Below are 55,756 nucleotides of genomic sequence, written 5' to 3'. Positions count from 1 at the left end.
CAGCGTCTCACGAGATCTCGCTCAAGACTATTCGTGAGGGCTGGGATGGGTTGCTGCGCTTGGTGGCGTCAATCTATTCGGGACGCGTGAGTGCGATTGTCGCGCTGCAGCGCTTCGGCAGCGCCGCCCAAGGCGACCCCATCCACAAAGCTGCGGATCACCTGGGCAAACTGCTGCGCACGCTGTTCCTGTGCGACTTCTTCAGCAATGCGGAGTTTCGCCGCGAGTTGCGCACCCTGCTCAATCGGGGTGAGTCGGTCCACCAGCTTCAGCGGGCCATCTATTCCAGCAAGGTGGCACATGACCGCGGGCGCCGTCAGGACGAAATGATCGCGATTTCCGGATCGCTGACCCTACTGACGAACCTGGTGATTGCCTGGAACACGCAGCGTATGCAGGCCACGGTCGATGCGTGGCGCCGCAAGGGGCTGCGCGTCGAAGACGACTGGCTGCGCCGCATGGGCCCGGCCCACTTCGCGCATGTGAATTTCCGGGGCATCCTGAGTTTCCCGATCCACCAGTACCAGGACACCCTGCTGGAGGCAGCGCCTCGCCGGCGTGCGGGATAATGGCAATTCGCAAGTCCCAGGCTGATTAGCTCCAGTGGGTATCGGTCACCGGATCGTGCAGCGTCACCTCGACAAAGCAGTTGCACAGGTCCGCCTGGTCGTGCATCTCCGCAATCAGTTCCGCGATGGCCTGTTCCAGTTCGGGGCCAGCGGCAAACGGCATCACGATCTCGTATTCGGTGCGGGGGCCCTCCAGCGGCCGCATTTGGTACTGGGCCAAGCAGCACTGCTCAATCCAGCGACGCGCCTTGGACTTGCCGCGCACGAACTTGCTGTTGCGCTCGATATAGAGGCGCACGATCAAGCGCGTCTGAGCCACGGGCTTGGGCACAGCCATGGGGCGCTGCTCCGTCGATGCGGGTGGGATGGCCCGCGGTGGCATAGGTGCTGCAGGCGGCGCCAGCGCCGATTCGATACGGTGTTGTGCGAATGGGTCTGCCGCGTCAATGTAGCGCATGGCGGAGCGGACATCCTTCCAGCCGACGTACTCCATCAGCATCTTGAGATCCCACTGGTTCGCGTTGGCCCAGGAGGCAAAGCCGCGCCGCAGCGAGTGACTGCTATAGCGAGCCGCCTCGGGCAGGCCGGCTTCCTGGAACAACGTTCGCAACAAGGGCACGACGCTGGCGGCCTGCAGCCCGGCGTCGGCGATCTTCCCCCAGCGATCGATGCGCCGAAAAACCGGACCCCGCGTCAAGCCGGATGCGGCCAGCCATGCCTCGTAGGCCGCCACCGGGCACAGACGCGACAAGGCCGGTGCCCGGTGCGTCGTACCAACGTGGTCTGTCTTGGTGCGCGGCAGGAAGATGGTCATGCCGCGCCCAGGTTCGACGGTGATGTGCTCGATCTGCAGCCGGCTCAGTTCGTCCGATCGGAAACCCCGCCAGAAGCCGATCAGCACCAGCGCCTTGTTACGGGTGTGGACCTGGAGTTGACGGCCCGCATTTGCCACCGTAGCTGTGGCGATCTGGGCATCGAGCCACGCGACCAATCGCTCCAGTTGCATGAGTTGCAGCGGTTTGGCGCGCCGCTCCTGGGCAGGGTGCAGTGCCTGGATGCCCTTGAGCACCTTCCGCACGTGTGGCGCCCGGGTCGGGTCGGGGAAACCCTGTGAAACGTGCCACTGCCCGATCGCAGCAAGGCGCTGACGCAGCGTGTTGATGGCAAGCGTCTGCGCGTGGTCGGCCAGGTAGCGCGCAATGCTGTCGGCGCTCGCCGGCAGGAAGCCTCCCCACTCGACCTCGAAATGCCGAATGGCCGATTGGTAGCTGCGCCGCGTGTTATCGCGGGTCGCGGCTTCGAGATAGCGGTCAATATCCGGCATCGCGCCCTAGTGCGTATGACGATGGTGGATGTCCGGATAATGCGGGTGTTTGTGGACCAGCACCTCATGCTTGTGCGCATGCACGTGTGGCTCCTTGCCATCCCACGGGAAATCGTGCTCATGCTGGTGGTGCTCGTCGTGTCGATGCGCATGCATGTGCTCCATGGGCTCGTGCACGTGCTCATGCTCGTGCCGCTCGCGCAGATGCAGCCAGACCCCTAGCGCCATCAGCGCCGCAGCGATCCAGAACAGAATGCCGGGAACCTCAGGCCAGATGAGGAATGAAATCACGACGCCGAACAGCGGCGCGACCGAGAAGTACGCTCCGGTGCGCGCGGTGCCCAGATGTCGCAGCGCGACCACGAATAGCGCCAGGCTAATCCCATAGCCAGCAAAGCCGACCACCATGGCCGCGACAAGAGGCAACGCAGCCGGCAGCGCATTGCCGGCCACCAGTGCGAAGCCAGTATTGCAGGTGCCGGCCACCAAGCCTTTCAGGCAGGCGATCAACACCGCATCGTTGGACGAGACGTTACGCGTCAGATTGTTGTCGATCGCCCAGCAGGCACAGGCGGCAACGATCAACAAGGCGCCCGGTGACAGGCTCGCCGCATCGGGTTGCCACGACAGCAGCACGCCGCCCGCGACGATGGCGACCATCCCGAGAACGATTTGCCGGTCGGCGTTTTCCTTGAATATGATCCACGCCACCAGCGCGGTGAAAACCCCTTCGACGTTCAGCAATAGCGACGCGGGCGCGGCGCCCGTGTGAGTCAACCCCGTCATCAGGAGTGCTGGCCCCGCCACGCCGCCGGCGACAATCGCGCCCAGCAGCCAGGGAATCTCACCCCGAGGAATGGCAGGCCCAGGCTGTGCCGCCTCGCTGGCTGTCCTGGTCAGCCGCCTGAATAGCAGAACACCCGCCAAGCCAAGGCCACTTCCCAGATAGAGCAGTCCCGCCAGCAGGATCGGTGAAACCGCGCCAGTCAGGGTCTTAGCCAAGGGCGTGCTTGCGCCGAACAGCAGTGCGGCTGCCAGGGCTGGGGTTGCGGAGCGGAGGGACATGTCGACAATCGTGGTTGAGCGCGGGCTCGACTATTGTCGCGCGTTCGGCGTGCGTCAGGTGTCGGGCTTCAAGACACGCATCACCGGATGATGGTCGATGTCCGGCAGGGGAAGATAAATCTCATGCGTGGCGGGATCGATCGCCAAGCTGTGCGCATTCGGCCCCACCCAACCTTCGCCGATCTTGGCCACTCCGGCTGCCTCAACCTTAAAGGGGTCGTCTCAGAAAACGGAAAATAAAGCACGCTAAGGCATAGCCGAACCTGCCAAGCTTGCTCCACCCTGTAGTGACGCGATCAGCGGGCAGGAAACGTTCCCCCTTCGCGCATGGCAGGCGCACACCAACTCAGACAGCACGGCCTCCATGCGCGCCAGGTCAGCCATTTTCTCGCGCACGTCCTTGAGCTTGTGCTCGGCCAGACTGCTGGCTTCCTCGCAATGGGTGCCATCCTCCAGCCGCAGCAGCTCGGCGATCTCATCCAGGCTGAAGCCCAGCCGCTGGGCTGATTTCACGAAGCGCACCCGCGTTACATCCGCCTCGCCATAGCGGCGGATGCTGCCATAGGGCTTGTCAGGCTCCAGCAACAAGCCCTTGCGCTGATAGAAACGGATGGTCTCCACATTGACCCCGGCCGCCTTGGCGAAAACGCCAATGGTCAGGTTCTCCAAATTGTTTTCCATATCGCTTGACTCCGTACATGAGTACGGAAGTAAGGTTACGCTATCCAATTTCAATTCGAAAGGACAAGCGCATGTCTGAACCAAAAACCGGGCGCGGCGCGCTCTTCACTGGAGGGCTTGCCGCCATCCTCGCCTCGGCTTGCTGCCTCGGGCCGTTGGTTCTGATCGCCTTGGGGTTCAGCGGCGCTTGGATCGGCAACTTGGCGGTGTTGGAACCCTATCGCCCCATCTTTATCGGCGTGGCGCTGGTGGCGTTGTTCTTCGCCTGGCGGCGCATCTACCGGCAGGCAGCGGCCTGCAAACCGGGTGAGGTCTGCGCGATTCCCCAAGTGCGAGCTACTTACAAGCTCATTTTCTGGATCGTGGCCGCGCTGGTTCTGGTCGCGCTCGGATTTCCCTACGTCATGCCATTTTTCTACTGATCGGAGTTCACCATGAAGAAACTGTTTGCCTCCCTCGCCCTCGCCGCCGTTGTTGCCCCCGTCTGGGCCGCCACCCAGACCGTCACGCTGTCCGTACCGGGCATGACCTGCTCCGCCTGCCCGATCACTGTCAAGAAGGCGATTTCCAAGGTCGAAGGCGTCAGCAAAGTTGACGTGACTTTCGAGACACGCCAAGCGGTCGTCACCTTCGACGATGCCAAGACCAGCGTGCAGAAGCTGACCAAGGCAACCGCAGACGCGGGCTATCCGTCCAGCGTCAAGCAGTGAGTCACTGAAAACGGCACCGCAGCACAACGGACGTCATTGTCTGGCGCCACAAACGATAAAGGATCTGTTGCATGACCCATCTAAAAATCACCGGCATGACTTGCGACTCGTGCGCGGCGCACGTCAAGGAAGCGCTGGAAAAAGTGCCAGGCGTGCAGTCGGCGCTGGTGTCCTATCCGAAGGGCACAGCGCAACTCGCCATCGTGCCGGGCACATCGCCGGACGCGCTGACTGCCGCCGTGGCCGGACTGGGCTACAAGGCAACGCTAGCCGATGCGCCACTGGCGGACAACCGCGTCGGACTGCTCGACAAGGTGCGGGGATGGATGGCCGCCGCCGAAAAGCACAGTGGCAACGAGCCCCCGGTGCAGGTAGCGGTCATTGGCAGCGGTGGAGCCGCGATGGCGGCGGCGCTGAAGGCCGTCGAGCAAGGCGCGCAGGTCACGCTGATCGAGCGCGGCACCATCGGCGGCACCTGCGTCAATGTCGGCTGTGTGCCGTCCAAGATCATGATCCGCGCCGCCCACATCGCCCATCTGCGCCGGGAAAGCCCGTTCGATGGCGGTATTGCGGCAACTGTGCCTACGATTGACCGCAGTAAGCTGCTGGCCCAGCAGCAGGCCCGCGTCGACGAACTGCGGCACGCCAAGTACGAAGGCATCCTGGGCGGTAATCCGGCCATCACCGTTGTGCACGGTGAGGCGCGCTTCAAGGACGACCAGAGCCTTACCGTCCGTTTGAACGAGGGTGGCGAGCGCGTCGTGATGTTCGACCGCTGCCTGGTCGCCACGGGTGCCAGCCCGGCGGTCCCGCCGATTCCGGGCTTGAAAGAGTCACCCTACTGGACTTCCACCGAGGCCCTGGCGAGCGACACCATTCCCGAACGCCTTGCCGTAATCGGCTCGTCGGTGGTGGCGCTGGAGCTGGCGCAAGCCTTTGCCCGGCTGGGCAGCAAGGTCACGGTCCTGGCGCGCAATACCTTGTTCTTCCGTGAAGACCCGGCCATCGGCGAGGCGGTGACAGCCGCTTTCCGTGCCGAGGGCATCGAGGTGCTGGAGCACACGCAAGCCAGCCAGGTCGCCCATATGGACGGTGAATTCGTGCTGACCACCACGCACGGTGAATTGCGCGCCGACAAACTGCTGGTTGCCACCGGTCGGACACCGAACACGCGCAGCCTCGCGCTGGACGCAGCGGGGGTCACTGTCAATGCGCAAGGTGCCATCGTCATCGACCAAGGCATGCGCACGAGCAACCCGAACATCTACGCGGCCGGCGACTGCACCGACCAGCCGCAGTTCGTCTATGTGGCGGCAGCGGCCGGCACCCGTGCCGCGATCAACATGACCGGCGGCGATGCGGCGCTCGACCTGACCGCAATGCCGGCCGTGGTGTTCACCGATCCGCAAGTGGCGACCGTGGGCTACAGCGAGGCGGAAGCCCACCACGACGGGATCGAGACCGACAGCCGCACCTTGACCTTGGACAACGTGCCGCGTGCGCTCGCCAACTTCGACACACGCGGCTTCATCAAGTTGGTTATCGAGGAAGGCAGCCATCGGCTGATCGGCGTACAGGCGGTCGCGCCGGAAGCGGGTGAACTGATCCAGACGGCGGCTCTGGCCATTCGCAACCGCATGACGGTGCAGGAACTGGCCGACCAGTTGTTCCCCTACCTGACGATGGTCGAGGGGTTGAAGCTCGCGGCGCAGACCTTCAACAAGGATGTGAAGCAGCTTTCCTGCTGCGCCGGGTGAGAAAAAGGAGGTGTTCAATGAACGCCTACACGGTGTCCCGGCTGGCTCTTGATGCCGGGGTGAGCGTGCATATCGTGCGCGACTACCTGCTGCGCGGATTGCTGCGCCCGGTGGCGTGCACACCAGGCGGCTACGGCTTGTTCGATGACGCCGCCTTGCAACGGCTGTGCTTCGTGCGGGCGGCCTTCGAGGCGGGCATCGGCCTCGACGCGCTGGCGCGGCTGTGCCGGGCGCTGGATGCGGCGGACGGCGACGAAGCGGCCGCGCAGCTTGCCCTGCTGCGTCAGTTCGTCGAGCGTCGGCGCGAAGCGTTGGCCGATCTGGAAGTGCAGTTGGCCACCCTGCCGACCGAGCCGGCACAGCACGCGGAGAGTCTGCCATGAACAACCCCGAGCGCTTGCCGTCCGAGACGCACAAACCGATCACCGGCTACCTGTGGGGCGGACTGGCTGTGCTGACTTGCCCCTGCCACCTGCCCATCCTCGCTGTCGTGCTGGCCGGCACAACCGCCGGTGCTTTCCTCGGCGAGCATTGGGTCATCGCGGCGCTCGGTTTGACCGGCCTGTTCCTTCTGTCCCTGTCGCGGGCGTTGCGGGCATTCAGGGAAAGAGAATGAGCGCTTTCCGGCCGGATGGATGGACGACGCCGGAACTGGCCCAAGCGGTCGAGCGCGGGCAGCTTGAACTGCACTACCAGCCCGTCGTCGATCTGCGCAGTGGTGGGATTGTCGGCGCGGAAGCCCTGTTGCGCTGGCGTCATCCGACGCTTGGACTATTGCCACCGGGCCAGTTCCTGCCCGTGGTCGAATCGTCCGGCCTGATGCCTGAAATCGGCGCTTGGGTGCTGGGCGAAGCCTGCCGCCAGATGCGTGACTGGCGAATGCTGGCATGGCGACCGTTCCGGCTGGCCGTCAATGTTTCGGCGAGCCAAGTGGGACCGGACTTCGACGGGTGGGTAAAGGGCGTGCTGGCTGATGCCGAGTTGCCCGCCGAGTATCTCGAAATCGAGCTGACCGAATCGGTCGCGTTTGGTGATCCGGCGATCTTCCCCGCCCTGGACGCCTCGCGGCAGATCGGTGTGCGCTTCGCCGCCGATGACTTCGGGACGGGGTATTCCTGTCTGCAACATCTGAAGTGCTGCCCAATCAGCACGCTCAAGATCGACCAATCGTTTGTCGCCGGGCTCGCCAACGACCGCCGCGACCAAACCATCGTGCACACCGTGATTCAGCTTGCGCACGGGCTGGGCATGGATGTGGTGGCTGAAGGCGTGGAAACATCGGCGAGTCTTGATCTATTGCGACAAGCGGACTGCGACACAGGACAAGGCTTCCTGTTCGCGAAGCCAATGCCGGCGGCGGCATTCGCCGTCTTCGTCAGTCAATGGAGGGGTGCCACCATGAATGCAAGTGACTCGACCACCACCAGTTGCTGCGTGTGCTGCAAGGAAATCCCGCTCGATGCCGCCTTCACCCCGGAAGGCGCGGAATACGTCGAGCACTTCTGCGGGTTGGAGTGTTATCAACGCTTCGAAGCGCGTGCCAAGACAGGGAACGAAACCGATGCCGATCCGAACGCCTGCGACTCGCTACCGTCAGATTGAGGCATACCCTAACTTGGCGTCAGACCATCCGGCGCTAAATCGTCAGAATAGAGTTGCCTTCCGAATTGATTGACATACGCCGTCAAGGGTCATAGATTTCTTCCTGACACATTTCCCTCAGGAGGATACCTTGCACGGTCAGCGCATCGGTTACGTCCGCGTCAGCAGCTTCGACCAGAACCCAGAACGGCAGCTCGAACAGATCCAGGTGGATAAAGTGTTCACCGACAAGGCGTCGGGCAAGGACACACGGCGGCCCGAACTGGAACGGCTGCTCGCCTTCGTGCGCGAAGGCGACACGGTCGTGGTGCACAGCATGGATCGTCTGGCGCGCAACCTCGACGACCTGCGCCGCCTGGTGCAGGGCCTCACCCAGCGCGGCGTACGCATCGAGTTCCTTAAGGAGCATTTGACCTTCACCGGCGAGGACTCGCCGATGGCGAACCTGATGCTGTCGGTAATGGGCGCGTTCGCCGAGTTCGAACGCGCCTTGATCCGCGAGCGGCAGCGCGAGGGCATCGCGCTCGCCAAGCAGCGCGGGGCCTACCGTGGCAGGAAGAAATCCCTGTCGTCTGAGCGTATTGCCGAACTGCGCCAACGTGTCGAGGCTGGCGAGCAAAAGACCAAGCTGGCTCGTGAATTCGGAATCAGTCGCGAAACCCTGTATCAATACTTGAGAACGGATCAGTAAATATGCCACGTCGTTCAATCCTGTCCGCCGCCGAGCGCGAAAGCCTGCTGGCGTTGCCGGACACCAAGGATGAGTTGATCCGTCACTACACGTTCAGCGAAACCGACCTCTCCATCATCCGGCAGCGGCGCGGCCCGGCCAACCGGCTGGGCTTCGCCGTGCAGCTCTGTTACCTGCGCTTTCCTGGTGTCATCCTGGGCGTCGATGAGCCGCCGTTTCCGCCCTTGTTGAAACTGGTCGCCGACCAGCTCAAGGTCAGCGTCGAAAGCTGGGACGAATACGGGCAGCGGGAGCAGACCCGGCGCGAGCACCTGGTCGAACTGCAAACGGTGTTCGGCTTCCAGCCCTTTACCATGGGCCACTACCGGCAGGCCGTCCAGTTGCTGACCGAGATGGCCTTGCAGACCGACAAGGGCATCGTGCTGGCCAGCACCTTGATCGAGCACCTGCGGCAGCAGTCGGTCATTCTGCCTGCCCTCAACGGGGTCTCCTCGTTTTCAGTGCAATAAGTGACGGTACGCAAAGCTAGCACTGGCGCGGGGGTGGTCTGGGTAGACCGTTGATTTCATTGACTTTCCTGTTCGCTTTGTAAACGGGTATGGTGGCCTCCCACTTTTGAGGTTCACGATGCAGGGTTGGCACACAACGTTTTTGGGGATGCGTGGGCTCCCCCGCGATATCAGCGACTTCGAGATGAAGGCATTTTTCACCTTCGATGGTGCCGAGCGCGACGCAATCAATGCACGCCGAGGTGATTCCCACAAGCTTGGTCTGGCGCTCCATATTGGTTTCCTGCGCATGAGTGGGCGTTTGCTCGGTGCCTTTCGGGTAATTCCAGTAGCCTTGTGGCGCCACCTTGGCAACGAGCTTGGCATTGCAGCACCAGAAGTCGCCTCGCTGAGAGCCATGTATGAACGCGGGCGCACGCTATTCGATCACCAACAAGTAGCCTGCACGGTCCTTGGATTCCAGTGGATGAGCGAGCACCAGCGCCGCTCACTGGTACGTGAACTGCGCGACGAAGTGGCGCGCTGCGCCGACCGCGATCAGCTACTCGTGCGGGCGCGTCAATGGCTGTACAAGAACAAGCTGGTGATCGTGCACGAGCGGGCAATTCGGACACTGATTGCGGCGGCACTTGCCCAGCTTGAAGTTGAAACAGGCACCGCCATCGCCGCCAGCGTTGATCCAGCAACACTTGATCGCTGGCGAGCCTCAGTTTCAGAGCCGCGCCCAGATGGACAAACCCAGCAGAGTTGGCTATGGGCTGCACCGGCGAAACACTCAACCCGCCAAATCAGCGAGGTACTGGAGCGCATCGACCTGCTTTACACGCTGGACGTTCATAAGCACCTGGCAGACATCCCCGATCTCATCTTGCGCCGCTACGCGCGCCGACTTGTCTCCAGGCCGCCCTCAGCCGGAGCCAAGATCAAAGAGCCAGCGCGCACCGTGGAGGTCGCATGCTTTCTTCGGTATTGCCTGTTCACCACCACAGACCAGTTGATCCTTATGGTGCAGCGCCGGATCGCCGATCTGTGGCGTCAGGCTGCCGCCGATGTCCCCGCTACCGTCAATTGGGCCGCAATGTACAAAACGCTGCTCGGCGAACTTGTTGCCTTGAGCGCGCAAGGTGCGGTGCCAGATGCTGAGTTGCGTGCCCGTCTTGAAGCCTTGATCACCGAAACCCAGAAACGCAAACCACCGAGCAGGGCCTCCCTGGTCCGCGAGGGATTGATTGATGGAATTCGCCCCGTGCGGTCGTTGCTCGTCGCCATTGCAAAGCTGCCCTGGCAGGCCACCGGCGAGCATCCTGCCATCGAGTACCTTGCCAAGCTGCAAGCTTTATATCTCAAAGGATCCAGAAAGCTGCCAGTTGAAGTGGTGGCACCAAGTCTGGGAATGATCTGGCAGGTTTCGATCTCCAGCCCAGACCGGGAACGGGCGTTTCAGGCGTTGGAGGTGGCCACCCTGTTTGCCCTGCGCCGCGCGGTGCGCAATGGCTCGGTCTGGATTGAGCACAGCCTGAGCTTTCGGGGTCGTGCGCGCTTGTTCTTCACGGACGAGCGTTGGCAGGCAGAGTCCAAGAAACACTATGCCCGTCTATCGTTACCCAGCAAGGCTGCCACTTTCTTGAAGCCTTTGCTGGCCAGAGTAACTGCCGGTGTCGATGCGGTGGCCGCTGCAGCCCGCAGTGGCGTACTGCGCGTGGATGATGAACTCCATTTGTCGCCATTGCCCGCAGAGGACGAAGACCCAGAAGTGACCAAGCTGCGCGCGGCTTTGGATCACCGCATCGGTGAGGTTCAATTGCCGGAAGTGATTCTGGCCGTTGACGCCCAGGTGCGCTTTAGCTGGATCATGCTCGGACGTGAGCCGCGCTCTACCGACGAGCTGCTGATGGTCTATGCCGGCATCATGGCCCACGGCACCAGTCTGACTGCGGTCGAATGCGCGCGCATGATTCCGCAATTGTCTGCCACCAGCATTCGCCAGGCCATGCGCTGGGCGCGGGACGAACGGCGTCTGAGCCAGGCCTGCCAGGCTGTGCTGGAATTCATGCAGCGACACCCGATTGCCGCCACCTGGGGGCGGTCCGATTTGGCATCTTCTGACATGATGACCATGGAGACCACCAAACGGGTGTGGCAAGCCCGGCTTGATCCTCGGCGCAACACACCTTCCATTGGAATCTACTCCCATGTAAAAGACCGGTGGGGCATCTTCCATGCGCAGCCCTTTGTGCTCAATGAGCGCCAGGCGGGCGTGGCCATTGAAGGTGTCATCCGCCAAGAAAAGCTGGAGACCAGCCAGCTTGCTGTGGATACCCATGGCTACACCGACTTTGCCATGTCACATGCCCGTTTGCTTGGTTTTGATCTTTGCCCGCGGTTGAAGGAACTCAAACAGCGCCACCTCTTTGTGCCACGCGGCACCAAAGTGCCCGCAGAAATCGCTGCGGTGTGCGAAGCCAATGTCGACGTCGCTTTGATCGAAAAGCATTGGGATAGTCTGGTGCACCTGGCAGCCTCGGTCATGAGCGGACATGCCAGTGCGGTGGCAGCTCTTGCGCGGTTCGGTTCTGCCGCCCAGGGCGATCCAATCTATGAGGCTGGCGTGCAATTGGGGCGGTTGCTGCGTACGGCGTTTTTGGCTGACTACTTTGTCAAGGACGCTTTCAGGAACGAGTTGCGCCGGGTGCTCAATCGGGGCGAGGCTGTTAACGCCCTCAAGCGCGCCATTTATACCGGCCGGATCAGCCCGGCGCAGGCCAAACGTGTCGATGAAATGCAGGCTGTGGCCGATGCGTTGAGCCTGATGGCCAACATCGTGATGGCGTGGAATACCTCACAGATGCAGGCGGTCCTGGATCGCTGGTCGAACCGCCGCCAGGTCATTCCACCGGAACTGATCGGGAAGATTGCGCCCACCAGGCTGGAGAGCATCAACTTGCGGGGTGTGTTTCGCTTCCCGGTTGACCGCTATGCTGACCAAATCCTGCCTTCGCGGCCAAATGCATCGATAACTGGCACCAATGGATGAAACCGACCACGGTTTGACGCCACGAATCGCAGATTTGAAAGTGAACAGGAAAGTCAATGAAATCAACGATCTACCAACACCACCTCCGCGCCAGTGCTAGCTTTTCGTACCGTCACTTATTGCACTGAAAACGAGGAGACCCCTCAACGCCGTCGAGCGGGCGAGCGCCGAAGCAATCACCCGCGCCAACCGGCGCATCTACGATGCCTTGGCCGAACCGCTGTCGGACGCGCATCGCCGCCGCCTCGACGATCTGCTCAAGCGTCGGGACAACGGCAAAACGACCTGGCTGGCCTGGCTGCGCCAATCGCCCGTCAAACCGAATTCGCGGCACATGCTGGAACACATCGAACGCCTCAAAGCGTGGCAGGCGCTCGACCTGCCTTCTGGCATCGAGCGGTCGGTGCACCAGAACCGCCTGCTCAAGATCGCCCGTGAGGGTGGCCAGATGACGCCCGCCGACCTGGCCAAGTTCGAGGCGCAGCGACGCTATGCCACCCTGGTGGCGCTTGCCATCGAGGGCATGGCCACCGTCACCGACGAAATCATCGACCTGCACGACCGCATCCTGGGCAAGCTGTTCAACGCCGCCAAGAACAAGCATCAGCAGCAATTCCAGGCGTCCGGCAAGGCGATCAACGCCAAGGTGCGGCTGTTCGGCCGCATCGGCCAGGCGCTGATCGAGGCCAAGCAGGCGGGCCGCGATCCGTTCGCCGCCATCGAGGCCGTCATGTCCTGGGATGCCTTCGCCGAGAGCGTCACCGAAGCGCAGAAGCTTGCGCAGCCCGAGGACTTCGATTTCCTGCACCGCATCGGCGAAAGCTACGCCACGCTGCGCCGCTACGCGCCGGAATTCCTTGCCGTGCTCAAGCTGCGGGCCGCTCCCGCCGCGAAGGACGTGCTCGACGCCATCGAGGTGCTGCGCGGCATGAACAGCGACAACGCCCGCAAGGTGCCCGCCGACGCGCCGACCGAGTTCATCAAGCCGCGCTGGCAGAAGCTGGTCATGACCGACACCGGCATCGACCGGCGCTACTACGAACTGTGCGCGCTGTCGGAGATGAAGAACGCGTTGCGTTCCGGCGACATCTGGGTGCAGGGGTCGCGCCAGTTCAAGGACTTCGAGGACTACCTGGTGCCGCCCGCGAAATTCGCCAGCCTCAAGCAGGCCAGCGAATTGCCGCTGGCCGTGGCCACCGACTGCAACCGGTACCTGAACGACCGGCTGACGCTGCTGGAAACACAGCTTGCCACCGTCAACCGTATGGCGACGGCCAACGAGCTGCCGGACGCCATCATCACCGAGTCAGGCTTGAAGATCACGCCGCTCGACGCGGCGGTACCCGACACCGCCCAAGCGCTGATCGACCAGACGGCAATGATCCTGCCGCACGTCAAGATCACCGAACTGCTGCTGGAGGTGGACGAATGGACGGGCTTCACTCGGCATTTCGCGCATCTGAAATCGGGCGACCCGGCCAAAGACAAGAACCTGTTGCTGACCACGATCCTCGCCGACGCGATCAACCTGGGCCTGACCAAGATGGCGGAGTCTTGCCCCGGCACGACCTACGCCAAGCTGGCTTGGCTGCAAGCCTGGCACATCCGCGACGAAACCTACGGGGCGGCGCTGGCCGATCTGGTCAACGCACAGTTCCGCCATCCCTTCGCCGAGCACTGGGGCGACGGCACCACCTCATCGTCGGACGGCCAGAACTTCCGCACCGGCAGCAAGGCCGAGAGCACCGGCCACATCAACCCGAAATACGGGAGCAGCCCAGGGCGGACGTTCTACACCCACATTTCTGACCAGTACGCGCCATTTCACACCAAGGTCGTGAACGTCGGCGTGCGCGATTCGACCTACGTGCTCGACGGCCTGCTGTACCACGAGTCCGACTTGCGGATCGAGGAGCATTACACCGACACGGCGGGCTTCACCGATCACGTCTTCGCCCTGATGCACCTCCTGGGCTTCCGCTTCGCGCCGCGCATCCGCGACCTGGGCGACACCAAGCTCTACATCCCGAAGGGCGACGCCGCCTATGACGCGCTGAAACCCATGATCGGCGGCACGCTCAACATCAAGCACGTCCGCGCCCATTGGGACGAAATCCTGCGGCTGGCCACCTCGATCAAGCAGGGCACGGTGACGGCCTCCCTGATGCTCCGAAAGCTCGGCAGCTACCCACGCCAGAACGGCCTGGCCGTGGCGCTCCGCGAGCTGGGCCGCATCGAGCGCACGCTGTTCATCCTGGACTGGCTGCAAAGCGTGGAACTGCGCCGCCGCGTGCATGCCGGCCTGAACAAGGGCGAGGCGCGCAATGCGCTGGCCAGGGCAGTGTTTTTCAACCGCCTGGGTGAAATCCGCGACCGCAGTTTCGAGCAGCAGCGCTACCGGGCTAGCGGCCTCAATCTGGTAACGGCTGCCGTCGTGTTGTGGAACACGGTCTATCTGGAACGGGCTGCGCACGCGCTGCGTGGCAACGGCCATGCCGTTGATGACGCGCTGTTGCAGTACCTGTCGCCGCTCGGTTGGGAGCACATCAACCTCACCGGCGATTACCTCTGGCGCAGCAGCGCCAAGATCGGCGCGGGCAAGTTCAGGCCGCTACGACCGCTGCAACCGGCTTAGCGTGCTTTATTTTCCGTTTTCTGAGGCGACCCCGGGATCAGTCGCCGCGCCTGAGCTTGCGCACCACGCTGGACTGGCTGATGCCAAGCGCCCGTGCGACCTCCCGGGTATTGCCGTACTTGCGCATCGCGTCCTCGATGAGCCGGCGCTCGAAACGGTCGACGCGCTGGCGAAAGGTGCTGGCGTCGAGGATCTCGGCCGGCAGCACCCCGTCGAGGAACGCCGGCTCGACAAGGTCGCTCTGGCTGGTCACCACCAGCCGCTCTACCACGTTGCGCAGCTCGCGCACGTTGCCGGGCCAGTCGTACGCCAGCAGCAATGTCATTGCCTCCTCCGATACGATGCGGTTCACGCCATAGCGCTGGTTGAATTCCCGCAGGAACTGGAACACCATCGGCGCGATATCGTCCTTGCGCTCGGCAAGCGGCGGTACGCGCAGCGGCACCACATTGAGGCGGTAGAACAGGTCGTCGCGAAACGTGCGCTCGCGGACCATCGCTTCGAGGTCGCGATTGGTGGCCGCGACGACGCGCACATCGACCGGCACGGTACGCGTCGAGCCGAGGCGCGATATCACGCGGTCCTGCAACACTTGCAGCAACTTGACCTGCAGGTCCAGCGGCATGTCGCCGATCTCGTCGAGAAACAGCGTGCCGCGGTTGGCCAGCTCGATGAGGCCCGACTTGCCCTGCCGCTGCGCCCCGGTGAAGGCGCCCGCTTCATAGCCGAACAGTTCCGATTCCAGCAGGTCGCGCGGCACCGCGCCGCAGTTGATCTTGATGAGCGGTCCCGCTGCGCGCGGACTCTCGCGGTGGATCAGGCGCGTGATCACGTCCTTGCCTGCGCCCGACGGGCCCGTGATCAGGACGGTGGCATCGACCTTGGCAACGCGCACGGCCAGCGATGCCACCCGGTGCATGGCCTCGCTGCGGATCACCAGGCCATCGACGTTCAGGTTCTGTGTCCGCAGCGCTTCGATCTCCTCGTCCACGCGCCGCAGGTCTGCCTTGGCCTGCGCCAGTGCATCCTGCAACTGCACCAGTTCGGTGGTGTCGCGCGAATTGATCACGACTTTGCGTACCTTGCCCGCGCCGTCGAATAGCGGCATGCCGGTGACCATGATGGTCTTGCCGGTGTGCGTATGTTGCGTGGTGGTGATGCGCTGGCCGGTTCGGGCAACGTGCTGGGCGACCACCGGCCGAATCCATCCCTTCTTCTCGAACTCCGAGACGTGGTGGCCAATCATGTCTGCTGCCGGCAGATCGTAGTTCCGCTCGCAGCCCTCGTTGACCATCATGGTGACGCCATTGCCGTCGGCGACAAAGATGCCATCGAAGGAATGGTGGAAGATCTCCTCCAGATCGCCACAGTGCTGGCGTAGCTTGTCTATCGCGGGAAAGACGGTCTCGTGCCCGTCAAGGGGCATCAGCATGACGAGGGTGTACTGGCCCTGTGCATGCACGCCGACCGCATAGGTCCGCCCGGACAGCGAGACCGTGTCCGGCACGGAGGCCGGGTCCGCGCGAAGCGCGGACAACAGACGGCTCCAGGACATCGCATCCTGCCGGCCGCCGTCGCCGTCGCCGTCGCCGTCGCCGTCGCCGTCGCCCTCGCCCTCCGTCCGCGCCGGCTCGCCGTGATGTCTGCCCACGGCATCGCGCGCGACGGCGTTCTGCAGCACCACGGCGTCGCCGCGCAGCCACACCAGGCCGATCGGCAACGCTTCCAGTATCTCCACCATTGGCTTGTTTTCCCCAGGCCACTTGTCCGTCGGGCCGTGCGGCGAGCTTACACCACGTCGTTGCGGGTTCGAAAGCCGCCACGCCCGCCCGCCGCTGATTCATATCTGAATCAGGCGCCGTCAAAAGCGGTTCGCGTTACCGGGCCGGCATGCGCGCCCAGCGTGCGGCCGTGCCGCGATTCGATCGCGCGTGGGCATTGGCAGCGCCGGGGCGCCGTGGCTCGCACGTCGGCATGCCGCTTGCTCAAGGGACGTCGGCGCCAGGACGCCGCGTCTGCCGGCTGTGCGGCGCCAACAAATCACGCCCGCCTGAACGGGCGCAATCCAGGAGACAACCATGATCGAACTATCGGAGGACGCGGTCTGTCCGGCCGCGCACGTCGCGCAAACGACTCGCACCCCAGAGGCTATCGCGTCGGGTCCGCCGTGGCGCGGTGCGGCATACACGCACAGCTTCCGCGAACTGATCGGCGCCAAGCGGCGCCTGGTCGTGCCGCTGCTTGGCGGCAGTCTGGCCTTCATCCTTGCCGTCACCCTACTCGCCGGTTACGGCCGGGAGCTGATGGGCTGGAAGGTGCTTGGACCGCTGAACGTGGGGTACGTGCTGATCCTGCTGATCTACGCCCTGTGCTGGCTGGTCGCCACCGTGTATGTGAACACCGCCAACCGACGCTTCGAGGAACTCGCGGATCGCGCCGCAGCCGAGGCCCACGCCAGGAGCCAGTCATGAAAGCCCTGACCATCGGAATCTTCCTCGGCATTCTCGCGCTGACGCTGGCGGTGACGTGGTGGGCCGCCCGCCACACCAATACCACCAGCGAGTTCTACGCCGCCGGCGGGAAACTGACGGCCCGCGCCAACGGCTTCGCCCTGGCAGGGGACTGGATGAGTGCGGCGGCTTTCCTGGGCTTCTCGGGCCTGATCTCGCTGTACGGCATGGACGGCTCGCTCTACGCGGTGGCGGCGCTGGCAGCCTTCCTGATCGTACTGATGGTGGTGGCCGAGCCGGTGCGCAATACCGGCAGGTTCACCTATGGCGACGTGATCGCCGAACGCATGCGCAGCCGGCATGCGCGGCTCGCGGCGGTCATCGGGACCTTCGTGGTCAACCTGGCATACATGGTGCCGCAGATGGCAGGGGCCGGCGCCCTGATCAAGCTGATGCTCGGCATCTCGTACGAGTCCGCCGTGGTCATGGTTGGCGTCGGGATGATCGTGTATGTGCTGTTCGGCGGCATGATCGCCACCACGTGGGTGCAGATCATCAAGGCCGTTCTGCTGCTCGCGGCGGCTGCCGTGCTGGTGGCGATGCTGCTGGCTGCTGTCCAATACGACCCGCTGCGGCTGTTCGCTTCGGTGGAGCAGCAGTATGGCGCGCAGATGCTGTTGCCGGGCGGCTACTTCAAGCATCCGCTGGACCCGCTATCGCTGTTCCTGTCGTTCATGTTCGGCGTCGCCGGCCTGCCTCACATCATGACGCGCTTCTACACCGTGCCGGATGCGCGGACAGCGCGCAAGTCGGTGCTGTGGCTGATGTTCCTGGCCGGCAGCTTCTTCCTGGTCACCACGCTGATCGGCTTCGCGTCGGCCACCCTCGTGGGACAGGACGCCATCCGCGCGGCCGACAAGGGCGGCAACCTGGCACTGCCGCTGCTGGCGCAGCATCTCGGCGGCGGTCCCGGCACCTTCGGCGGCCAGTTCTTCCTGGCATGTATCTGTGCCGTGGCCTTCGCCGCCATTCTCGCCGTGGTGGCCGGACTCACGCTCGCGTCGTCGGGCGCCATCGCGCACGACCTGTATGTGAATGTGATTCGCCGGGGCGCGGTCAGCGAAGAGCAGCAGGTCCGCGTCGCGCGCATCGCCACGTTGGGCGTGGGCGTGCTGGCGGTCGCGCTGGGACTGCTGGCGCAGGGCATCAATGTGGGCGTGCTGGTGATCCTGGCCATCGCGATCGCGGCGTCGGCCAATTTCCCCATCATCCTGCTGTCGATGTTCTGGCGCCGCTTCAATACCGCCGGTGTGATCGGTGGCGTCACCGCGGGCCTGGTTTCGTCGGTCGCGCTGGCGTTTCTCGGCCCGGCGTTCCTGAAGGACCAGGCGCTGTTTCCGATCGTGAATCCAACGATCCTGAGCATGCCGATCGGCTTCCTCGGCGCATGGCTTGGCACGATGCTGAGCCGGCGCAGCGCCGAGCACGAGGCCCGCTTCGACGCCTTCGTCTTCCAGGCGCATACCGGGGCCAGGCCGGATGCTCCGCCGGCTCCTGTTGTGCCGGCGGACTGATCCCGCTGGTTCCACCCGATCCATGTACATGCCGGCGCCGTCCACGGTCGGCGCGGGCAAGACTGACCCGCGGGCACATTGCCCGCTCCATTACTGGGGATTTACGATGAAAGCAATCAAAGGTGTAGTGTTCGATCTCTACGGCACGCTGTTCGACGTGCATTCGGTAGCCGGCCGCTGCAGCGACCTGTATCCGGGACGCGGACTGGAGATCAGCGTGCTGTGGCGCCAGAAGCAACTGGAATACACCTGGCTGCGCAGCCTGATGGGCCAGTACCTGTCGTTCGAGGCTGCCACCGAGGACGCGCTGGTCTATACCTGCAACCATCTCGGGCTGCAGCTGCAGGCGCCGGACCGCGCGGCGTTGTGCGAGGCGTACCTGAAGCTGAATCCCTACCCGGATACTCCGCCGGCCCTGTCGATGCTTCAGGCGCTCGATCTTCCGCTGGCCATCCTGTCCAACGGCTCGGTACGGTCGATTCATTCGGTCGTGCACCACGCGGGGCTGCAGGATCGCTTCGCCCATCTGATCAGCGTCGATAACGTCGAAGTGTTCAAGCCGCACGGCAAGGTCTATGCGCTGCCCGAAAAGACCATGGGCCTGGCGCGCGACAACATGCTGTTCGTCTCGTCGAACGCCTGGGACGCATCAGGGGCCAAGCACTTCGGTTACCAGGTGGCGTGGATCAATCGCGTGGGCAACACCTACGACGAGCTGGGTGCGCGGCCGGATGTCCAGGTCGAGTCGCTGGAAACGCTGGCCGATTGGGTCCGAGGCCAGGATCGCGCTTGAGCGGCTGCCGCTGGCCTCCGCCCTTCCCGACGGGGAGGGCGCGAGGCGGCGGCAATCCAGCCTGCCGTGCCACCCGCTACTTCCTCTTACATACTGCCCGTGGCTGTCGCGGGCGCATAGCGCCCCGACAGCGCTGCATACAAGGGCGGCACCGCCATCCTCGATACGCCGGCCGCGATCAACGCGGTAGCCATCAGCGGAATCGTCAGGCCGCGCGCTCCCACCAGTTCGATCATCACCACGAAAGCCGTGACCGGGCGCTGCGTCACCGCGGCAAGATAGCCGCACATCGCCAGTGCCGCGTACACCGGCAAAGGTGCCTGCCCGATCGTGTATTGGAGCAGGTTGCCGATCCCTGCGCCGATGGCCAGCGATGGCACGAACAGGCCGCCCGGAATGCCGGACAGCCAGGTCAGCAGCAAGGACAGGCCCTTGAGGAAGGGATACGCAGCCGGCAGCACGAGGTCGCCGGCCAGCAGCGCGCGCGTTTCGCCGTACCCGCTGCCGTGGCTGGTTCCCGATGACGCCAGCCCGAGGAGCGCAACGCCCAGCCCGCACAGCGCGCCGAACATTGCAGGGCGTTGCGCGCGCAGACCGCGTATCCGAGGCGGCAACCACCGCTCGCTGTGAACCAGCAGCCAACAGAAGCCGGCGCCGGCCAGCCCGGCCACCGCGCCCGCTGTCACGACCGCGACAGCCATGCGGTACGGTGCCGACGGGCCGGCCGCTATCATGCCGAGCGCCGGACCCTCGCCTTGCAGCACGCCCGCCACGGTGCCGGCACAGACCACCACCGCGATCAACGCCGCGCTGCCGCGCGGCGGGATGCCGCGCGCCAGTTCCTCGATGGCGAAGGCAATGCCGGCCAGCGGCGTGCAGAACGCTGCCGACAATCCGGCCGACGCGCCGGCAAGGGCAAGCTGGCGATCGAGCGCGGTGAGATGGGCGCCGGCTGGACCGGACAGCCCGGGGAGCCACCGGCGGAGGCTGACGAGCAGCGCGGCGCCGATATGGACGGTGGGGCCCTGGCGGCCGAGCGTGAAGCCGCCCAGCGTGCCGAGAAAGGACAGGCCGATCTTGCCGACGATCACCGCCGGCCGCAGCAGACGCGGCTTAGCCGTTCCATTGCCGCCGCTGACGATGGCCACGATCTGTGGAATGCCACTGCCTTCGGCACCGTCGAAATAGCGGTGTGTGAGCCAGACTGCGAGTGCGCCCAGTGCTGGCGAAAGCAGCAAGGTGACCCACGGCCCGTGGGCGCTTGCCGCGAGAAACAGCTGGTGGCCGATGTCGATCAGCCAGGCATATAGCGTGGCGACACCGCCGACCAGGGTGCCACCGACGCACAGTACGGCGTGATGCCACCACAGCCGGCCACGGGCCCGTGGTTTCCTCCAGTTCGCGCTCCCACGCAGCTCCATATCGTCCCCTCGTTGTTATCGTGCCGACGTGCGTCAATGCGCGTCGGAGCGGCTGACAAACGCAGGATGCATGCCAGTGGTGAGCCCCAGACCGACTTGTCAGGCTCGCCACCGGCACAGGGCGCAGGGGCCTTCGGGTCTTCTCTGACCGTTGGGACCGAAATCCGATACCATGACTGCCGCGCACGGTGCGCCAAGCTGGCGCGACGCTGCTTTCGCCGCAGTTCCGAAACAACGGGAGACTTTGATGTCGTTCGAACATTGGATTGCGTTTGTGCTGACCAGTGTCGTGATACTGGCGATTCCAGGACCGACGATCCTGCTGGTGATCGGCGATGCCTTGGCCCACCGCGGCAAGTCGGCGTTCGCCACCGTGGCGGGTGTTGCCGCGGGCGATCTCACGGCCTTTACCCTGTCAATGGCCGGGTTGGGCGCGGTCCTGGCGACCTCCGCCACACTGTTCACCGCATTGAAGTGGGCCGGCGCCGCCTATCTGATCTATCTTGGCGTCCAGGCGCTGCGGAGCGCCGCGCGAAGCGGCGCAAGCCAGGTACCGGTGAGCGAGGGCCGTCCGTTACAGCGCTTCGGCAAGGCGTGGCTGGTAACGGCGCTGAATCCGAAGAGCATCGTCTTCTTCGTTGCGTTCGCTCCCCAGTTTATTGATGCCAGCCGTTCGTTCCTGCCTCAGGCCGGCATTCTGATCCCGACCTTCGTGATCATGGCGGCGGCCAATGCCGCCATCTATGCGCTGCTGGCGCGATCGCTGGCGACGCGGCTGACCAGTGCCCGAGCGCAGGCGAACGTCCAGCGCGTGGGAGGCCTGACGCTGATCGGCGCAGGGACACTGGTGGCAGCCCGGGCCTGATGGCCTGATGGCCTGATGGTCTGATGGACTCAGGGGATGGCGGCGGCAAACGCCTGCCCCATCTGCCGAGCCCGCTTTACCTCATCGCTGTGCAGATAGACCGACGTCGTCGACACCGACGCATGCCGCAGATTGTCCCGCACGATGGTCAGGTCCACGCCACGCGCCAGCGCATGTGTGGCGTGCGTATGCCGCATCCAGTGCGGACTGGCGCGCCTTAGCTTCTCTGCCGCCGTCGGATGATCGGCGCCGATGACATCGGCGGCCAGCAGGAAGAACCGCTTGACGATATGTCCAAGCCGGGTGGTCGTGATGCCGGCGTCCGGCGTGTCGGTCAGACCCCCGAGGCCCCCGAGGCCCCCCAGGCCGCCGACCAGCAGCGTGTCCGGGCGCCACAGGCGCCGGCTGACGGGCAATCCGCGCTCTGTCAGGTAGCGCTCCAGAGCCGTTCTCGCCAGCGGCGGCAGGGCCACCTTGCCGCTACGCCCGCCCTTCCCCGTCAGCTGGAGCCATTCGTCGCCCTCGCGGTCGGCGCCGATATCGCCCAGCCTGGCGGCGACGAGTTCGCTCGCCCGCAGCCCTGTCGCATAACCGAAATCCAGCACGAAACGCAGGCGCTGCGCGGCGGCGGCTTCCCACCCATAGGACCACTCCAGTCCATCGGCGATGGTCCGGACGAGCCGCCACTCGCCTTCGCTGAAGGCATGGGAGCCATCCAGCGCGGCGGTGCGGCCACCGCCCCGGACCTTGATGCCCGCGAATGGATTGGCCAGGACATACCGCTGCTGCGCCAGCCAGCGGAACATGGCCCCGACGATGGAGAGCGCGTGCGCGACCGACCGGGCCGATAGTGCGCCGGTAAAAGGCCGCCATTCCGGCGACGTGCGCGAGCGCGGCGGGCCTGCCCAGCGATCCCGAGGCGTCGGGCGGCGCAGGAAGGCGCGGTACGCAACGGCGTCCTCGGTGGTCAACGATGACAGGGGCCGCTGCCGCTCGACGATGGCCCACAGGATCAGGCGTTCGGCTTCCTTGCGGTAGGTGCGTTGCGTCGCTGGCGATTCATGCAGCGCCAGCCAGGCCTGTACTGCCTCGTAGTCATTGTCGGCCGTCAGCGTGCAGGTCTGCCGCGGCGCGCGAAAGCGCCCTTGCGAGCCATCGACCTCTTGTGGCAGCCGCAGCTGTTCCCAGGGCACGACCACGCTGCGCCGCTCCTGCACGACCAGCGCGCGGGCGCGTTCCGTCAGCGCCGGGTGGGCGGCGAAGAATGCCTCGATATGCGCGGCGCTGCGCGCGCCGAGTCCTGGAATGGCGGTCCACCACCGGCGGCGCCTTGGGATACGCACGGTCAGCGCCGCCAGCGTGTCGATGCCATGGGCCCGCAAGGCAGCCACCGCGCGCGCCGGCAGCCAATGGCCAATATCGTCCGCAATCGATGGCCGTGGGGCTGGCAGCGTGCGCAAGAGGTCGATGGCGCGGTCGGCCGCCCTGCCCTGCGCGGCGCGTTCGGACGCAGGGATTTCGAACAGCGCGGCGAGATCGTCGCGGCCGCGCTGCCGTGCGAACGCCGCCAGCTGGCGCCGGATGCGGCCGAGGATGGCGCGTGAAGACTGGCCATGCGCCCTGTCATCTCCGAGATATTGCGCCACCGCCTGCCGCGAGCCGAGCCCGGCATGCCAGGCGCGCAGCGCGGCGACAGAGGCGGCGTCCGGGAAGTCAGGTGGGGTAAGGGTGGAAGGCGGGCGCGGTTTCATGGCTGCCAGTTTAGCGCAGCAATGTGGCCATTACGATAAGAATAGTTATCCCTGTCGAGATACTGAAAAGCGTTATCCTCGTTTTTCCCAAAACTGTTTTGCCAGTTCGCTCAGAGCGCTAGTTAACTGAGCGACAGATTTCGCACTTTGCAAATTATTCTGCCCGGTCTGTACATTGGTATCAGCAGCATCGCGTATATTGATAATACTGCGGTTTATGTCTTCACTTACTGCTCCCTGCTGCTCGACCGCAGTCGCTATTTGCGCGTTCATGTCGGTAATTTCGTTAACGCGTTGGCCAATTCCATCAAGAGCTGTAGCTGCTTCCTCTGCGTGAGCTACACTCGTGTGCGCTTGCCGACTACTTTGCTCCATGACTGTAACAGCGGATTGCGCTCGCTCTTGTAGAGCGCTGATCATGCTTTGAATATCCGTTGTCGATTGCTGTGTGCGAGCAGCAAGACTGCGAACCTCATCGGCGACAACAGCAAAACCACGCCCCTGCTCACCAGCACGCGCGGCCTCAATTGCTGCGTTGAGTGCCAACAAATTCGTTTGCTCGGCGATCCCTCGTATAACGTCAAGAACTTTTGATATCTCGTTACTTTGACCTTCAAGCTCATGAATAACCTGAGCGGCTTGCCTAATTTCACCTTCAAGGGCAGTGATTGACTGGCTTGTGTGGGCTACCAGACGCTGGCCAGATGCCGTCTCAGTGTCTGCTCTTCCGGCCGCATCTGCAGCATGCTGTGCATTGCTCGCAACCTCTTGAATGCTTGCCGCCATTTGGTTTACTGCCGTTGCTATTTGATCTGTCTCTGCCTGCTGCTCAACTGTAAGTACATTGCTTGACTCAATATCCTTTAGTAGGCCTCGGGTGTGTTCGCTAAGCCGATTTGATGCATCACCTATGCGACCTACTATGGCGCCTGTTTCAGCTTGCATCATTCGTAAAGCAAACTCTATTTGGCCAAACTCATCGGTGCGCCCAGTGTAGAGGGATTGACTTAATGGGTTATTGGAAATATTCCTGGCTCTTTCAACCAGTCTTCCAAGAGGAGAGAGAATAGCCAAAACACTAACAGAGCTTAAGCTTCCTGACATTAAAGTGGGCGGTTACAGGAGCTGAGTGCAACACGGTTATTGAATTGAAGCTGGAGCATCATGCCGCATAGCCATAGCTTCCTGCATCACCTCGTCCATAACCTCGATCGGACACTTGAAGTCGAAGCGCTTACGGGGGCGCATGTTCAGTTGCAGTGCGATGGCATCCAGTTCCTCCTGGCTATGCACCGACAAGTCCGTGCCTTTGGGCAGGTACTGGCGGATCAGGCCATTGATGTTTTCGTTACTGCCGCGCTGCCAAGGGCTGTGCGGGTCGCAGAAGTAAATCGCCACCCCGGTCTGCTGGGTGATTTCAGCATGCCGCGCCATTTCTCGGCCCTGGTCGTAGGTCATGCTCTTGCGCATCGCCAGCGGCATGCCATTGAGCGCTGCACTGAAGCCTTCCATCGCCGAGGTCGCCGTCGCGTCGTTCATCTTCACCAGCATCAGGTAGCCACTGGTGCGCTCCACCAGCGTACCTACAGACGAGGCGTTGGCCTTGCCCTTGATCAGGTCGCCTTCCCAATGCCCTGGCATCAGTCGGTCTTCGATCTCCGGCGGACGTACATGAATACTGACCCTCTCAGGGATCTGACCGCGCCGATCCACGCCGCCAGAGCGCGGCCTGCGCATCGTCTTGCTTTGGCGCAGGCAGATGATCAGCTCTTTACGCAGCTCGCCGACTGGCAAGGCATAGATCGCGTTATAGATCGTCTCGCGACAGACGTAGGCATCTCTGAGGCTGGGAATATTCATGCTGCGCAGCTTGCCGGCAATCTGCTCGGGAGACAAACGCTCACGCAGCATATGCGCCACCAATTCGAAGCGCTCGCTACCCGGCAACAGCTTTTGCTTCGGTCGACACACCTGACGGCGGGCCTGCATCTGCTGCTGGGCCACGCGGGCCGAGTAGCCGCCACAGGCATCTCGATTGCGGCGCAGCTCCCGGCTGATGGTCGAAGGGGATCGGTTGATCAAGCAGGCAATCCCGCGCAGGCTGAAACCTTGGGCATGACCGATTTGAATGGTGGCGCGCTCTTCAACGCTGAGTTCGGAATAAGACATAGGGACAGCACCGTACCGGAAAGGTCAGGTGTTGCACTCAGTTTTCGCCGCCGCCCCCTTATTATCACTGCGAGGTGAATAGCTTTTCTGCCAATTGATTATGCCAATGCGATTCTCTTCGCCGAAGATTTCGTCCATGAGCATGCCAAGTCTAAATAGTTCCCTATGATCAATACAGATAGCCATAACCCCGCCTGGGGTTAGCATCTCACGCATCATCCAGATTCTGGGTGTCATGAAGCGCAACCATTTGCTGTGCTTGGACCCATCATCTTTAGGAACTACATCGCCGAGATCTGGATCGTTTGGATCCTTGTCCCACTTGTCGTTATAGCGGAAGTCCTCGCCGGTGTTGTACGGCGGGTCTGTTACTACAAGATCAACTTGACCACGATATTTATAGAGCGTGACCATCGCAGAAAGGTTTTCACCGTCCCAGATCTCATTCTCTGACTGGGCGGTTTCCTCTCCAAAGGATACTTTCTTGATAATACGATGCAGCTTCGGCTTGACCTGGCGGATGATCTGCCAGGGAGCAGCCCGCCCGGTGTAACTCATAACGATGCCATTCTTGCCAGCATCGGCAAGCGCCGCATCATGCTCCTGCAGCATACGGACCAAGGCGGCCCTCGGCAGTTGTTCGTAATCCATGCTTGCCCCTTGAATTCGTGCGGCGGCACCGAAAAGCTGAAAATTCTAGTACCGCTCGTGGATGCTTCACCATCCCTAGGGTGGCGAGTGTACTTGTGAACGTATTGATTTGGCTGTTAAACCGTTGAAAAAGACGGATCAACTGAGTTCCAAACGGGCTGCGTACTGGCTGGCAGATGCGAATCCGGCGCACGCCGCTCCCTTCTGGGCTCAAGCCCGCGAAGCGGGCATAAAGAACCCGGCCGAGGCCGGGATCCTTATGGGCTTATGGGCCGGCGTATTGGTCTGCCCAGTCCAAAGCCGGTGCCACGGGAGCTTGCACCTCCTGAGGCCAGGTTTTGGAGCCCACTGCAAATCGCCCGTAACCCATTAAAAGATAGCTGGGCATCCGACGAAAAGAGCACCAAGGCACCATTACCCTTGAGCTACAGCGCCGCTACGGGGCACCAGTTTGATTTCAACGCGGCGATTTTGGGCGCGACCCTCGGCGGTGTCGTTGGGGGCAATGGGCGAGCTGGAGCCTGCACCAAAGGTTTGCAGGCGCGAAGGATCGACGCCATTGCTGCGCAAAGAGAAAAAGGGGACTGATTTATGTGCGCCAGGCAAAGCTTGGTCGCCTGGGAATGACGGCGCAAGCCGTCACGAAATGGCGTAAGAAACCCAGCGGGTATGACCCCCGCCCGGTAAAGGTTAGCCACCGACCGGAAGCGAGTCTTGCGTGGTGACCGGGTAACCGGCGCTGCGAAGCGTAGACAGCAGAAAAGGGGATTTATTTTCCCTACTCTAAAACGGCCGCTGTTGGCCGATTGCTGCCTGTCGTGGACGACCGTTTAACTTCAAAGCCTGACTGGATTGCAAACTGCTGACACGCGTAGATTCTGTTTTCGACTCGTTTAATGCCGTCGATGCCAGGCCATAAACAGAGAGGAAACAACCGCTCGAAAATTCGAGCCATAGACTCTAGAGCCAGTGGGTAGTCGGAGTCATGTTCCTGCAACCATCAAATCCAGATTCTGCACCGCCGCTCCAGCGGCTCCCTTCCCAAGATTGTCAAACACCGCAGCCAACAAAACCTGCCCCGTCTCATCATTTTCACACACCACCAATCGCAAACTATCAGTCCCGTTAAGCGCCTGAGGATCAAGGCACGTCAACCCTTTGGCCTCCTGCATCGACATCACCTGTACATGGTCCGCATCGACGTAGTGCTGCATAAGACACGCATGCAACCGCACCGCATCCACGCCCGGCGCCAACAAGCGAAGTTGCAACGGTATGGTCAGCACGATCCCCTGCCGAAAAGCCCCATAAGCCGGCACAAACATCGGCCGCTCCATCAGACCGCTTTGCTGCTGAATCTCCGGAATATGTTTGTGTGCCAGCCCCAGACCATAAACCTGAAACGCGGGCGCCTGTGATGCGCCCTCTCCCTCATGCTCTTGCACGCCAACGCGCCCTTTTCCGGAATAGCCCGACACAGCATGAATGTTCGTCGGATAGTCCCTGGGCAGCAACCCGGCCTCCAGCAATGGGCGCAGCAGCCCTATCGCCCCCGTGGGATAGCAACCGGGATTGCTGACCCGCCGTGCCGTGGCGATGCGTTGGGCCTGCTGCGAGTTCATCTCCGCGAAACCATAGGTCCAGTCTGGATGGGTGCGGTGCGCCGAACTCGCATCGATCACCCGAACGGCGGGGTTTTCGATGCTCGCTACAGCGTCGCGTGCGGCTTGGTCGGGCAAGCAGAGAATCGCGATGTCGCAGGCGTTGATGATTTCGGCGCGACGTTGCGGATCCTTGCGATGTTCGGGGCTGAGCGTGATAAGCCGCAGATCGGTCCGGTCGCGTAGACGTTGATGGATTTGCAACCCGGTGGTGCCTTGGTCGCCGTCGATGAATATAAGAGGACTTGCCATGGAATGCTCTCGGACATAGGAAATCAGGAGTTCCAATCTTCAGTGAGGGGCTAAGATAGGAAAAGTTGAATTTCTAAACGATGAAATTCAGCTTTTCTGAACAAGGAGTGACTCATGCGCGAAATCAGCCTGGACCGTCTGCGCACGTTGGTGGCCATTGCCGACCTGGGTTGGGGTCATGCCAAGATAAGGCCAATTCGCTATCATAAGCCCGCCAGTTATGTAGAAGTTTGCATGCATGCCTCTTGGTTATAAAGAGCCTCTGGATTTCCGCCTTTGCCGTCGGCTAGACTGGCCGGCCCTTCAGCGATTGTGGAGATCCCTGTATGGCCACCGTCGAGCGCACTGCCTACCCGCGTTTCCCAAAGGTCTTCTCCACGAAAGAGCTGCAGGCCTGCTACACGCCGACCGCTGAGGAGTTGGACTGGGCAACCCGCTCGACCCGCGGCCAGAGTCCGCGCCTAGGTCTCTTGGTGCTGCTCAAGATCTTCCAGCAACTGCACTATTTCCCCTATCTTGATGCGATTCCCACCGCCGTAGTCGATCACGTGCGAGTTTGCGCGGGGTTGGACCCCGATACGCCGTTCGGTTACGACCGCAAAGTCTCTCCCACGCTGTTCCGGCATTACGTCGTCGTGCGGCAATTCCTCGGCGTGCAACCCTACATTGGCACCGACGCCAATGAGGTCACCATCCGCGCTGCACGTGAAGCGGCCGAGACGATGGATCAGCCGGTGGACATTATCAACGCGACTATTGATGCGCTGATCTTGCAGCAGGTTGAACTGCCTGCGTTCTCAACGCTCGACACCATCGTCGAGCAAATCCATGCCCGCACCCAAAACGCAATGTTCAGGCGGGTCGCACGCCGGCTCTCTGAAGAGGATCGGCAGCGCCTGGACAAGCTTCTCACGCGCGAATTCGCCAACCGGCAGACCGCCTACAACAACATCAAGCGACATGCCCGGCGGCCCTCGCGCAAACACCTGAACCTGCTGATCGAGCATCTGGAGTGGTTGGATTCTTTTGGCGACCTATCCGGCGTCCTGGAAGGCGTGCCTGCCACCAAGCTACGTTCGCTGGCCAACCAGGCCATGGGCCTGGACGCAGCCAACCTCAAGGAAACGCTGCCTGAGAAGCGCTATACGTTGATCGTGGCCTTGCTTGCTCACATGCGCGTGCGCAGTCGCGACGATCTCGCCGAAATGTTTATCCGGCGTATGGGCGCGATCCACAAGCGGGCCCAGGACGAACTGGAATACATCCAGTCTCGCCAGCGCGCCAAGCTCGAAGGCCTTGTCACCGTGCTGGACGGTGTCGTCGATATCGTCGCCGATGGCGGTGACGATGCCCGAATCGGCGCGCAGGTGCGCAAGCTGTTGGCTCCCAATGGCGACCTGGAGCCCCTGCGCGAGCGCTGCGCCGAAGTGCGGGCTTTCAGCGGCAACAACTATCTGCCGCTGTTGTGGCGGCACTTCCGCGCCCACCGTTCGGTGATGTTGCGCCTCGCCCGCGTGTTGGAGTGGGAGTCGACCAGCCAATCACGCACGTTGTTAGCCGGGCTGGAGGTCGCGCTGGAAAACGAATCACTGCACCGGGAGTGGATCGCTGCTGAAGTCGATCTCAGTTTTGCCTCCGAGCGCTGGCGCAAGCTGGTCCGGCGAGCGCACCACGAGGGTCCGCCCACCAACCGGCGCTACTTGGAGTTGTGCGTGCTGTCCCACATGGTCAACGAGTTGCGCTCGGGTGATCTGTGCGTGGTGGGGTCAGACGCCTTTGCCGACTACCGGGGCCACCTGTTGCCGTGGCGCGAGTGCGAGCGGCGCTTGCCAGAGTACTGCGCCAAGCTGGATCTGCCGGCCAACGCGCAGGAGTTCGTCGCGCACCTCAAGCAGTGGCTGGCCGACGCCGCGCAGACGCTGGACAAAAGTTTTCCGGACAAGCGCCAGCACGTCACCATCAGCGCTGACGGCGAACCCTTACTCAAGCGCACCGCTGCGCGCGAAACTCCGCCCTCGGCCGTTGCCTTGCAGCAGGCGCTGATCCGCCGCATGCCGACGCGCAACCTGCTCGACGTGCTGGCCAATATCGAGCACTGGACCCAGTTCACCCGGCACTTCGGGCCGCTCTCCGGCAACGATCCTAAGATCCGCAACGCCGCCGAACGCTATCTGCTGACGATCTTCGCGATGGGTTGCAATCTCGGACCCACTCAAGCTGCGCGCCATATGGGCGATCGCGTCACCCCCCATATGATGTCGTTCGTCAACCGGCGGCACATGAGCCTGGAGAAGCTGGAGACCGCGCAGCGCGAGCTGATCGAGCTGTACCTGCGCCTGGATTTGCCTAAACACTGGGGCGACGGCAAAACGGTGGCCGCCGACGGTACCCAATACGACTTCTACGACAACAATCTGCTGGCCGGCTATCATTTTCGTTACCACAAGATGGGCGCCGTGGCTTACCGGCATGTGGCCGACAATTACATCGCGGTGTTTCGGCACTTCATCCCGCCTGGTGTGTGGGAAGCCATCTATGTCATCGAAGGGCTGCTCAAGGCCAACCTGAGCGTCGAGGCCGACACCGTGCACGCCGACACGCAGGGGCAGTCGGCGGCGGTCTTCGCTTTCACCCACTTGCTTGGCATCAATCTGATGCCCCGCATTCGCAACTGGAAGGAACTGGATCTGTACAAGCCCGATGCCGGCGTCAAATACAAGCACATCGATTCGTTGTTCTCGGCGGTGGTCGACTGGGATCTGATCGCTTTTCACTGGCAGGACCTGATGCAGGTGGCGCTGTCGATCCAGGCCGGCACCATCTCTTCGCCGCTGCTGCTGCGCAGATTGGGCTCGGAGAGCCGCAAGAACCGCCTCTACCTGGCCGCGCGAGAACTGGGCAACGTCGTGCGCACCGTGTACCTGCTCGAATGGGTCGGCAGTCGCGAGCTGCGCCAGGAAGTGACCGCCACCACCAACAAGATCGAGTCGTACAACGGCTTTGCGAAGTGGTTCTCGTTCGGTGGTGACGTGATCGCGGAAAACGAGCCCGAGGAGCAGCAGAAACGCCTGCGCTACAACGACCTGATCGCCTCGGCCGTGATCCTCCAGAACACCGCAGACCTGATGCAGGCCCTACGCACGATGGTCAGCGAGGGCATCAAAGTGAACGTCGCCGACATCGAATTCCTGAGTCCTTATCTGACCCACAACATCAAGCGCTTTGGTGACTACAAGCTGCACCTAGAGCGCGTACCGGAGGCCTGGATTCGCGATGGGTTGTTCGCGGGACCCGCCCGCGCTGTCCGCAGGGCTCGCCATGCCTGAGACCAAGACCCCCTACGGGGATGTCGACAGCGAAGCATTGCAGGGGCTCCGGCAGTCGTTCGATACCCGCACCATTCTGCATGCGGTGGAGTTGCTCGATGGGATTCGAGCACGATGCGCGCCGGACGGGTTGCGCGACGATCTGCTGCGCCTGCACGGCATGGCTCATACCGTGATTAACGACGCGAGCCTAGCCTACAGCACGGATGGACCGACACTGGTTGAACAAGTCGACGCGGTGCTGATGGAGCTTGGCGACTGGCTCGCGGCACTGGAGCGGATGCGCCAATCATTGGAGCCACTGGAACACCTGAGCCCAGCCGACTAGCCGAGCCATTCGGCCCGAAAGCCAACGTAGAAGGCGTCGCCACGCTTCGTTGGCCAGCTCATGGTGGCGCCTTCGATGCGCTGGCTGCCATGGCGATTTGCCCGTTTTCGTGGGTGATGCCGGCAGCCGCCGCGCGTGGAGCATGCCATCGAGAATTGGGTACGCTCAGTTCCAGCCAAGCCGGTGGCTGGCTTGCGTTGCCTGGTGGCGTGCGTCATCTTCCGCGTGGAGGTAGACACTCGTCGTGGCGAGCGACGCATGGCCGAAGTTGTCACGCACGAAGCGCAGGTCCACCTGTTGGTCGGACATGTGCGAGCCGGCCGTGTGGCGCAGCCAGTGGGACGATGCGCTGGCGAGCACGTCAGCCTGCGCGCCAAACTCGGGACCCTGTGCACGCACGCGGTCGGCCGCGAGCTTGAACACCTCCTTGACGATCAGGTGAATCGCCGCGCGCGATAACGGCTTTTCCGGGCCGATCACGGGCAGCAGCAAAGGGCGTGTTTCGCCGATCTGCGGTGACGGCGGCAGGCCGCAGATGCGCCGATAGCGCGCCAGCTCCGCGATCAGTTCATCGGTGGCGGGCACCAGGCGCGTCTTGCCGCCTTTGCCGTGCACCTCGATCCACCAGCGCTCGACGCCCGCCGCGTCCCGGCGAGAGAACACGGCGCCCATGCGCGTGGAGGCGATTTCCGCTAAGCGCAGGCCGGCCAAATACAGCACGGAGAACAACCACCGGCAACGGGCCGCGTGCAGCCGGTCGCGTTCCGTCGCGACGGGCAGGGTTTCGATCGTGGCTTTGACGATGTCCCAATGCGCATGCGTGAGGTAGCGCGTCACGCGCGGGGCTGTCTTGGCGCTGCGACGGCGCGCGAGCGAGAGCGGATTCCCGGCGAGGTATCCGGCTTGCACCAGCCAGGCGAAGAGCGCGTTGAGGATCGTCATCGCATGCCGCACGCTCGTGGGCGACAGTGGACCGGCGAAGGGGCGCCAGTCGGGCGAGCTTCTCGCCAGCTTCTTGCGTGAGGCCATCACCCAACGCCAAGCTGGCTGCGGGTCGGCCAGGAAGCGCTCGTAGAGCAGCAGGTCCTCGTGGGTGAGTGAAGACAGCGGCTTGCCGTGCTGGAGAATCGCCCACAGTATCAGGCGTTCGGCTTCCTTGCGGTAGGTGGCGACCGTGCCGGGCACGCCGGCATAGCGGGCGAGCCACGCAGCCACGGCGGCCAGGTCGTCATCCGCCGTGATTTGGCGGCTCGCTTCGCGTGCGCGGTTGGCGCCGTGAAGGCCCGAGAGCGCTGGCGGGATGCGCAACTGCTCGATGGCCACCGCGGGACCGTTGAACGATGGAACGGGATGGGTCATCGATGCAGGGCCGCCGTCCTAGCGTGCGGGCGTTTCACCACTCGAAGTCCGGCCAGTCTTCGTCGCTGTCGACGAAGGCGGTGGGTGGGATGACATCGGGGCGCAACGTGATATCCGACTTGGCCAAGATCCCGTACATCGGGTCGAACGTCGCCATCACCTTGGGCAGCATCTTGAGGCGCTGTTTGGGCGGCAGTGCAATGAAGTACCGGCAGCGGCTATCGAGCACGCTGTCTAGGTGGACATAGGTGGCGCTCGCAGCGGACCGCGTGCGGTGGATGACTTCATCGGCCAACACCGGCGTGGCGGCGCGCACCGCCGATTCGACCACGTGCTCCAGCTCGAACATGATCGACTGGTCCAGCTTGTTGGTCGGGATGAAGGCCATGGCCTGGCGCAGCACCCCGACTTGCGTCAGGAGTACGGGCCACAGGACTTCGACGCCGTAGATACGGCAACGGTCGTCCTTGGTATCGCCGCGCTGGTCCACGCTGCGCTGCCCCGAATAGGCTTTGCGCACGTCGTACGCCAAGCCGAGCACGAAGCCTTCCTTGTCCTCGATGTAGACGCTTTCCTGCACGACGTAGTGGATGAAGCCGTGCAGGCGCTCCAGCGCCGCGAAATCCCACCACAATGCGACGCCGGCATGGTTCGGCGTCAGTCGGTACTCCAGCATGGTCTTGCTCCCTGTTATCGGTCTTCGCGGGTGTGCCACAGCCGCAGCAGGTAAATGCTCTCGCCCCGGATCTCGTAGCGCATTTCATACTGGCCGACGAGCATGCGCCGCACTTCGCGCGGTTCGAACTGGAACAGTTGCTCGCCCACGCGCGGGTTGGTCAGCAGGATTTCTGGCGCCTTGACCAAAGCCTGCACCGCGCGCGCGGCGGCCGGCCTGTTCACCGGCGCGAGAAACTCATACAGGCGCGTGAGGTCTTCCTGCGCCTTGCTGGTCCACTGCAGTTCCATCAGCGCGGCACCGGCTCACCGGCACCCAGGCTGTCCGCCCAGGCCTGCACGGCCTGGTGGCCAATGACGCGGCCGGCGTCCACGTCGGCCAGCGCCTCGCGGGTGAGGCGGTCGCGCTCCTCTTCCTGGGCGATCCAGGCCGACAGTGCCTGTTTCATGATCCAGCCGCGCGAGCGTTCGAGGCGGTCGGCCAACTGGTCCACCTTCTCGGCCAGCGGCACTGGGACATGTGCGGTCAATACGCGGGTTTCGGCTTTGGACATGGCGTCCTCCTGAAATCGGGTCAATGCAGCGGAGTGCTGGGCCTGCCGCCGTCAACGAAACTTGATCGTGCCGGAGCCAGCCACGTGGTCGTCCCAGCGCAGCGGGTTGCCCCGCACGACGATGTCACCCGAGCCGGCCACGCGGGCGCGCACCTCGGTCCGCACGAAGGCGTCAATGTCGCCGGAACCCGCCACCGACAGGTCGGCCGACTCGGCGATCAGCGCACTGGCATCGACATCGCCAGAGCCCACGACCTGCACGTGCAAGCGGGCGACGTGGCCGCTGGCGGTGATATCGCCCGAACCCGGGATTTCCAGGTCCAAGGCGTCTTGCTGCAGATCGAGCAAGGTGACATCGCCGCTGCCCTTGATCTTGATCGCCGGGAACTCGGGCAGCGCGATGCCGACCACCGCGCGCGGCTGGTGCAGGGAAATGGCCGGCCCGGTGGGCTTGCCGTTCACGATGTCGCCCAAGACCACCGAGCCGACCGTGCCGTGGAAGGTCATGTGGCTGCTGCCGAAGCGGATCGACACGCCTTCGCGCTCGATCACCAGTTTGTCGCCTTTGTAGGCGGTCCGGACCGAGGTCACCGCATCCGCCGTTTCGCCGGCAACGACCAGCGTTGGCGTGTCCGCGCGCCGGAACACCATGTCGACCGAGCCTTTGACGACGATCTTGCGGATCGGCTGCAGGGGACGCTCCTCCTTGAAGGCGGCTTCAAGGCGATCCCAGCCGGTACCGGTGGAGGGCATATCGGAGAGATTCATGAGGTTCGGCGTCATCCAATCATGTCGATTAGAAACCAATCATAGTGATTCAACGTAGGACAATCAACCGCCTGCGAGGTCACCTCGGGCGAGGCGTATTGTGCGGGGCCAGTGCGCAGTATAGTCTAGACAGAAGCGTACTTATGTCTCAAGTTTGTACTTGAAATTATGAAATCACGCGGTTTACGGCATATTATTGACTCATTCGAACTGAAATCCAGGCCCGTCATGACGCTTGACCCCGCATCCACCGCCGAAGACCAAGCGCTGCAGGCCGATATCGCGGCGCTGCGCGGCCGTTTCACCGAGACGCGGGAGCTGTACCGCGAAGTCTGCGCGCTGCTGTTTTTCCGCTATGGCGTCACACCGACGGCCAACAAGCTCTACAGTCTGGTGCGCAAGGGCAGCATGAGCACACCTTCCCACGTGCTGAACCGGTTCTGGCAGGACCTGCGCGACAAAACACGGGTGACGATCGACCACCCAGATCTCCCCGAGGCCTTGAAGCAGGTTGCCGCCGAGGCAGTGTTGGCCATCTGGCAAGCGGCCTCGTCCGCGGCGGCCACCGAACTGGCCGCACTGCGGGCCGAAGCGCGCCACCAGGCGCACGCCGCCGAAGCCGCGCGCGACCAAGCCACTGCGGAAAGCGAAACCGCGCGACAAGCGACCGCGGTCATTCAGGCACAGCTGGACTCGGTGCGCGGGCAGCTTGCCGCGCTTCAAGAAATGCTGTCTGCTGAGCGCCAGGGCCACGCAGCAACCGAAGCGCGTCTGCAGGAGACCCGCCGGCAGTTGGACGAGGCGGCACAGCAGCTCACACAGGCTCGGGTTGAATTTGGCGCGCAGCTCGATCGTGAGCGGGCCCGCGCGGATGCAGCAGAAGAGCGTGCCGCCAGCCACGAGAAACGTGCGTTGCGCGAGATCGACCAGGAGCGCACCGCCCGTCAGAAAAGCGACAAGCTGGCCGATGAGCTACGTGCGCAGGTTGTGGCCGCGCGTACCGCGATGCAAGAAAGCGCCGTGACACATGCCAATGCGATCGGCACGTTGCGCATGGAACTGGGCGCAGTGCGGCAGCAGGCGGAGGGAGCCGCCACGCGGCAGCGTGAAACGGCCGAAGAACTGGTGCAGACCCAGTCGTTGCTGGAGGAGGCGCTACGGCGGGCTGAGCGCGCCGAAACCGAAGCGGAAACAACGCGCCGGCTGGTGAGCGAGTTGAAGAAGGCAACACCAGGACGCGTTGGCCAGCGGACGAAAGCGCCGTGATCCTTAATTACTGAAACGTATGATTCGCGCCGCCTTCATTACTTGAAGGCTTATGATAGCGAACTGGCCTCATCTTGGCATGACCCCGGGTTCGTTTGCCGAGGCGGCCCGTGTGCTGCACCTCGCGCCACCCACGGTCAGTTTGCATATTGCCGACCTGGAGTCGCGGGTTGGCGGAAAGCTGTTGTCGCGCACACGTGGGCGCATTCAGCCTTCGGCGATTGGAGAAACGCTGGTGGAGCGCGCGCGGCGCCTGTTGGCGGATGCGGAGCAGGCGCTTGAGGACGTGGAGCGTCAGGTGCAGGGCTTGGCCGGGCGTGTGCGGCTGGGTGCCTCCACAGGGGCCATCGCACAGTTGATGCCGCAAGCTTTGGAGACGTTGGGCCAACGCCATCCCGCTATCGATGTGCAGGTCGCGGTGCTCACGTCGCAGGAAACTTTGAAGAAGCTTGCCGAGGGCTCTTTGGAGATCGGTCTGGTCGCGCTGCCACAGACCCCGGTGAAGGAATTGCGGATCGAGCCATGGCGGCGGGACCCGGTCATGGCCTTCTTGCCGGCTCGCTGGGAATGCCCGGATGTTGTGACCCCCGGTTGGCTGGCCGCCCAGCCATTAATTCTGAATGACAAAACTACTCGGCTTTCGCGCTTGACCTCGGAGTGGTTCGCCAGTGATGGACGGCAGCCCACGCCGCGTATTCAACTGAACTACAACGATGCGATCAAAAGCCTAGTGGCGGCCGGTTATGGTGCGACGTTGTTGCCGCATGAAGCCTCCACGCCATTGCCCGATACCAGGATCGTCATGCGGCCATTACAGCCCTTATTGTGGCGTCAACTTGGTATTGCCCACCGTGGTGGGGACGTCGAGCGGCCTACGCAACATGTGCTGGATGTGTTGTGGGGGTTGAGTGCGGGCTAGGGCGATGTTGTCAGAGAAAGGACCGCTTTCGACCCGGTCATACGGTGATTGAGGTCCCAGGCGTCAGCTACCGCACCTGAAGCCGTCGTTCATCGCTCCAAAGCCGGTGCCTGTCTCCGTTCGCCCAGGCCAGGGTGTCGTAGTACTTGTGCAGCAGCTCGGTAATGGCGGCGGTGTCGTCGGTCATGGGGTTTCCTTGGGGTTGGCGGTGAGGACTGCCTGGACGCGTGCTTGCAGCGCGGGCAGCACGTCTTGTTGGAACCAGGGGTTGCGCACCAGCCAGCGATTGTTGCGCGGGCTAGGGTGAGGCAGGGGGAACGCTTGCGGCCAGTGCTCGCGCCAGGCTTCGACCACCCGGGTGAGCGGCGTCTTGCCAGTACCGAGGTGGTAGTCCATGGCGTAGCTGCCCAGCACGATGACCAGCGACAGGCGCTCGAAACGCTGCATGAAGGCTTCGCGCCAGGCGGGGGGCGCACTCCGGGCGTAGCGGCAGGTCACCGCTTTTGCCGGTGCCCGGATAACAGAAGCCCATGGGCAGAATGGCGATGCGGGTAGGGTCGTAGAAGGTGTCGCGGTCCACGCCCAGCCAGGCGCGCAGACGCGCGCCGCTGGCGTCGTCGAAGGGCACGCCTGAGGCATGGACCCGGGCCCCCGGTGCTTGGCCGGCGATGAGGATGGGCGCACTCGGGTGAAACTGGAAGACCGGCTGCACGCCGTGTGGCAGATGCGGTGCGCAGCGCGTGCAGGCGCGGACGTCGGTCAGAAAGGCGTCGAGTGTCGGCATGGCGCGCTTCCGGAAAGGGTGGCTCGCGCAGGACGGAGGTGCCATCCTGCGCGAAGCGTAACCCGGCAGCAAGTCAGTGCTGGGTCAGTGTCGGATAGCCCTGGATGAATACGCGGTCGGTCTTGGCCGCCGGCACATGGCAGCCCATGCAGTCGGCTTCGTAGCTGACGGCGACATTCTTGGCGGGGGCGTCGGCCTTGAACAGCGCCCAGCCCCAGCCGTCGCCCCACAAGGGGTTGCTGGCGAAACGGCCTTTGGCGTCCTTGACCATCACGAACCACACGGCCGCATCGGAACCCCAGACCACAGGGTTGCCAGTGGTCATGGCGCTGGTTTCGAGCTTGCGGATCTCTTTCACCAGCGTGGCGCCGTCCAAGAACTTGCCGGTCTTGCGGTAGTGCTCGGCCGAGGCCTTTTCGGTGTACACATCGTGCAGGCCGCGAGAGGCGGATTTTTCGTCCAACACCGCATATGAGCCCAGGTGGACGAAGTTTGTGCGGAAGTCTGTGGGGCGGCTGATGCCGCCCTGGCTGTCCACATAGGGCGAAAAGTCGCCGGCCGTGACGGCCAGTGGCAGGACGAGGGCGCTGGCGAGCAGAGCGCCGGTGAGTGCGATTTTCGTTGTGTTCTCCTTATATGCCTATGGAGATCAGACGGCGACCACGGGGAAATCCACCGTGGTGTCGGCGATGTGGTTGGTGTAGTTGGTGAGCGTGTTCAGCGCGATGTTGGCGATCACTTCCAGTATCAGGCCGTCGTCGAGCCCCGCGCGGCGGTAGTTGGCCATGGCGTCGGCCGACACCACGCCGCGTTGCTCGACCAGCGCGCGGGCAAAGCCGGCAATTGCATCGTCAAGTGCGTTGGCCGCCTGGCCGGTGCGGGCCGCGGCGATGGCCTCTGCCGACAGTCCGGCACCTTTGCCGATCAGGGTGTGTGCGCTCAGGCAGTACTGGCAGCGATTGGCTTGACCGGCAGCCAGCGCAACGATCTCGCGCTGGGTGGCACTCAGGCGGCCGGTGCCCAGCGTTTCGGACAGGCCGAGGTAGCCGTTGAGCGCTGCCGGCGCGTGGGCCAGCGTGGCGAGCAGGTTCGGCACCATGCCGAGCTTGGCTTTGACGGCCTTGAGTGTGGCAGCGGTAGCGGCGTCAGCGGTGTCGATGGTCAGGGGGGCGATTTGGGTCATGTCTATCTCCGTAGTGGGTGAGGTGCAAGAGCAAGTGGGCATGATCGCCCTTTGTTTGGTACGATATGGCACGTAAAGTATCAAATACGTAACCTATCGTCTTATATGGAGAGTGGAATGGCGGATCGACTGGCCGGCTTGCTCCGGCACTACTCGCTTTCGGCGCGCGTTTTTCACAGCGGCGCCTTCTGTGAGCAGCATCATTACGCGGCGCCGCATGGCTATATCCATCTGGTGCGGCGCGGCCCGATTACGGCGCGTTCGCCCGTGCATGAAGATCTGCTGGTTACCGAGCCGAGCCTGCTGTTTTATCCGCGCGTGGCGTCGCATCGTTTTGTCGCCGCCCCCGGCGATACCGCTGAGCTGTTGTGTGCGGAGGTCGATCTGGGCGCTTCGACGGGCAATCCGTTGGCCATGGCCTTGCCGTCGATGCTGCTGATTCCGCTGGCGGACTTGCCCGGCCTCGGGCCGACGCTAGAGCTGCTGTTTGCCGAAGCCGAGCGCGACCAGTGCGGTCGGCAGGCCGCCATCGACCGCTTGTGCGAGTTGCTACTGATCCAGTTGCTGCGTTATCTGATGGATGGGCGGCTTGGCGCCACCGGACTGCTGGCGGGACTGGCCGACCCGAAACTCGCGCGCGCCATAACCGCCATGCACGATGCGCCGCAGACCGCGTGGTCGCTCGAGGCGCTGGCGGCGCAGGCGGGCATGTCACGCGCGCGCTTCGCCGCCGCGTTCAAAGACGCGGTGGGCGTCACGCCGGGCGACTATCTGGCCGACTGGCGGATGAACGTCAGTTGCACCCTGCTCAAGCAGGGGCGTCCGGTGGCGGTGGTGGCCGACCGCGTCGGCTACGGCAGCCCGAACGCGTTGGCGCGCGCCTTCCGCGTGCGCATGGGCTGCGCCCCGCGCGACTGGCTGGCGCAGCAGCGCGGTGACGCGTCGCTCAGCGGTTCGTGAGTTTGAGGTCGATTCGCCGGTTCTTGGCGTAGGCGGCGTCGGTGTTGCGCTCGTCGAGCGGGTGAAATTCACAGGCGCGGCACGGGAATCAAGGCATTGCGATTCTCGAAAATAGTTCTTGAAATTCTATTCTTGATTGCATATCATCTCAACGAGTTTCGATAAGAAAGGATGCGCATGCGACCGTCTGTTGTGCTTGACATGAAGCGAAGCGCAGTGCGTGAAGCGGTAGGCCGCTTTCGCGCCGCGAACCCGCGCGTCTTCGGCTCGGTGCTGCATGGCACCGACCGGGATGGCAGCGACCTCGACCTGTTGGTCGATGCGCTGCCCGGTGCCACGTTGTTGGACTTGGGCGATTTGGAAGAAGAACTGAAATCGCTGCTCGGCGTTGACGTCGATCTGCTGACTCCCGGCGACCTGCCGCCGAAGTTCCGGGCCAAGGTGCTCGCGGAGGCGCAACCGATATGAGCGAGAACCGCCTGCCCGATTACCTCGACCACATTCAGCAGGCCGCAACCGATGCGCGCAGCTTCGTGGAAGGGATGGCCAAGGACGACTTCTTGGCCGACAAGCGCACCCAGCAGGCCGTCATCATGAGCCTGATCGTCATCGGCGAGGCGGCCACAAAGGTGATGGATGGCTACGTCGAGTTCACCCAGGCGCATGCCGACGTGCCGTGGCGCAGCATGCGCAATATGCGTAATCGCATGGCTCACGGCTATTTCGACATCAACCTCGATGTGGTGTGGGAGACGGTACAGGAATGGCTGCCGGCGTTGCTCCAGCAATTGCCCGCCGTGCGTCAGGATGCCGACGATGAAGACCGTAACGACAAAGGCATGGAGCCATGACCAATCAAGCCGCCGATGTTCGGCCCCTCTGGCGTGTTCGATCCCGCGACCTATGAGCCGCGCTCGGGCAAGACCTTCTGGATGGCCGCAACGGACGTGAGTTCGCTGGTGGGCAAGGAGGCAGCAGCCGACACGCTCATCGGCAACTGCACGACCGCACGACCAGCCTCCCGTTCAAATTCGAGTTAGAACTCATATCCAGCCTGTCTGGGGGCACTGTGAAAGAGGGATCTCCGATGACTGTTGAATCGAGAATATTTTCTGTAGCCGAGTATGTTCAGCCGTCCGAAGGCGAGCCTATTCGTTCCGTTGTGCTTGAAACCCGAGACTCAATTATCGTGGTTTGGCATGTCCATCCCGGGCAGGAAATTGCGGCTCACATTCATCCTCACGGCCAAGACACGTGGACTGTTTTGTCGGGAATGGCTGATTACTTTCAGGGCAATGGGATTGTTCGTGCCCTCAGGGAAGGTGAGATAGCCGTGGCAAGACCGGGCCAAGTGCACGGGGCGCGAAATACAGGTACCGAGCCATTTGTGTTCGTCTCGGTTGTGGCATCAGCCAATGCCGGTTTCGTATTGGCTGAGCGATAGAGCCCAATCTCTGGAGTTGGTCCAATGAGCGGTCGGGGAGATAGGTAACAGACATGCAGCGGACACGGCTGCTAAACCAGGTCGCAAACCTCCTTGCGTCGCAGCGTGCCGCAAGCGACGCGATCAATCGAATGGGGTCGGCATGAGACTGAACACCATCCAGTTCCCGACCGCGTAGCCGCCTGTCCTGCCGATCAGGTCTTGACCATCGACGCCTGGGATCAGTCCTGAATGTTCTTGGAGACCACTACGTTATGAGCCGCAGCCGCCGCAAAACACCCATCGTCGGGCACACGACCTGCGGCAGCGAGCGCGAGGACAAGAAGCTCTGGCATCAGCGCTGGCGCACCCGTGAGCGCACGGCGCTGACCAGCGCGTCGCCCGAAGCCCTGAGCGCCCATCTGCCCCTGCTGGAAAACCAGGCCAGCAGCGTCTGGTCGATGGGCAAGGATGGCCGCTCCTACTGGCCCGTCAAGCGCCAGGCCGCCACGGCGGATCGCATCGCCAATCACAAGGGACGCAACCCGCAAGAACGCGCCTCCCTGAAAAAGCGCCTGCTGCGCAAGTGGATGAGCAAATGAAGCTCTCCTTCCATCAGCACATTGCGCTGTTCTGGATGATCGGTGCTCCGGGCGTCTTCGCGCCCGTGATCGAGAACGCCAAGCGGCCCGATGCCGGCGCCGTCATGGCGTGGGGTGTCGCGATCGTGGCGGTGATGATCCTCTTCACCCCTTTGCTGCTGCGCTGTCCACCATTCCGGCGCTGGTATGGCCGGACGGATGCGCTGTCGGAGCGGCAGCGCCAGGCGCTTGCCGAGCGCGGCCTGCGCCGCTACTACCAGACCGCTTTCGATGACGGCTACGTGCCCCGCGTGATGCCCTACGTGTGGCGCATCATCTGGACGGTCGGCGGGTTGATGGCTGTGACCGCCGTACTGCCTACCAACACCGGACGGCCAGCCTTCGATGCCTTGGTGGTCTTCTCGACCTGGTATCCGATAGGCGTGATGCTGCTGGTTTTCGCGTCGAGGCCCCTTGGCCGGTTGATTCGCCAAAGAGCACAGGAGCGGCGGAAATGAGCACGTCAACCATCGAGGCGCTGGCCAGCGCCTGGGCAAGGATTGCCGAGGAAGCGGAATTCCCCGCTGACTACGAGGGGACTGCCACACCACAAGCGCATCGGGCTAGCGAAGCTATTCAGGAGCAGATTCGGGAGCGCATCGTCGCCACCAACGACATGCGGCTGTTCAGCCTGCTGCACCTGCTGGGTCAGGCGTCGCTGCGCATGGAGCAAGCGCTGTGGCCGGAGGATTACGAGCGGATGACGCGCGAGGTTGAGGAAGCCCTGCGGCAAGCCACCGACGCCAACGCCAGATCGTACACCCACGAAGAAGTGATGCAGGCGATGCAGGAACGCATCGACCGGGCGCGAGACAAGCCATGTTGATTGGCTATGCGCGCGTCTCGACGCAGGATCAGAACCTGGAGCTGCAACGCGAAGCCTTGAGCAAGGCCGGATGTAAAAAGGTCTTCGAGGACAAGGTGAGTGGCACGCGGGCAGACCGGCCTGGCTTGGCCAAGACGCTCGAAATGCTGCGCGAAGGCGATACTTTGGTCGTCTGGAAGCTCGACCGGCTGGGCCGGTCGGTCAAGCAACTGGTCGATCTGGTCGGCGATCTGCACAAGCACGGTGTCCAGTTCAGGAGCCTCACCGACTCCATCGACACCGGCACACCATCCGGGCGGTTCTTCTTCCACGTCATGGCGAGCCTTGCCGAAATGGAGCGCGAGCTGACCGTCGAGCGCACCCGCGCCGGGCTGGAAGTCGCCAAGCAGCTCGGCCGCAAAGGCGGCCGCAAGCCGAAGATGACCGACAGCAAGATCGAGTCGGCCAAGAAGCTGCTGGCCAGCGGGGTGCCGCCCAAGGACGTGGCCAAGAACCTCGGCGTGTCCATTCCGACGCTGTACCGCTGGGTGCCAGCCTCCACGCACGCTTAGCGTGCTTTATTTTCCGTTTTCTGAGACGACCCCTTAAAGATCGTCAAGACGCCGGATTCGCTAGCGACATACAACCATCCGAGCGCCGCGTCGTAGGCCACGACGTCGGGCGTCTGTCCAACCCCGAAGCTTGCAACCACCTGTCTGGTGTTCAGGCTCAACACCAGCAAGCGACTGTCGCCCTCGCACGCGATAAACGCCAGTCGCAGCTTGGGCACGATCAGCAGCCCATGGTTTCCTTCGGCACCGGGCAATGGGATGCGATCCACGACTTGATCGGTGCGCGGGTCGATCTCGGCCAAGATCCCCCGTCCCTGGACGTTGACGAGGATGTGCTTCGAAACCGGGTCATACTGCGTGTTCCCAACGGCGCCGCCCAGCGCGATCGTCGTTATTCGCTGGCTGGTGCGGGCATCAATTACCGTTTCCGTGTTACCGGTCTCATCGGAAACATACAGCTTGCCGAGTTCCGGGGCGTAGGCGACGCCGTCAGGATAGATGCCTCCCGGAATACGGGCGACGATTCTCAGCGTCGCGGCGTCGATTGCCACGATTTCGTCGGTCCCCGTCGCGGAGGCATACACACGGTCGAGCTCCGGAACGGCCAACGTGCCATGGACATGACGGATGTTGCTGATCGTGGCCAGCACCCCTTTGGTTTTGGTGTCCACGACAACCACCGCGCTATCCCCGAGGTGGGCGACAAACAGCCGCGACCTGGTCGGGTCCAAGCTGAGGTAGTCCCAGCGCGTCGTGGCGCCAGGTAACGGATAGTCGCCCACATGTCGCAACGGCAGTGTCCCGGCCGGCCTTTGCGTTGCCGCACTGACGGTAAGTGCCAAACCGAGTGCGAGGGTGGCAAGTGCGAGTACGCACCTGAATGACGTGCAGCCTTCGAGTATCGGCGATCGGGTGTGCATGGCTCTCAAAGTTTTGAGGACCGCAGACAAGCGCGGGGACCGGACATGCTGGCCCGCGCTCACCGCATCACTGATTTGTGCACGCTGGCCTGCGCGTCCAGGGCTTTCTTCACGCCCTTTGCCAGGTCGACCGCTTTGCCCTTGCCCCAGTAGTGCAGGAACATGTAGCGCGGCTGCTCGTGCGTCATGTGCTGGTGAATGGCCACGATGTTGATGCCATCGGCCCGCATCGACTTCAGCACGGGCTGCAGCTCGTCTTCGCGCATCGCGAAGTCACCATCCACCACGGCCTCGTCATCGGTGCCGGCAAACGCGGCCCAGGTGTTCAGCCCCATTTCATTGCCGAAGGACACACCGTGCATGGTGCCCTTGGCACCGATCACGACCTTGAACATGCCATTGCTGGCTTGCCCCTTCGTCCCAAAAATGGCGTCCAAGGGCGCCGGCGTGATCTTGTTCTCGCTGGCGATCTTGCCGGGAAACGCCGTCCCGGGAGCTGGGTTCGCCGCACGAATCTCGGCGATTTTGTCGTAGACCTTCTTTACGCCAGCGGCGAGTTCGGCCGGGTCGCCCATGCCGCCGATATGCATGAAATACACCCGAGGCCGGTCGAAGAAGAAGTGGTTGTGCAGTGCCGTGACCTCCAGCCCGGCGTCGAGTGCCGCGCTCATGGCCGGGTTCACCTCATCCTCGAAGAGCACGGTGTCGCCCATCAGCATGGCGTGGCCGTCATGGGCTGGCGTGAACGCCGCCCAGGAGGTCAGTCCCATGAAGGGCGGCATGGCCACGCCGTCCACTTGGATGGGGACATCGTTGCGCGGCTTCGACACCTTGAAGACGTTCTCCCGCTCGGAGAAGCTGCCCTTCAGGCCGGTGACCTGTTCGATGCGAGCGGTATCCAGGGCGGCTCGCTGCGCGGGCGACGCCGCGTGGGCGATGGCACAGACGCTGACGGTTGCAGCCAGGGCAAGAGCAATCGGTGTTCGCAAAGCCATTTCATACTCCAAGGGTTGGGGGGGGGACGGGGAAACGCCTCGGTCAGTTGAGCGGTTCGACGCGCCGAAATCCGCGCAGGATGGCGAGGTCGTAGACAATTTTCAGGACGCCGCAGGCCACCAACGGTGCGCCAATCCAGCCGGCGGCGAGCATCGCGCTGGCCAGTGTCGGGCTGATGGCAGCGGCCAGGCTTCTGGGAACCGAGGTCAGGCTTGCCGCGGCGGTGCGCTCGGGCGGCGTCACCACCGCCATCACGTAGGCCGTTCGGGTCGGCACATCCATTTGGGAGAGCGCGCTGCGCACGAGCAGCAGCCCCAGGGTCAAGGCCAGCGACGGCGCGAACGCCGCCGCGATCAGGCAGAGGCTGGACGGGATATGCGTGAACACCATCGTGTTGAGCAAGCCGATCTTGCGCGCGAGGGGCACGGCGACGAGCTGGGACGCCGTCGTCAGCAGCCCCGCAAAGAAGAAGAACTGGCCTGCGGCCCCGGGCGAAAGGCCAAAACGCTGCATCAGCCACAGCGATAGCAGTGCGTTGACCACCAGGCCGCCCGCAAACGCATCCACGCTGAAAAGCAGCGCCAGCCGGATCACGATGCCGCGCGAAGGCCCCAGTGGAGTTGCAGCCCCGCCTGATTGCGGCTGATGCAGAGGCAGACGCGCATAGAGCACCCAGAGTGCGACACCGATCAATGCGTAGACGAAGAACATCGCTCGCATCGCCGCCAGGAAAGACAGGCCGCTATGCGTAGCGAGCCAGCCAGGCAGGGCTGCGGCCAAGGCACCGATGGCGGCGGAAAACGCCCCGATCAGGCTGTAGCGGGCGAAGAGCGCGGTACGGGCATCGGGCAAAGCCGATTCCGCCAGACGCGCCTGCTCCAGCGGGAGGAACACACTGACATCGCCTGAACTGGGGTTGAGCGTGCCGACAAAGGCGATGGCCAGCAGCGGCCAGAGATCGGAGAGCCCGGCAAAGCCCACGCCGGTCGCCGCCATCAAGGCGGCCGCCAGCATCAGGAGGCGGCGCGGCGCAAAGCGACTGCCGAGCATGCCGACCAGAATCGTTGCCAGCGCCGAGCCGATCAGCGTGGCGCTGCTAACGAGCCCGACGGCCCACTGGGTGAGCCCGAGCGCCAGCAGGTATGCCGGCAACAGCACGGCGATGTAGCCGTCGCAAAAACCGCGCAGTGCCCGGCCGACAAGGATGAACCAGGCACCTGCATCAACGCCCGACGGCAGAAGCCAGCGTGTGAGCCGGCCCCGGGTGGCGGCCACGGCAGATGCCAGGCCGTGATGTACAGCCTCAGTCATCGTCTTCGTCGGCGATTTGCTGACCGTCTTGGCCGATGAGCACGGTGGACTTGTCGCTTCCACTGCCGAGCGTGACCTCGTAGCGGACCCGGCCGTTCTGCGTCTGCTTCTCGATTTCGCCGATCGCCCGCCCGCCCGCCTGCCGATCAATCGTCGCTTTGACTGGCGCCGGGACTTGCGCAATACCGACGACCTCGCTGCTGCGCTCGCCAAACGGGTTCTTCTTGCAGCCGGCGATCGCGAAGGCTAATGAACAGGCGAGAACGATTGCAGCGAGCTGCTGGGCGTCATTCGACATGGTGGGCTCCGATACGTCATCTGTTGACCAAATCCCCCTGCGCAAAGCCGTTTCCATTGCGCCGATATTCGATTGCGTGGCCATGGCGCCAGACTTCGAAGCAATCCTCGGCCTGGGGCTTGCCCTTGCCGTTGGAATCGGCAATGCACAACTCGCCGCCCCGCACGCGCCAGCGGCCGCCTAGGACCTGTCCGTGCATGACGGATTCGACCGTGCCGTCGGGCTTGAACTTGTCCGACCAGTGGGTGCCATCAGTGATGGTCTTGCCAACGATCGCCTTCTTGAGTTCAGCACCGCTCAGGTGCTTGAAACCTTCATCGGCCAGCACCGAAGTGGTGGTACATAGCATCGCGATTCCAGCCCAGACAATTGCGCATGGCAACCGGCCTTTGGTCCCGCCCACTTCCGACTTGAAATTCACTTCTTTCTCCTCTCTGTATTACTTCGCGGTGGTGCCGTACGAGAACGCGTCGAACAGGGTCACGCTGTCGGCCTTGGTCCAGACCCCAACCGCGCCGGTACCGCGGATGTGATCGTCCGTCACGTCGATGTAGCGCTTGCCATCCAGCGATACCTGAATGCGATCGCCCGCGAATTCCACCCGCAACGTATGCCAGGCCTGCGCGGCAACCGGCGCATCCTGGTAGCGAAGCGTGTGCCGGTGACCACCCGTCGTGTAGTACAGCGAGACGTTGTTCTCCAGCGCGTTCGCGCGCGCGACGTAGTAATCGTTGCCGTCCTTCCAGCGCCAGACGACGCCCCCGGCCTGATCTTCATGACCAGCGACAGGCTTGAACTTCACCTCGACGAACCCGTCGGCGACGGCGGTACCCTGTTTCACGCACCACGGGAAATCGCCGGAGCCAGACTGCTTGAGCACGTTGGTGCCGGCAGCGTCCGCCTCAACGGTCCATCTGGGCGTGCCGTGGCCGGTGACGCCAGCCACCCATCCCGCAGGCAATGCGCCAGGCTTGTCCTGGGTGAACAGGATCGTTTCTCCTGTCGCCGGCATGGCCAACAACAGCAGCCAAGGCATCAGCAGGGTCCGCTTCATCGCTCGTCTCCTTGGCCGGTTCAGGCCGGCATCTTGGGAGGCCACTTGTGCGTCTCGGCCTGGCAGCGTTGGCACCACGCATAGAGGGCGTCGTACATCACCAGCCCGTGCTCCAGCATCTCGTGGTCGTCGGCATACACCTGCGAGAGTCCGAGCGAGATGGCATACAGCCCGCTGGACTGCGGCGTCAGGTCCAGCCGCGACGTATCCGCGCCGCGCACGATGCGGGCCAACTGCTGCAGCGCGGCGTCCTGGCCGAGGCGGTACTTGTTGAGGAAGGCGTCGAAGCTGCACAGCTCGCCGACATGCGTAAGCTCCACACCAGGGATGTCGTACGGAATCGCACCACGTTCGTTGGCGATGCGCACCACATCGCCCGACGGTACATAGAGGAACTCCGGCGTCTCATCGATGAAGCGGGCGATCAGCCAGGGACAGGCAATGCGATCGATCTTGGGGCGCTCGCGCGTAATCCACTGCATGACAACCTCCGCTGCGATTAGTTGATGGAAAGGCACTACCGCTGCACGGTGGCCAGACGCTCGGCGACGCGCGCCCAGTGCACGTTCTGCATGAACGCGTCGACATAGGCCGCGGCCTTGGCGCCGTAGTCCATGTGGTACGCGTGCTCGTACATGTCGAGCGCCAGGATTGGCGTGCCGCCGGCCAGCGTATGGGTGTGGTCCGCTGCCCACTGGTTGACGAGCCGCCCATCACGCGGCGAGTAGGTCAGCAACACCCAGCCGGAGCCGCCGCCAAGCGCCTTGCCCATCGCTGTGAATTCGGCCTGCCAGCGCTCGACCGAGCCGAAATCGCGTTCGATGGCAACCTTCAGGTTGCCCCCCAACGGCCCGCCATCCCCAAGGCTGTCGAAGTACACCTCGTGCAGGATCATGGAGTTCGTGGCGATCAGCTCTTCACGCTTGAGGCCGTTGAGCACGAACCCCGCAGCCGTGGTCACATCGAGCGCCGCAAACGCCGCCGCGATGGCATTCAGGCGCTTCACGGCGCCGCCGTAGTTGTTCTCGTAGTGGCTGGCGATCAGCTTCTCCGACAAGCCGGACAGCTTGGTCGGATCGCATGCCAGCGGCTTCATTTGGGTAGTCATGGTCGTCTCGCCCGATTCAGTGGTGGAGCAGTGGATACACCGCCAGGCCGATCAACGCGGCGCCGGCCACGATCACCGGCTCCGTCAGCTTCTTGAACTTGAGCAGCAGCGCGACCGTCACCAGCGCCAGCAACACCGTCGGCACATCGACGATGGAGCGCTTGGCCAGCACGATCACCGCGCCGGTAATGGCACCCACGGCGGCGGCTGTGACACCGTCGACAAACGCCAGGATGGCGGGCAGCTTGCCGTACTTCTTGAAGTACGGCGCCGGCAGGATGGTGAACAGGTAGCACGGCAAGAACGTGCCAGCCGCTGCTACGCAAGCGCCGGGCAGGCCCGCGATCAGGTAGCCGATGAAGCCCACCGTGATGACCACCGGCCCCGGCGTGATCATTGCCACGGCCACCGCATCGACGAACTGTTTATCGTTGAGCCAGTGGTGTTCGGTGACCACGCCGCCATAGAGGAATGGCACGATGGCCAGGCCCGAGCCAAACACGAAGGCGCCCGCTTTGGCAAAGAACACGCCGATCTGCGACAGCAGCGGCCAGTCGATTGAGCTGAAGATGCCGCTGGCCGCCGGCAGCGGTGTCGCGGCCAGCGCATTCACCTTGCCCTGACGTACCCACTTGGGCGGTGCGCGCCAGAACCAGACGAGCACACCGCCGGCCAGGAACAGCCAGGCCACTTCCGATTCCGTGATGACGGTGACGGCCGCCAGCACCAGGTAGACCGCCCACAGCAGCTTGTCCTTGCCAACGCTCTTGGTCGTCAGCTTGTAAGCGCTGATGGCGATGATGCCGATCACGGCCGCACCGACCCCGTAGAACACCGACTGCATCCAGGTCAGGCCGCCGAAGCGCACATAAGCCCACCCCAGCGCCACCACCATCAGGAACGACGGCAGCACGAAGGCGATGCCGATCAGCGTTGCCCCGAGGATGCGGTAATGCACATAGCCGAGGTAAATCGCCAATTGCGCGGCCAATGGGCCGGGTGCCAACTGTGCAAGCGCGAGGCCTTCCTTGTAGTCAGCCTCGGTGATCCATTGCTTCGCGTCCACCAAGTCGCGGCGCATATAGCCGGCCAGCGCCACGGGGCCGCCGAAGCCCAGGGTGCCGAGCCGCACAAAATACAGCACCAGTTGCCAGAGCGTGTAGGACGGGCGTTCGTGGTGAGGCTGCGGTGGCGTGGGCGCGGTGGATGGGGTCGTGTTCATCATGGTTGTGCAGTGAAGTCAGCTTGGTTTGCGGCTGCCGGAGAAGTGGGCATAGAGGGAATCGAGCACACTGCCGATCTCTGTCAGCAGCGCGTCGTCATCGGCCAGTCGTTTGCGAGCGCCGGCCAGGATGGCTTCGAAGCCGCCAGCTTCCGGCACGGTGGTGCCGCCCACGTCCAGCGCGTGCACGACCGCGCCGAGCCGGGCGAGCCCGTGATTGCCGTCCAGGCCGAAGCTGGCGAGCAGCACCTCGAACGACACCCGGTCGCCGACGTGCGTGAAGGTCGCACCGTCAAAGTCGAAGCCCAGCGCATCTGCCGGGCAATCGGCGGGGCTCTCCAGCCAGAGAAAGCGCGCGTGCGGATCGATGAAGCGCTGGATCAGCCAGGCGCTGGCAACGCGATCGACCCACAGATGCTGGCGTGTGGCCCACATACGGCCCTGATACTGCGCAGGGTCGCGGCGCGGGATGCTGCCGGCGGCCGCATGCGGCTCACCCGGCGATTGAACGGCAGTGACGGCGCCCGCAAAGTCCCGCCACTGCGCCTGCGCACGGATCGACGCCTCGTTGGGGAAGAAGTCGATCTTGCGGATGGCCTCATAGGTGCGGGCGTGCCGACGGTGCAGGCGGTTGAGTTCCGCCGCGGCCAGGCCGGGGAGCGTCTTGCGGGCATCCGACAGCTCGGCCAACCAGTCCGTGTAATCAGGGGTGCGGTCGAATAGGGCCTGATAGATCGCCGCCTCATCCGGCCCTGGGGCCTGGACGTGCAGCAGCCAGGCTTGGCCGTTTTCCCGTACGACTTCGTCGGCCAACTCGCGCAACTGGGGGGCTTGTTCCGCGTGGGCAGGCAATAAGTAGGCGCCGTCGCGCAGGGCGGCACAGCCCAGCGCCTTGAGCGCGCGCCAGACGCGCATGCGCGCGGTTGCGCTCGCGGTTGGCAGGCTGACGATCAGCAGGAGCCAGGAATCGAGAGGGGCAGTCATGACGGCAGCTTAGATTGCCGTATGCGACGCTGCAATGATGTAGAGATCGCTACATCAATACGGCTGCCCCCCGTTATGGCTGCGCTTCGAGTACCCCCTGGTCACCCGACTCGCGGCGGGCCTGCCGCCGCAACACCAGCCCGCAGAGCGCGGGTAGCACGAACAGTGTCAGGACGGTGGCGGTGACCAGGCCGCCGATCACCACCGTCGCCAGCGGCTTCTGCACCTCGGCGCCGGTACCCGTCGCAATCGCCATCGGCACGAAGCCGAGCGAGGCAACCAGCGCCGTCATCAGCACAGGCCGCACCCGTTCCATGGCCCCTTCGACGACTGCCGCATCGGGCGCCATGCCATCTTTCAGGCGCTTGCGGATGGCCGAGATGAGCACGAGCCCGTTGAGCACCGCCACCCCCGACACGGCAATGAACCCGACGGCAGCGGAGATCGAGAACGGCATGCCGCGCAGCAGCAGCGCAAACACGCCGCCGGCGAGCGCGAGCGGCACGGCGGTCAATACCGTCGCCGTCAGCATGGCGCTGCCGATCGCCAGATAGAGCGTGGCCGCGATCAGGATGAAGCACGCCGGCACGATGATCGCCAGGCGCTTCGTCGCCGCCTGGAGATTCTGGAACTGCCCGCCCCATTCGATCCACGAGCCGGTCGGCAGCTTGACCTCGTTGGCGATGCGCTTGGCAGCATCGTCGACGAAGCTGCCCAGGTCGCGCTCGCCCACGTTGGCCTCCACGTAGATGCGCCGCTTGCCGTTGTCGCGGCTCACTTCGTTCAGACCTTGGGTGAAGCGGAATTGCACCAACTGACGCAGCGGTACCGATGCGCGTGGTTGGCCATCAGCCTGTGGCAGCATGACCGGCAGCGCGCCAAGCACATCGAGGTTGTCGCGTTGCTCGCGGGCCAAGCGGACCACGATATCGAAGCGCCGGTCGCCATCGAACACCTGACCGGCCGCCTTGCCGGCCAGTGCGGTCGACAGCGTGTCGGCCACTTCCTTGACGGTCAGGCCGTAGCGGGCAATCGCGGCCCGGTCGAACACGATGTCGAAGGTCGGGAAGCCGCCGGTAAGCGGCACACGTACGTCGGCCGCACCCGGCGTCTTGCGCAGCACCGCCGCAACGCGCTGGGCCGTGGCCGCGAGCTCATCCAGATCCTCACCGTAGATCTTCACAGCCACGTCGCTGCGCACGCCACCGATCAGCTCGTTGAAGCGCATCTCGATCGGCTGTGTCACGTCGTAGTTGTTGCCGACCATCGCGGCGGTCTTCTGGCGGATGCGCTCGATCACCTGTTCCTTGGTGGTCACCCCCGCCGGCCATTCGTCCTTAGGCTTCAGGATGATGTAGTTGTCGGACGCGTTGGGCGGCATCGGGTCTGCCGCCAGGCTGGCGGTACCGGCCTTCGAGTAGACCGTCTTCACTTCCGGCAGCGTCATCACCGCCCGCTCCAGCGGCAAGTCGATGGCCACCGACTGGTCGATCGACGTCGACGGAATGCGCACGGACGAGAGGTTCAGGTTCTGTTCGTCCAACGTCGGCATGAACTCGCGGCCGACGAAGGCAAAGGCCACGGCGGCCAGCGCGAGCGTAAGCGCACCCGCCCCAAGAAAAGGCAGCGGACGCCTTACCGCTGCTTGCAGCCACGGGCGATACCGCTGCTTGGTGGCCGCGATCACCCGCACTTCCTTCTCTGCGACCTGTTTGCGCATCAGCACCGCGATCATGGCCGGCACGAAGGTCAGCGACAGCACGAAGGCTGACGCCAGCGCCAGCATCAGTGTGATGACCATCGGCGAGAACATCTTGCCCTCGACGCCCTGGAAGGTCAGGCACGGCAGGAAAACCAGGAAGATGACGAGCTGGCCATAGACCGTGGGGCGGACCATCTCGCGCGACGACAGCACCACTTCGTCCAGCCGTTCGCGCAGCGTCAGCAGGCGGCCCTCCCGGTGCTGGCGTTCGGCCAGCCGGCGCAGTGTGTTCTCGACGATGATGACGGCACCGTCGATGATGAGGCCAAAGTCCAGTGCGCCCAGGCTCATCAGGTTGCCGGAAATGCCCAGCGCGTTCATACCGATTGCGCTGATCAGCAGCGACAGCGGAATGACCAGCGCCGCGATGGTCGCCGCCCGCACGTTGCCCAGCAGCAGGAACAGGATCACCACCACCAGCAACGCGCCTTCGGTCAGATTTTTCGCCACGGTTTCGATGGTGGCCACAACCAGTTGCGAGCGGTCCAGCGTCGGCACGATCACCACGCCCGGCGGCATCGTCTTTTCGATCTGCTTGAGCTTGTCGCCCACCGCTTGCGCCACCGTGCGGCTGTTGGCGCCCACCAGCATCAACGCACTGCCGACCACAGTTTCATAGCCGTTGCGGCTGGCTGCCCCGGAGCGCAGTTCGCCCCCGACCTTGACGACAGCAACCTGGCCGACCGTGATCGGCACGTTCTGCCGTTGCGCAATGACCGCGCGTGAAATCTCGTCCACCGAGCGGATGCGGGCGTCCGCGCGCACGAGATACGACTCGCCCGAGCGCCGGATGTAGTTGGCGCCGACCGAGAGGTTGGCGTCTTCCAGCCCCCGCGCCAGTTCAGCATACGAGATGCCGTAGGCCGCCAGCTTGGCCGCGTCGGGCTCGACCACATACTGCTTGACGTAGCCGCCCAGGGAATCCACGTCGGCCACACCGGGCGTGGTGCGCAGTTGCGGCCGGACGATCCAGTCCTGCACCGTGCGCAGATAGGCGAGCTTGGAGACCTGATCGGTCAGCCGTTCTCCCCGGTCCGTCAGAAAGCTGCCGTCGCTCTGCCAGCCGGGCAGCCCATCCTTGATCGTTGCGCCTTTGCCATCAGGGTGGGCATATTCCACGCTGTAGTGGAACACCTCACCCAGGCCGGTCGATACCGGTCCCATTTGCGGCTCGGCCCCTTCGGGCAGGCTCGGGCGCGCCTGCGCCAGCCGCTCCGACACCTGCTGGCGCATGAAGTAGAGGTTGGCACTCTCCTTGAAGATCACCGTGACCTGGCTGAAGCCGTTGCGCGAGAACGAACGCGTGCTCTCCACACCGTTCAAGCCGGACAACGCGGTCTCGATCGGATAGGTCACACGTTTCTCAACCTCCACCGGGCTGAGCGTCGGCACCACGGTATTGATCTGGACCTGCTTGTTGGTGATGTCGGGCGTGACGTCGATCGGCAGCAGGTTGAGCTGCCAGGCGCCGACTGTCGCCACCACCGCCGTCAGGAACAACACGAGCCAGCGCAGCCGGACCGCGCCGTTCAGAATGCTGCCGATCATTCGTCGTCCCCGGCGCCTTTGTTCATCTCGGCCTTGAGCAGGAAGGCGTTGCGCGTCGCCACCTGTTCACCGGCGCGCGCACCCGAGAGAATCTGGGCGGACCCGCCACTGCGGATGCCCACCAGCACTGGCTGGGGCCGGAACCCCTGCGGCGTGCGAACGAACAACACGTCGCGCCCGTCCAGGTTCTGCACGGCATCCTCCGGCACCGACAGGGCAGCGGGGCCGCTCGTGCGCGTTTGCAGGCGCACCTGCACGCCTTCGCCGATCACCAGCTTGTCCAGCGCTTGCGTGGGCGTCAGGACCACAGTCGCGGTGCGGGCGCTGCTGTTCACCGTCGGCGTCACCGAGTGCACCACGGCGGGCACGGGCGAGCCGCTGCCCAGCAAGATCACCGCAGTGTCGCCGGCCGCCACGCGGGCGGTATCAGCGGCCGTGACCGAAGCCTCCACCTGTGCCGTGCCGCTGCCTGCGACCCGGAACAGTTCGGCCTGAGGCTGCACGAAGGCGCCCAGCGTGACGGATTGCGCCGTCACCCTGCCGGCAATGGGGCTGGTCACCGCGACCGAGCGACCGTCGCTGGCAAGATGCGCGGATTGCGCCACGGTCGCTGCGCGCTGCGCCTCGGCATTGGCGACTTCGAGCGCGGCCTTGGCCGCTTCCATCTCCTGACGCGGCGTGACGCCTTGCTCGTACAGTGCGGCTTCTCGTGCGTAGGTCTTGCGCGCCAAATCGGCCCTGGCGGCGGCCACCCGGCGCTCTGCAGCCATCGCGGCCGCCTCCGGGCTGTCCACCAGGGCCAGCACGTCGCCCGCACGCACGACCT

At 63.6% G+C, this 55,756-nt stretch carries 56 protein-coding genes and 5 pseudogenes (2 of these 61 cut by a window edge); 29 read left to right on the top strand and 32 right to left on the bottom strand.

The features are described 5' to 3' along the window. On the top strand, positions 1 to 569 hold the 3' portion of the coding sequence (locus TK49_RS23260; RefSeq protein ID WP_024542513.1) for a Tn3 family transposase. Its footprint begins 2,359 nt before the window's first position; only the last 569 of its 2,928 coding nucleotides appear in the window; its start codon lies beyond the left edge, outside the window; its stop codon occupies positions 567 to 569. Between the two features lie 25 nt (positions 570 to 594). Here the strand turns inward: TK49_RS23260 and TK49_RS23255 are convergent, their stop codons facing one another. Genes TK49_RS23255 through TK49_RS23245 form a run of 4 tightly spaced genes read right to left on the bottom strand, consistent with a single transcriptional unit; the run spans position 595 to position 3,639 of the window. Then, entirely contained in the window at positions 595 to 1,893 is a 1,299-nt protein-coding gene (locus tag TK49_RS23255; protein WP_024542514.1) for a site-specific integrase, read from the bottom strand. Positions 1,894 to 1,899: 6 nt separating this feature from the next. Continuing rightward, positions 1,900 to 2,958 carry a DMT family transporter gene (locus TK49_RS23250; protein WP_024542515.1) on the bottom strand — a complete coding sequence of 353 codons (1,059 nt, stop codon included), beginning with the start codon at positions 2,956 to 2,958 and terminating at the stop codon, positions 1,900 to 1,902. A 54-nt stretch (positions 2,959 to 3,012) separates the two neighbouring features. Beyond that, a complete protein-coding gene (locus TK49_RS24695; RefSeq protein ID WP_157774043.1) occupies positions 3,013 to 3,150 on the bottom strand; it encodes a hypothetical protein in 138 nt (45 codons plus the stop codon). Positions 3,151 to 3,204: 54 nt separating this feature from the next. Continuing rightward, entirely contained in the window at positions 3,205 to 3,639 is a 435-nt protein-coding gene (locus TK49_RS23245; protein WP_003131969.1) for a mercury resistance transcriptional regulator MerR, read from the bottom strand. A gap of 71 nt (positions 3,640 to 3,710) precedes the next feature. On the opposite strand from TK49_RS23245, the gene merT reads away from it, so the two are divergent. From merT to TK49_RS23195, 10 genes and pseudogenes are all read left to right on the top strand, one after another. Beyond that, entirely contained in the window at positions 3,711 to 4,061 is a 351-nt protein-coding gene (gene merT, locus TK49_RS23240) for a mercuric ion transporter MerT (RefSeq protein WP_003131974.1), read from the top strand. Between the two features lie 12 nt (positions 4,062 to 4,073). After that, entirely contained in the window at positions 4,074 to 4,349 is a 276-nt protein-coding gene (gene merP / locus TK49_RS23235; RefSeq protein ID WP_003131987.1) for a mercury resistance system periplasmic binding protein MerP, read from the top strand. Between the two features lie 71 nt (positions 4,350 to 4,420). Next, the gene (merA, locus tag TK49_RS23230; protein WP_003156770.1) at positions 4,421 to 6,106 is read left to right on the top strand and encodes a mercury(II) reductase; all 1,686 of its coding nucleotides are present in this window, start codon (positions 4,421 to 4,423) and stop codon (positions 6,104 to 6,106) included. Positions 6,107 to 6,123: 17 nt separating this feature from the next. After that, a complete protein-coding gene (gene merD, locus TK49_RS23225; RefSeq protein ID WP_000995360.1) occupies positions 6,124 to 6,489 on the top strand; it encodes a mercury resistance co-regulator MerD in 366 nt (121 codons plus the stop codon). Further along, positions 6,486 to 6,722 (top strand): broad-spectrum mercury transporter MerE, encoded by a 237-nt coding sequence (gene merE, locus TK49_RS23220; RefSeq protein ID WP_003132004.1) that lies wholly within the window; start codon positions 6,486 to 6,488, stop codon positions 6,720 to 6,722. The genes merD and merE overlap by 4 nt, the downstream gene beginning before the upstream one ends. After that, complete coding sequence (locus TK49_RS23215) at positions 6,719 to 7,708, top strand: DUF3330 domain-containing protein (RefSeq protein WP_024542516.1); 990 nt, start codon at positions 6,719 to 6,721, stop codon at positions 7,706 to 7,708. Before merE ends, TK49_RS23215 begins: the two co-directional genes overlap by 4 nt. 130 nt (positions 7,709 to 7,838) lie before the next feature. Beyond that, positions 7,839 to 8,399: a recombinase family protein gene (locus TK49_RS23210; RefSeq protein WP_003124096.1), complete on the top strand. Its 561-nt coding sequence runs from the start codon at positions 7,839 to 7,841 to the stop codon at positions 8,397 to 8,399. A gap of 2 nt (positions 8,400 to 8,401) precedes the next feature. Further along, positions 8,402 to 8,905: pseudogene (locus TK49_RS23205) on the top strand (DUF4158 domain-containing protein); the annotation flags it as partial. 121 nt (positions 8,906 to 9,026) lie between these two features. After that, positions 9,027 to 11,942: a Tn3-like element IS1071 family transposase gene (locus tag TK49_RS23200; RefSeq protein WP_045220660.1), complete on the top strand. Its 2,916-nt coding sequence runs from the start codon at positions 9,027 to 9,029 to the stop codon at positions 11,940 to 11,942. 142 nt (positions 11,943 to 12,084) lie between these two features. Then, positions 12,085 to 14,577: pseudogene (locus TK49_RS23195) on the top strand (Tn3 family transposase); the annotation flags it as partial. Positions 14,578 to 14,614: 37 nt separating this feature from the next. On the opposite strand, the gene TK49_RS23190 reads toward TK49_RS23195, so the two are convergent. After that, positions 14,615 to 16,297, bottom strand: a complete 1,683-nt coding sequence (locus TK49_RS23190) for a sigma-54 interaction domain-containing protein (RefSeq protein WP_240480118.1) — start codon at positions 16,295 to 16,297, stop codon at positions 14,615 to 14,617. Between the two features lie 358 nt (positions 16,298 to 16,655). On the opposite strand from TK49_RS23190, the gene TK49_RS23185 reads away from it, so the two are divergent. The 3 genes from TK49_RS23185 (at position 16,656) to TK49_RS23175 (ending at position 19,394) form a co-directional block, all read left to right on the top strand. Continuing rightward, entirely contained in the window at positions 16,656 to 17,048 is a 393-nt protein-coding gene (locus TK49_RS23185; protein WP_015063409.1) for a DUF485 domain-containing protein, read from the top strand. Then, positions 17,045 to 18,601, top strand: a complete 1,557-nt coding sequence (locus tag TK49_RS23180) for a solute symporter family protein (RefSeq protein ID WP_015063408.1) — start codon at positions 17,045 to 17,047, stop codon at positions 18,599 to 18,601. Before TK49_RS23185 ends, TK49_RS23180 begins: the two co-directional genes overlap by 4 nt. A gap of 106 nt (positions 18,602 to 18,707) precedes the next feature. Next, positions 18,708 to 19,394, top strand: coding sequence for a haloacid dehalogenase type II (locus TK49_RS23175; protein ID WP_015063407.1), 687 nt, complete (start codon positions 18,708 to 18,710; stop codon positions 19,392 to 19,394). A gap of 86 nt (positions 19,395 to 19,480) precedes the next feature. Here the strand turns inward: TK49_RS23175 and TK49_RS23170 are convergent, their stop codons facing one another. Beyond that, on the bottom strand, positions 19,481 to 20,815 hold the full coding sequence (locus tag TK49_RS23170) for a chloride channel protein (RefSeq protein WP_024542571.1): 1,335 nt from the start codon (positions 20,813 to 20,815) through the stop codon (positions 19,481 to 19,483). A gap of 247 nt (positions 20,816 to 21,062) precedes the next feature. On the opposite strand from TK49_RS23170, the gene TK49_RS23165 reads away from it, so the two are divergent. Beyond that, positions 21,063 to 21,680 (top strand): LysE family translocator, encoded by a 618-nt coding sequence (locus TK49_RS23165; protein ID WP_024542570.1) that lies wholly within the window; start codon positions 21,063 to 21,065, stop codon positions 21,678 to 21,680. Positions 21,681 to 21,709: 29 nt separating this feature from the next. On the opposite strand, the gene TK49_RS23160 is transcribed toward TK49_RS23165, so the two are convergent. The 6 genes and pseudogenes from TK49_RS23160 to argC all read right to left on the bottom strand — a co-directional run bounded on the left by TK49_RS23160 (position 21,710) and on the right by argC (position 28,164). Further along, positions 21,710 to 23,431 carry a site-specific integrase gene (locus TK49_RS23160; protein WP_015063404.1) on the bottom strand — a complete coding sequence of 574 codons (1,722 nt, stop codon included), beginning with the start codon at positions 23,429 to 23,431 and terminating at the stop codon, positions 21,710 to 21,712. Positions 23,432 to 23,503: 72 nt separating this feature from the next. Continuing rightward, positions 23,504 to 24,541, bottom strand: a pseudogene (locus TK49_RS24370) (methyl-accepting chemotaxis protein); the annotation flags it as partial. Between the two features lie 30 nt (positions 24,542 to 24,571). Further along, positions 24,572 to 25,600 (bottom strand): IS30 family transposase, encoded by a 1,029-nt coding sequence (locus TK49_RS23155; protein ID WP_003465026.1) that lies wholly within the window; start codon positions 25,598 to 25,600, stop codon positions 24,572 to 24,574. A 24-nt stretch (positions 25,601 to 25,624) separates the two neighbouring features. Further along, positions 25,625 to 26,251 carry a DNA methyltransferase gene (locus TK49_RS23150; protein WP_003465024.1) on the bottom strand — a complete coding sequence of 209 codons (627 nt, stop codon included), beginning with the start codon at positions 26,249 to 26,251 and terminating at the stop codon, positions 25,625 to 25,627. A gap of 414 nt (positions 26,252 to 26,665) precedes the next feature. Beyond that, positions 26,666 to 26,824, bottom strand: a pseudogene (locus TK49_RS25065) (OmpA family protein); the annotation flags it as partial. 410 nt (positions 26,825 to 27,234) lie between these two features. Next, positions 27,235 to 28,164: an N-acetyl-gamma-glutamyl-phosphate reductase gene (argC, locus tag TK49_RS23145; protein ID WP_003465021.1), complete on the bottom strand. Its 930-nt coding sequence runs from the start codon at positions 28,162 to 28,164 to the stop codon at positions 27,235 to 27,237. Positions 28,165 to 28,278: 114 nt separating this feature from the next. On the opposite strand from argC, the gene TK49_RS24690 reads away from it, so the two are divergent. The 3 genes from TK49_RS24690 (at position 28,279) to tnpC (ending at position 31,818) form a co-directional block, all read left to right on the top strand. After that, positions 28,279 to 28,419 carry a hypothetical protein gene (locus TK49_RS24690; protein ID WP_157774042.1) on the top strand — a complete coding sequence of 47 codons (141 nt, stop codon included), beginning with the start codon at positions 28,279 to 28,281 and terminating at the stop codon, positions 28,417 to 28,419. 71 nt (positions 28,420 to 28,490) lie between these two features. Beyond that, the gene (locus TK49_RS23140; protein WP_004637366.1) at positions 28,491 to 31,490 is read left to right on the top strand and encodes a Tn3 family transposase; all 3,000 of its coding nucleotides are present in this window, start codon (positions 28,491 to 28,493) and stop codon (positions 31,488 to 31,490) included. Beyond that, positions 31,483 to 31,818 (top strand): Tn3 family transposase post-transcriptional regulator TnpC, encoded by a 336-nt coding sequence (gene tnpC / locus TK49_RS23135; RefSeq protein ID WP_012430353.1) that lies wholly within the window; start codon positions 31,483 to 31,485, stop codon positions 31,816 to 31,818. The genes TK49_RS23140 and tnpC overlap by 8 nt, the downstream gene beginning before the upstream one ends. Positions 31,819 to 31,983: 165 nt before the next feature. On the opposite strand, the gene TK49_RS23130 is transcribed toward tnpC, so the two are convergent. The 5 genes from TK49_RS23130 to TK49_RS23110 are packed head-to-tail and all read right to left on the bottom strand — an operon-like array spanning position 31,984 to position 35,189. Further along, entirely contained in the window at positions 31,984 to 33,177 is a 1,194-nt protein-coding gene (locus TK49_RS23130; protein WP_004637351.1) for a tyrosine-type recombinase/integrase, read from the bottom strand. 34 nt (positions 33,178 to 33,211) lie between these two features. Further along, entirely contained in the window at positions 33,212 to 33,853 is a 642-nt protein-coding gene (locus TK49_RS23125; protein ID WP_004637349.1) for a DUF6904 family protein, read from the bottom strand. 14 nt (positions 33,854 to 33,867) lie between these two features. Then, positions 33,868 to 34,143: a type II toxin-antitoxin system RelE/ParE family toxin gene (locus tag TK49_RS23120; RefSeq protein WP_004637348.1), complete on the bottom strand. Its 276-nt coding sequence runs from the start codon at positions 34,141 to 34,143 to the stop codon at positions 33,868 to 33,870. Beyond that, complete coding sequence (locus tag TK49_RS23115; RefSeq protein WP_004637345.1) at positions 34,143 to 34,406, bottom strand: CopG family ribbon-helix-helix protein; 264 nt, start codon at positions 34,404 to 34,406, stop codon at positions 34,143 to 34,145. The genes TK49_RS23120 and TK49_RS23115 overlap by 1 nt, the downstream gene beginning before the upstream one ends. Before the next feature lie 51 nt (positions 34,407 to 34,457). Then, positions 34,458 to 35,189 carry a head GIN domain-containing protein gene (locus TK49_RS23110; RefSeq protein ID WP_004637344.1) on the bottom strand — a complete coding sequence of 244 codons (732 nt, stop codon included), beginning with the start codon at positions 35,187 to 35,189 and terminating at the stop codon, positions 34,458 to 34,460. Positions 35,190 to 35,402: 213 nt separating this feature from the next. On the opposite strand from TK49_RS23110, the gene TK49_RS23105 reads away from it, so the two are divergent. Both TK49_RS23105 and TK49_RS23100 read left to right on the top strand, forming a co-directional pair. Beyond that, positions 35,403 to 36,440, top strand: a complete 1,038-nt coding sequence (locus TK49_RS23105) for a DNA-binding protein (RefSeq protein ID WP_004637342.1) — start codon at positions 35,403 to 35,405, stop codon at positions 36,438 to 36,440. A gap of 79 nt (positions 36,441 to 36,519) precedes the next feature. Then, positions 36,520 to 37,359 carry a LysR family transcriptional regulator gene (locus tag TK49_RS23100; protein WP_240480110.1) on the top strand — a complete coding sequence of 280 codons (840 nt, stop codon included), beginning with the start codon at positions 36,520 to 36,522 and terminating at the stop codon, positions 37,357 to 37,359. A 183-nt stretch (positions 37,360 to 37,542) separates the two neighbouring features. On the opposite strand, the pseudogene TK49_RS24365 reads toward TK49_RS23100, so the two are convergent. The 3 genes and pseudogenes from TK49_RS24365 to TK49_RS23085 all read right to left on the bottom strand — a co-directional run bounded on the left by TK49_RS24365 (position 37,543) and on the right by TK49_RS23085 (position 39,326). After that, a pseudogene (locus TK49_RS24365) lies at positions 37,543 to 38,143 on the bottom strand (uracil-DNA glycosylase family protein). A gap of 73 nt (positions 38,144 to 38,216) precedes the next feature. Next, positions 38,217 to 38,606 (bottom strand): cytochrome P460 family protein, encoded by a 390-nt coding sequence (locus TK49_RS23090; protein ID WP_073665606.1) that lies wholly within the window; start codon positions 38,604 to 38,606, stop codon positions 38,217 to 38,219. Between the two features lie 186 nt (positions 38,607 to 38,792). Beyond that, positions 38,793 to 39,326, bottom strand: a complete 534-nt coding sequence (locus TK49_RS23085) for a carboxymuconolactone decarboxylase family protein (protein ID WP_024542568.1) — start codon at positions 39,324 to 39,326, stop codon at positions 38,793 to 38,795. A gap of 117 nt (positions 39,327 to 39,443) precedes the next feature. Here TK49_RS23085 and TK49_RS23080 point away from each other — a divergent pair, with 117 nt between their 5' ends. The 9 genes from TK49_RS23080 (at position 39,444) to TK49_RS23050 (ending at position 43,727) form a co-directional block, all read left to right on the top strand. Continuing rightward, complete coding sequence (locus TK49_RS23080; RefSeq protein WP_024542567.1) at positions 39,444 to 40,286, top strand: helix-turn-helix transcriptional regulator; 843 nt, start codon at positions 39,444 to 39,446, stop codon at positions 40,284 to 40,286. Positions 40,287 to 40,463: 177 nt separating this feature from the next. Further along, positions 40,464 to 40,754, top strand: coding sequence for a nucleotidyltransferase family protein (locus TK49_RS23075; RefSeq protein ID WP_001247892.1), 291 nt, complete (start codon positions 40,464 to 40,466; stop codon positions 40,752 to 40,754). Continuing rightward, positions 40,751 to 41,137 carry a HepT-like ribonuclease domain-containing protein gene (locus TK49_RS23070; protein ID WP_003100872.1) on the top strand — a complete coding sequence of 129 codons (387 nt, stop codon included), beginning with the start codon at positions 40,751 to 40,753 and terminating at the stop codon, positions 41,135 to 41,137. Before TK49_RS23075 ends, TK49_RS23070 begins: the two co-directional genes overlap by 4 nt. 15 nt (positions 41,138 to 41,152) lie before the next feature. Continuing rightward, complete coding sequence (locus TK49_RS24835; protein WP_003154411.1) at positions 41,153 to 41,326, top strand: hypothetical protein; 174 nt, start codon at positions 41,153 to 41,155, stop codon at positions 41,324 to 41,326. A gap of 47 nt (positions 41,327 to 41,373) precedes the next feature. Then, complete coding sequence (locus TK49_RS24360) at positions 41,374 to 41,730, top strand: cupin domain-containing protein (protein ID WP_003465043.1); 357 nt, start codon at positions 41,374 to 41,376, stop codon at positions 41,728 to 41,730. Between the two features lie 254 nt (positions 41,731 to 41,984). Beyond that, positions 41,985 to 42,311, top strand: coding sequence for a hypothetical protein (locus TK49_RS23065; protein ID WP_003100858.1), 327 nt, complete (start codon positions 41,985 to 41,987; stop codon positions 42,309 to 42,311). Beyond that, positions 42,308 to 42,808 (top strand): hypothetical protein, encoded by a 501-nt coding sequence (locus TK49_RS23060; RefSeq protein WP_003100856.1) that lies wholly within the window; start codon positions 42,308 to 42,310, stop codon positions 42,806 to 42,808. Before TK49_RS23065 ends, TK49_RS23060 begins: the two co-directional genes overlap by 4 nt. Continuing rightward, positions 42,805 to 43,176 (top strand): hypothetical protein, encoded by a 372-nt coding sequence (locus TK49_RS23055; RefSeq protein WP_003100853.1) that lies wholly within the window; start codon positions 42,805 to 42,807, stop codon positions 43,174 to 43,176. The genes TK49_RS23060 and TK49_RS23055 overlap by 4 nt, the downstream gene beginning before the upstream one ends. After that, a complete protein-coding gene (locus TK49_RS23050) occupies positions 43,170 to 43,727 on the top strand; it encodes a recombinase family protein (protein ID WP_003100847.1) in 558 nt (185 codons plus the stop codon). Before TK49_RS23055 ends, TK49_RS23050 begins: the two co-directional genes overlap by 7 nt. Here the strand turns inward: TK49_RS23050 and TK49_RS23045 are convergent. From TK49_RS23045 to TK49_RS22990, 12 genes are all read right to left on the bottom strand, one after another. Beyond that, a complete protein-coding gene (locus TK49_RS23045; RefSeq protein ID WP_369812462.1) occupies positions 43,724 to 44,398 on the bottom strand; it encodes a YncE family protein in 675 nt (224 codons plus the stop codon). The two genes, TK49_RS23050 and TK49_RS23045, sit on opposite strands and share 4 nt — an antisense overlap. 308 nt (positions 44,399 to 44,706) lie before the next feature. Further along, positions 44,707 to 45,642 carry a DUF1259 domain-containing protein gene (locus TK49_RS23040; RefSeq protein WP_024542565.1) on the bottom strand — a complete coding sequence of 312 codons (936 nt, stop codon included), beginning with the start codon at positions 45,640 to 45,642 and terminating at the stop codon, positions 44,707 to 44,709. A 43-nt stretch (positions 45,643 to 45,685) separates the two neighbouring features. Beyond that, positions 45,686 to 46,954, bottom strand: coding sequence for an MFS transporter (locus tag TK49_RS23035; RefSeq protein WP_029769034.1), 1,269 nt, complete (start codon positions 46,952 to 46,954; stop codon positions 45,686 to 45,688). Continuing rightward, a complete protein-coding gene (locus tag TK49_RS23030) occupies positions 46,947 to 47,252 on the bottom strand; it encodes a hypothetical protein (protein ID WP_024542609.1) in 306 nt (101 codons plus the stop codon). Before TK49_RS23030 ends, TK49_RS23035 begins: the two co-directional genes overlap by 8 nt. Before the next feature lie 16 nt (positions 47,253 to 47,268). Then, complete coding sequence (locus tag TK49_RS23025; protein WP_024542610.1) at positions 47,269 to 47,673, bottom strand: hypothetical protein; 405 nt, start codon at positions 47,671 to 47,673, stop codon at positions 47,269 to 47,271. A gap of 18 nt (positions 47,674 to 47,691) precedes the next feature. Then, the gene (locus TK49_RS23020; protein ID WP_024542611.1) at positions 47,692 to 48,306 is read right to left on the bottom strand and encodes a 3-keto-alpha-glucoside-1,2-lyase-like domain-containing protein; all 615 of its coding nucleotides are present in this window, start codon (positions 48,304 to 48,306) and stop codon (positions 47,692 to 47,694) included. Positions 48,307 to 48,326: 20 nt separating this feature from the next. After that, on the bottom strand, positions 48,327 to 48,788 hold the full coding sequence (locus TK49_RS23015; protein WP_024542612.1) for a chromate resistance protein ChrB domain-containing protein: 462 nt from the start codon (positions 48,786 to 48,788) through the stop codon (positions 48,327 to 48,329). Positions 48,789 to 48,823: 35 nt separating this feature from the next. Continuing rightward, on the bottom strand, positions 48,824 to 49,414 hold the full coding sequence (locus TK49_RS23010; RefSeq protein ID WP_024542613.1) for a superoxide dismutase: 591 nt from the start codon (positions 49,412 to 49,414) through the stop codon (positions 48,824 to 48,826). A 16-nt stretch (positions 49,415 to 49,430) separates the two neighbouring features. After that, positions 49,431 to 50,636 (bottom strand): chromate transporter, encoded by a 1,206-nt coding sequence (locus tag TK49_RS23005; RefSeq protein WP_092582997.1) that lies wholly within the window; start codon positions 50,634 to 50,636, stop codon positions 49,431 to 49,433. A gap of 18 nt (positions 50,637 to 50,654) precedes the next feature. Continuing rightward, complete coding sequence (locus TK49_RS23000; RefSeq protein WP_024542615.1) at positions 50,655 to 51,620, bottom strand: chromate resistance protein ChrB domain-containing protein; 966 nt, start codon at positions 51,618 to 51,620, stop codon at positions 50,655 to 50,657. A gap of 73 nt (positions 51,621 to 51,693) precedes the next feature. Beyond that, entirely contained in the window at positions 51,694 to 54,930 is a 3,237-nt protein-coding gene (locus TK49_RS22995; protein ID WP_024542616.1) for a CusA/CzcA family heavy metal efflux RND transporter, read from the bottom strand. Next, a protein-coding gene (locus TK49_RS22990; RefSeq protein WP_024542617.1) for an efflux RND transporter periplasmic adaptor subunit crosses the window boundary here: on the bottom strand, positions 54,927 to 55,756 show its 3' portion. It continues 340 nt past the right edge of the window; only the last 830 of its 1,170 coding nucleotides appear in the window; its start codon lies off the right edge, out of view; it ends in the stop codon at positions 54,927 to 54,929. The genes TK49_RS22995 and TK49_RS22990 overlap by 4 nt, the downstream gene beginning before the upstream one ends.

Source organism: Ralstonia mannitolilytica (assembly GCF_000954135.1).
GTDB classification, from domain to species: Bacteria; Pseudomonadota; Gammaproteobacteria; order Burkholderiales; family Burkholderiaceae; genus Ralstonia; species Ralstonia mannitolilytica.
The sequence above is the reverse complement of the archived record's forward strand: the minus strand, read 5'-3'. Positions and strand labels throughout refer to the sequence as shown.

Coding starts and splice junctions, on each gene's coding strand:
- TK49_RS23255 (WP_024542514.1), bottom strand. CDS start 1,893: ATGCCGGATATTGACCGCTATCTCGAAGCCGCGACCCGCGATAACACG.
- TK49_RS23250 (WP_024542515.1), bottom strand. CDS start 2,958: ATGTCCCTCCGCTCCGCAACCCCAGCCCTGGCAGCCGCACTGCTGTTC.
- TK49_RS23245 (WP_003131969.1), bottom strand. CDS start 3,639: ATGGAAAACAATTTGGAGAACCTGACCATTGGCGTTTTCGCCAAGGCG.
- merT (WP_003131974.1), top strand. CDS start 3,711: ATGTCTGAACCAAAAACCGGGCGCGGCGCGCTCTTCACTGGAGGGCTT.
- merP (WP_003131987.1), top strand. CDS start 4,074: ATGAAGAAACTGTTTGCCTCCCTCGCCCTCGCCGCCGTTGTTGCCCCC.
- merA (WP_003156770.1), top strand. CDS start 4,421: ATGACCCATCTAAAAATCACCGGCATGACTTGCGACTCGTGCGCGGCG.
- merD (WP_000995360.1), top strand. CDS start 6,124: ATGAACGCCTACACGGTGTCCCGGCTGGCTCTTGATGCCGGGGTGAGC.
- merE (WP_003132004.1), top strand. CDS start 6,486: ATGAACAACCCCGAGCGCTTGCCGTCCGAGACGCACAAACCGATCACC.
- TK49_RS23215 (WP_024542516.1), top strand. CDS start 6,719: ATGAGCGCTTTCCGGCCGGATGGATGGACGACGCCGGAACTGGCCCAA.
- TK49_RS23200 (WP_045220660.1), top strand. CDS start 9,027: ATGCAGGGTTGGCACACAACGTTTTTGGGGATGCGTGGGCTCCCCCGC.
- TK49_RS23185 (WP_015063409.1), top strand. CDS start 16,656: ATGATCGAACTATCGGAGGACGCGGTCTGTCCGGCCGCGCACGTCGCG.
- TK49_RS23180 (WP_015063408.1), top strand. CDS start 17,045: ATGAAAGCCCTGACCATCGGAATCTTCCTCGGCATTCTCGCGCTGACG.
- TK49_RS23175 (WP_015063407.1), top strand. CDS start 18,708: ATGAAAGCAATCAAAGGTGTAGTGTTCGATCTCTACGGCACGCTGTTC.
- TK49_RS23170 (WP_024542571.1), bottom strand. CDS start 20,815: ATGGAGCTGCGTGGGAGCGCGAACTGGAGGAAACCACGGGCCCGTGGC.
- TK49_RS23165 (WP_024542570.1), top strand. CDS start 21,063: ATGTCGTTCGAACATTGGATTGCGTTTGTGCTGACCAGTGTCGTGATA.
- TK49_RS23160 (WP_015063404.1), bottom strand. CDS start 23,431: ATGAAACCGCGCCCGCCTTCCACCCTTACCCCACCTGACTTCCCGGAC.
- TK49_RS23155 (WP_003465026.1), bottom strand. CDS start 25,600: ATGTCTTATTCCGAACTCAGCGTTGAAGAGCGCGCCACCATTCAAATC.
- TK49_RS23150 (WP_003465024.1), bottom strand. CDS start 26,251: ATGGATTACGAACAACTGCCGAGGGCCGCCTTGGTCCGTATGCTGCAG.
- argC (WP_003465021.1), bottom strand. CDS start 28,164: ATGGCAAGTCCTCTTATATTCATCGACGGCGACCAAGGCACCACCGGG.
- TK49_RS24690 (WP_157774042.1), top strand. CDS start 28,279: ATGCGCGAAATCAGCCTGGACCGTCTGCGCACGTTGGTGGCCATTGCC.
- TK49_RS23140 (WP_004637366.1), top strand. CDS start 28,491: ATGGCCACCGTCGAGCGCACTGCCTACCCGCGTTTCCCAAAGGTCTTC.
- tnpC (WP_012430353.1), top strand. CDS start 31,483: ATGCCTGAGACCAAGACCCCCTACGGGGATGTCGACAGCGAAGCATTG.
- TK49_RS23130 (WP_004637351.1), bottom strand. CDS start 33,177: ATGACCCATCCCGTTCCATCGTTCAACGGTCCCGCGGTGGCCATCGAG.
- TK49_RS23125 (WP_004637349.1), bottom strand. CDS start 33,853: ATGCTGGAGTACCGACTGACGCCGAACCATGCCGGCGTCGCATTGTGG.
- TK49_RS23120 (WP_004637348.1), bottom strand. CDS start 34,143: ATGGAACTGCAGTGGACCAGCAAGGCGCAGGAAGACCTCACGCGCCTG.
- TK49_RS23115 (WP_004637345.1), bottom strand. CDS start 34,406: ATGTCCAAAGCCGAAACCCGCGTATTGACCGCACATGTCCCAGTGCCG.
- TK49_RS23110 (WP_004637344.1), bottom strand. CDS start 35,189: ATGACGCCGAACCTCATGAATCTCTCCGATATGCCCTCCACCGGTACC.
- TK49_RS23105 (WP_004637342.1), top strand. CDS start 35,403: ATGACGCTTGACCCCGCATCCACCGCCGAAGACCAAGCGCTGCAGGCC.
- TK49_RS23100 (WP_240480110.1), top strand. CDS start 36,520: ATGACCCCGGGTTCGTTTGCCGAGGCGGCCCGTGTGCTGCACCTCGCG.
- TK49_RS23085 (WP_024542568.1), bottom strand. CDS start 39,326: ATGACCCAAATCGCCCCCCTGACCATCGACACCGCTGACGCCGCTACC.
- TK49_RS23080 (WP_024542567.1), top strand. CDS start 39,444: ATGGCGGATCGACTGGCCGGCTTGCTCCGGCACTACTCGCTTTCGGCG.
- TK49_RS23075 (WP_001247892.1), top strand. CDS start 40,464: ATGCGACCGTCTGTTGTGCTTGACATGAAGCGAAGCGCAGTGCGTGAA.
- TK49_RS23070 (WP_003100872.1), top strand. CDS start 40,751: ATGAGCGAGAACCGCCTGCCCGATTACCTCGACCACATTCAGCAGGCC.
- TK49_RS24835 (WP_003154411.1), top strand. CDS start 41,153: ATGTTCGGCCCCTCTGGCGTGTTCGATCCCGCGACCTATGAGCCGCGC.
- TK49_RS24360 (WP_003465043.1), top strand. CDS start 41,374: ATGACTGTTGAATCGAGAATATTTTCTGTAGCCGAGTATGTTCAGCCG.
- TK49_RS23065 (WP_003100858.1), top strand. CDS start 41,985: ATGAGCCGCAGCCGCCGCAAAACACCCATCGTCGGGCACACGACCTGC.
- TK49_RS23060 (WP_003100856.1), top strand. CDS start 42,308: ATGAAGCTCTCCTTCCATCAGCACATTGCGCTGTTCTGGATGATCGGT.
- TK49_RS23055 (WP_003100853.1), top strand. CDS start 42,805: ATGAGCACGTCAACCATCGAGGCGCTGGCCAGCGCCTGGGCAAGGATT.
- TK49_RS23050 (WP_003100847.1), top strand. CDS start 43,170: ATGTTGATTGGCTATGCGCGCGTCTCGACGCAGGATCAGAACCTGGAG.
- TK49_RS23040 (WP_024542565.1), bottom strand. CDS start 45,642: ATGGCTTTGCGAACACCGATTGCTCTTGCCCTGGCTGCAACCGTCAGC.
- TK49_RS23035 (WP_029769034.1), bottom strand. CDS start 46,954: ATGACTGAGGCTGTACATCACGGCCTGGCATCTGCCGTGGCCGCCACC.
- TK49_RS23030 (WP_024542609.1), bottom strand. CDS start 47,252: ATGTCGAATGACGCCCAGCAGCTCGCTGCAATCGTTCTCGCCTGTTCA.
- TK49_RS23020 (WP_024542611.1), bottom strand. CDS start 48,306: ATGAAGCGGACCCTGCTGATGCCTTGGCTGCTGTTGTTGGCCATGCCG.
- TK49_RS23015 (WP_024542612.1), bottom strand. CDS start 48,788: ATGCAGTGGATTACGCGCGAGCGCCCCAAGATCGATCGCATTGCCTGT.
- TK49_RS23010 (WP_024542613.1), bottom strand. CDS start 49,414: ATGACTACCCAAATGAAGCCGCTGGCATGCGATCCGACCAAGCTGTCC.
- TK49_RS23005 (WP_092582997.1), bottom strand. CDS start 50,636: ATGAACACGACCCCATCCACCGCGCCCACGCCACCGCAGCCTCACCAC.
- TK49_RS23000 (WP_024542615.1), bottom strand. CDS start 51,620: ATGACTGCCCCTCTCGATTCCTGGCTCCTGCTGATCGTCAGCCTGCCA.
- TK49_RS22995 (WP_024542616.1), bottom strand. CDS start 54,930: ATGATCGGCAGCATTCTGAACGGCGCGGTCCGGCTGCGCTGGCTCGTG.